The following is a 52,852-nucleotide window of genomic DNA, read 5'->3' on the forward strand; positions in this document are numbered from 1 at the left end:
CCACCCACAACTACACGAACAAACACGTCCCGTCGTCGAGGTGGCGCTCTTACAGACCGCCGCCCTCCAGCAGGTGGCCGACGCCGGTCAGCCGCACCACCTCGCTCGCGAACAGCTCGTCATCCTCGCGCGCCCTGTCGGCCTCGCGGGCCGCCGCGCGCCCGGCCGAGTCGTCCTCGCCCAGGAGTTCGGCCGCCTCGTCCAGCAGCGGGACGTCGCCGACCGTCCACTCGGCGTCCGGGGGCCGCAGCAGAGCCCGGTGGTCGAGCCCCTCCGGCACGGTCCTGGCCAGCGCGTGCGGGTCGGCGAACGTCTCGCCGATCAGGCGCCGCGGGGTCAGCTCCGGCCAGAGGCCGTCGACCGCGCGGCGTACGCCCTCATCGGCCCACAGGCGCTCCGAGCCCAGCCTGAGGTCGGTCTCGTCGAGGTCGCGATCCAGCTCCAGCGGCGCGTACTCGGGGTCGTCCAGGTCCTCGATGCGCAGCGCCGCCTCCAGGGCCCGCGCCTCGGCCGCGACCAGTTCCTTGAGCAGCTCGGTCACGAACAGCTTGCGGGCCATGTTGTGCGGCAGGCGGACCGCGCGGGCCCGCCGCCGCAGCGCGGCGCACGTCTCGTGCGCGACCCGCAGCGGCAGGCCGTCGTAGAGGATCTCCAGGTCGCCCTCGGGCAGGCGCTGACGGTCGCGCACCGCCGCCGCCACGAAGCCGGCCATCCGCAGGTCGCCCTTGACCAGCGCGGCAGGGGCCGGGTCATGCGCGGTGGCCCGCACGCCGGGGAACAACTCGCCCACCGTCGCCATCACCACCTGCGTCTCGCCCAGCGCGGGCAGCACCTGGCCGATGTAGCGCAGGAACATGGGGTTCGGGCCGACCACGAGCACGCCGCGCCGGTCGAGCGCGCCGCGGTGGGTGTAGAGCAGGTACGCCGCCCGGTGCAGGGCCGCGACCGTCTTTCCGGTGCCGGGCCCGCCCTGCACCACCAGCGCCCCCTGGAGCCCGGCCCTGATCACCCGGTCCTGCTCGGTCTGGATGGTGGCCACGACGTCGGTCATCCGGCCGGTGCGCCCCCGGCGCAGCGCCGCCAGCAGCGCGGCCTCGCCGACCAGGTCGCGGCGGTCGTGCTCGCTCATCCCGGCCAGGTCGAACACCTCGTCGTCCAGGCCCACGACCGTGCGCGCGCGGGTGTGCAGGTGGCGGCGCCGTACCAGGCCTGCGGGGTCGGCGGGGGTGGCGATGTAGAAGGGGCGCGCGGCCGGCGCGCGCCAGTCGACGAGGACGGACTCGTGCTCGTCGTCGCGCAGGCCGATGCGGCCGATGTAGACGGTCCGGCCGCCGCTCTCGTCGACCCGGCCGAAGCACAGGCCCCGCTCGACCGCGTGGAGCTGGGCCAGGCGGCCAGCCTGCTCGCCCGCCGTCACCTCGCGTTCGACCAGCATCCGGGCGGTCAGTCCCGCCCCGCCGCCGCCATGCACCTCGCGCAACGCCCGTTCGGCCCGCTCGCGCGCGAGGTCGAGCCTGCCGTACAACATCGTGACCTTGACCTGCTCGGACGCGATCGCCTCAGCCAGAGCACTTTGACGATTGGACATCGCGTGGTATACTCCTTACTGGAGATGTGTAGCCACCAAGCAAACTCTCCCTATACTACCGCGTGCGGTCGCACGCGGTTTTCGCGTCTTACGACCGTTTTACGGCATGCGGCATTGACTCCCCGGTAGATCGAGGAGGCATGCCATGACCGACATAGACCCTGTCCGCGTGATCCCGCGCAAACTCATCATCGGCGCCGTCGCCGCGCTGGTGATCACCACCGCCGGCGGAGCGGGCGTGGCCACCGCGGCCAGCGCCTCGCCCACCCCCGCCCCCAGCGACAGCGCCACCCCCACCGAGACCCCGGCGCCCACCGACGACCCGACCGCGCAACCCCCGAGCGCGGCCCCGGAACCACCCAAGCGCGCCCACCTCAGGGCCATGGGCGGCATCCGCAGCGAGGTCGTCGTGCCCAAGGCCGGCGGCGGCTACCAGACCGTCGCCACCCACACCGGCGAGGTCACCGCCACCGACGCCGACAGCATCACCGTCAAGAGCGAGGACGGCTTCTCCCGCGAGTACGCCGTCAACGACACCACCCGCGTCAGCGCCGGCCGCGAGGGACTCGGCGGCGTCAAGAACGGCGACACCGTCCACGTCACCGCCACCGTCGAGGGCGACAGCGCCACCGCCCAGCAGGTCACCGACCTCACCCGCCCGGAAGCCGGGCCCGAGACCCTGCCCGGCCACTTCAAGGTGCTGCCCGGCATCATGCCGCCCGACATCGCCATCAAGAAGCGCCTGCCCGAGAGGGACTGACGGGCACGCTGCTAACTTCGAGGCCGTGTCCGCTTACCTGACCGAACTGTTCTCCCTGGCCGGTCGGCGCGCCCTCGTCACCGGCGGCAGCTCCGGCATCGGCTACACCATGGCCGAGGCCATCGGCCGCGCCGGCGCCGAGGTGGTCATCGTCGCCCGCCGGCGGCCCGAGCTGCGCCGGGCCGCCGACCGGCTGGCCGCGCACGGGGTCAAGGCCTCATGGATCAGCGCCGACCTCGGCGACCGGGCCGATCTCGACCGGGTCGTCGAGGAGGGCGGCGAGATCGACATCCTCGTCAACGACGCCGCCAACAACATCCGCAAACCCATGGCCGAGCTCACCGACGACGACTACGAGCAGACCATCGCGCTCAACCTCACCGCCCCCTACCTCCTCGGCCAGCACCACGGCCCCCGCATGGCCGCGCGCGGCTGGGGCCGTATCCTCAACATCGGCTCGCAGCAGACCAACAGCGCCTTCGGCAACAGCGGCGTGTACGGCGCCGCCAAAGCCGCCATCGCCGGCCTCACCCGCTCCCAGGCCGAGGCCTGGTCCCGCGACGGCGTGTGCGTCAACACGATCATCCCCGGCTTCGTGCTGACCCCGCTCACCGAACCTGCCCAGGCCATCCCCGGACGCACCGAGGAACTCGCCGCCCGCCACATGAGCGGCCGCAACGGCCTGCCCGCCGACTTCGCCGGCGCCGCCGTCTTCCTCGCCTCCGCCGCCTCGGCCTTCGTCACCGGCCAGCAGCTCTTCGTCGACGGCGGCTTCTCGGTGCACTGACAGCAGTGCGCCCTGGGGATCGTCCGGCCGGCGGAGGGGCGCTGCAGGGGTTTCGTCCCAGGTGAGGACGCCCATGCGGTCCGGCGCCAAAGGTCAACGCCTTTACGTTGTAGATCTATTGCGCCGGGCCCGGTACGCGGCGGCCTTGGCGCGGTTCTGGCAGGCCAGCCCGCAGAACCGGCGCGAGGCGTTGCGTGTGACGTCGAAGAACACCAGCTCGCAGCCCGCCGCCTGACACGCGGCCAGCCGCTCCCCCTGCCCCACGCCGATGACCATCGCCAGCGCCGTGCCCGCGTCCGCGGCCATCGCGCCGGCCACGTCGGCCTCGACCGCGTGAAAGGCCAGGACCGGGGGCTCGCCGTGGAGGTTGGGTACGGCGCCGTGCCGTACCAGGAGGGTGTTGAGCTCGGCCACGCCCGCGTACGGGCCGTCCGCGAAGGCGGGGCGCAGGGCCGTGGCCACCCCGGCCAGCCGGTCGGTGTCGAGCGGGCCGCCGTCACCCTCGGCGCGGGGGTGGCGGGCGCGCCAGTCCGCCAGCGCGGGTTCGAGGGCCGCCAGCCGTTCGGGCGCCGTCGCCGGAAGGGGCCGGGTACGGCCCTGCGTGTGGTCGACGGCGAGGGCGTTCACCAGCACGACGGCCAGCTCCGCCCACCGCCCGACATAACTGTCTATTTGGGATTGACCAGTGATGCGCCACACGTCTATCGTCACTGCCATAACCTTATTAGACAGTGAGAGGACGCCTCATGTCCACGATCTCCAGGCTTGCCCGCAGCATGTGGCACCAGCTGGAGCCCGTCCACGCCGCCGTCTACTTCGCCCCGCAGGCCTTCGAGCGGGCCGGGAAGCTCGGCTACGACGTCGAGTCGCGCTGGCCGAGCTACTTCGCCTGGCGCACCGCGCCGCTGGGGACGGCCGGCCCGCACCTGGTCGGCGCCGCCTATTACAGCTTCAGCCCGGCCATGGTCGCCGGGCACGTACCCGGGATCTGGGCGACCGCCTCCCCCTCCGAGGTGCTGACGGCCCGTCTGGAAGCCGTGGACCACCTCTGCCGCGACTGGCTGGGTGACCATTTGACCTCGCCCGGCCTGGCCGAGGCCGCCGGGCTGGCCCGGTCCGCGGCCGAGAGCATCACCACGCCGGGACGCCCCCTGGCCGCCGCCAACCTCGACCAGCCCTGGGCCGCCGAACCGCACCTGGTGCTCTGGCAGGCGGCGACCATCCTGCGCGAGCACCGCGGCGACGGGCACCTCGCCGCGCTCCAGGCGGCCGGGCTGGACGGCTGCGAGTCGCTCGTCTCCTTCGCCGCCATCGGCGCCGCGCCGGTCGAGACCTTCGCCGGGCGCGGCTGGAGCTCCGAAGAATGGGCTGCCGCCGCGGAACGGCTGCGCGAGCGCGGGCTCATCGGCGCCGACGGCCAGGCCACCGGCGCGGGACACGCGCTGCGCGACCAGGTGGAACGTATGACCGACGACCTGGCCGCCGCGCCGTGGCGCAGCCTGGGCGAGGAACGCGCCCAGCGCCTGGCCCAGCTCAACGGCCCCGTCCTGGGCGCCGTCTTCCAGGCCGGCGTGCTGCCCATGACCAGCACGCTGGGCATCGCCACCGTCAAGGCCCCGGCCTGACGATGGTCGAGCGACTGACGGGTGAGTGCGCGCGGGCCCGCGTCGAGGCCCTGGTCACGGTGTACCGGGAGGCGTTCGGGCCGCCGCCGTGGAACGAGGGCGAGGACGAGGTCGGCGCCTTCCGCGTGCGGCTCGACGAGGACTCCCGCCGGCCGGGGTTCGTGGCGGTGCTCGCCACCGCGGACGGCCGCCCCTGCGGATTCAGTACGGCCTTCCCCACCCCCTCGCCCCTCCCCCGGCGCAGGTCCTACGGGTGGGCGGCGGAGATCGCCGGGACCGAGCGGCTGACCGGGGCGCTGGAGGTGACCGAGCTGGCCGTCTCGCCGCACGCCCGCGGCCGGGGCCTGGCCGGCCGCATGCTGGACGACCTGTGCGCCGGGGCGCCGCGCCGCTGGCTGCTGACCTCCACGCAGGCGCCGGACGCCGTCCGCCTCTACGAACGGCTGGGCTGGCGGCGGCTCAACGACGGGCCTGGGGCGATCGTGTTCACCTGGGATATGGTTGCCCCAGACGTTAACGGTTAAGGGCTGGGGACAGTGAACGACCTGGACGCCACGCTATCAGCGCTCGCCGACCCGACCCGGCGCAAGGTCGTCGACCTGCTCCGGGAGGGGCCGCGACCGGCCGGGGAACTGGCCGAGGCGGTCCAGATGAGCGCGCCCGCGCTCAGCCGGCACCTGCGGGTGCTGCGCGCCGGCGGGCTGGTCCAGGCCGAGACCGGCGACGACGACGCCCGCCTGCGCCTGTACTCCCTGCGCCCCGAGCCCTTCACCGCGCTGCAGGCCTGGCTGGACCAGGTCCAGGCGTTCTGGGCCGAGCAGCTCGGCTCGTTCAAGGAGCACGTGGAGCGCGACCGGTGAGCGGGAGCACCGACTCGGTCACCGTGAGCGTGACGGTGGCCGCCGATCCGGGCACCGCGTTCCGGGTGTTCACCGACGAGATCGACGCGTGGTACGTGCGCGGGCCCTACAGCTGGGTCAACGCCGAGCGGGCGGCGGGGATCAGGTTCGAGGACGGCTACCTGCGCGAGGTCTGGACGGACGGCGGGCACGTCGACACCGGCCGGATCCTCACCTGGGAGCCGCCCCGGCGCCTGGTGTGGGCCGACCTGCTCAACGACGGCGCGATGGAGATCGAGGTGGAGTTCCGCGGGGTGACCGGCGGCACCGAGGTGGTGCTGGTGCACCGCGGCCTGGACACGCTGCCACCGGACGTGGCGGGGCGGATCCGCCGCGGATACTCCTGGAACATCGGCCTGAAGTGGTACGCCGAGGTCCTCGGCCGCTGAACGGTCAGCGTCTGCCGTACTTCTTGTGCGCGGCCTGTTTGCTGACCCCGATCGCGTCGGCGATCGTCGCCCAGGGCAGGCCCGCGACCCGCGCCCGCCGGACCTGCACCGCCTCCATGCGCTCGATCTCGCGCCGCAGCGCGGTCGTGGCCCGCAGGGCCAGCAGCGGGTCCTCGTCCTGTGCCTGCCGTACCAGGCCTGCCAGGTCGTTCGTCATGGACTAAAGGTAGTCCAGCAACAGCGTGGTGATCACCTTCGGACGTTCCAAGGACGGCAGATGACCCGCCCAGTCGAGCTCCACGAGCCGCGCGTCCGGCAGGTTCTCCGCCAGGTGGCGGGCGCTGCGCCGGAAGTGGAGCAGGTCGTGGGCGCCGCCGACGACCAGGGCGGGCACGCCGATCCCGGCGAGCGTGAAGTCCGGCTCGAACTCGTCCACGTCGCGGCCGAGCTGCAGCGAGAAGGCGTTCGCCTGCATCTCCACGACCAGGGCGCGGGCCTCGTCCGTGGTGTGGGGGCCGAGCCACGTGTCCGCGTTCAGCTCGGCGGCGCCCCTGATGTCGCCCAGCTCCAGCAGCCGGTCCTCTTCGGCGCCGAACGCCTTCATGTCCTCGGTCTCCGGTACGTCGGAGGAGCCCGGGTTGAGCAGCACCAGGCGGGTGGCGCGGCCCTGCTGGGCCAGCTGGAGGGCGATGCGGCAGCCGTAGGAGGAGGCGACGATCGCCACGCGCCCGTGACCCTCCGCGTCCAGCACGTCCGCGACGTCCCCGCAGGTGCTGAACGGCTCCGCCGCCTCATACGGGGTACGGCCGAAGCCCCGGTAGTCAGGGCTGATGACACGGAAGCGCTCGGTCAGCTCCGCCGCCTGGGGCTCCCACATGCGGGAGTCGGCCACGCCGGAGTGCAGCAGGAGCACCGGGTCGCCGGATCCGGCGGCGCCGTACCAGATCGTCATCGTGCCTCCAGGACCAGGCGGACGCCGAGCCCGATGAGCACGACGCCGGAGATCTGCTCCAGGCGGCGGCGCACGGACGGGCGGGAGAGCACCGCCTTGGCGCGCACGACCGTCCAGATGACCAGGCCGTACCAGAGGGTGTCGACGAGCACCCAGATGACGGCGAGGGCGACGAGGGTGAGCGGCACGTTCTGGCCCTGGGGTACGAACTGCGGCAGGAACGACATGGCGAACACCGCGGCCTTGGGGTTGGCCAGGCAGGTGCCGAGGCCGGCGAGGTAGGACCGGCGCCAGCCGTCCACGGCCACGGGTTCGGCGAGCTCGGGACCGGCCGCGTCCCGGCGGCGCTTGCGGGCCTGCCACAGCGACTGCGCGCCCATGTACAGCAGGACTCCGGCGCCGGCCACGCGCATCACGTCGTATGCGAGCTGGGAGGCCAGCAGCAGCGCCGACAGGCCGAAGGCGGCGGCCAGGGCCCACAGGAAGATGCCGGTCTCGTTGCCGAGGGTGGCGGCCATGCCGGAGCCGCGGCCCGCGCGCAACGTCTGGCGCAGGATGATCGCGGTGCTCACCCCGGGGACCATCGCCACCAGGACGCACGCGCCGATGAACGCGAGAAGATACATGGCGGCCATACTCGCACGTGCCCGGACATGTCAGCCGTAGATTTTCCCCAGCTCGGCGACCGCCTCGGCCATCAGCTCGCGCAGCTCAGGGGGCCCGAGGACCTCCACGCTCGCGCCCATGCGCAGCAGCAGCCACCGGGCGTGGGTGATCGACTCGATGGGCACCGTGAGCGTGCGCCGGCCCTCGGCGTCCGGCTCGCCCGCCGCCGCCAGCGCCCCGGCCACCACGTCGTCGCCCATCGTGTACGCCAGCAGCTTCTCGATGCCGGGCGCCGTCCTGATCACCGCCTCGGCCGTGTACATGCGTTCGCGGAACTCCTGCGCGTAGGCCCGCCAGAAGCCGCCCAGCTCGAAGCCGTCCGGCCGCTCGAAGGAGTGCCCGCCAGGCTCGGCGGTCAGGACGCGCGAGACCCGGTAGGTGCGCGGATCGCCGCCCCCGGCCGGAGCCGCCACCAGGTACCAGGAGCCGCCCTTCAGCACCAGCCCGTACGGATGCACGAGGCGCTCGACCACCTGCTGCCCCCAGCGCCGGTAGGTCATCCGCACCGCCCGCTGCTCCCACACCGCCTCGGCCACCACGCTCAGCAGCGGCACGTCGTCGGCCCCCCGGTACCAGCCGGGCACGTCGAGCAGGAACCGCTCACGCATGCGCGAGGCCTGCGAGCGCGGCTCGGGCGGCAGCGCCGCCAGCAGTTTGAGCTCGGCGTTGGCCACGACCTCCGACAGCCCCAGTTCCGCAGCCGGGCCGGGCAGGCCCGCCAGGAACAGCGACGAGGCCTCCTCGGCGGTCAGGCCGTTGAGCCGGGTGCGGTAGCCGTCGAGCAACTGGTAGCCGCCGGCCGGGCCGCGGTCGGCGTAGACCGGGACGCCCGCCGCCGACAACGCGTCCACGTCGCGGTAGACGGTCCTGACCGACACCTCCAGCTCCCCGGCCAGCTCGCCGGCCGTCATCCTGCCCCGCGTCTGGAGCAGAAGGAGCAGGGAGAGCAGGCGGCTGGCGCGCATGTCAGCACCCTACGCGATAGGTTTCTCGCCGCCTCGCCGGCGGAGTCCGAGGCCTGGTCACGCGCTAGCTCGTACCGGAGCACGGCGGGTGCCGGGGCGGAGTCAGGCAAACTGCTGCCAGGCCAGCCGGGTGACCATGGCAGCCACGACGATCAGCAGCACGATCCGGACGAACGAGGCGCCGCGCTTGAGTGCCATGCGGGCGCCCAGGCGGGCGCCGGCGATGTTGCACACCGCCATGCCGAGACCCAGCGCCCACAGCACGTGCCCCTGCAGCCCGAAGACGACGAGCGCGCCCACGTTGGTCCCGATGTTGATGATCTTCGCGGTGGCGCTGGCGTTGACGAAGTCGAGGCCCAGGATGGTGGTGAACGCGATGATGAGGAAGGTGCCGGTGCCCGGCCCCATGATGCCGTCGTAGAAGGCGATACCCACGCCGCCGACCGCGACCGCCGCGACCACCCGCGCGTTGGTGCGCAGGTGCGGCTTCGGCACCTGGCCCATCGCGGGCCGCAGCGTGACGAACGCCGCCACCCCCAGCAGCACCACCATGACCACCGGCCGCAGCACCTCGGCGCTGATCGCCACCGCGGCCGTGGCCCCGAGCCCGGAGCTCAGCACCGCCAGCGCCCCCGCCGGGATCGCCACCTGCCGGTCCAGCTTGGTGGAGCGCACATACGTGATGGCGGCGGTGGTGGTGCCGAAGACGGACGACAGCTTGTTGGTCGCCATGGCCTGCACCGGCGGGATGCCCGCCACCATGAGCGCGGGCAGTTGCAGCAGCCCGCCCCCGCCCACGACCGCGTCCACCCATCCGGCTCCCGCGGCGGCCACGAGCAACACGACGACCTGTTCCAGCGACACGCCACTCCCCCGTCACGGCCCACACGGACCGCAAAGAGGGTACAAACCCCACCCGAACTCCCCTGCACCCGGGGTCACCCGCGCCATCGGCGGCGCGTGGGCCATCACAGGAGATCACGCCTCTCCCCGGCACCCGGGGCGGCGTAGGTACCGCTTCCTGAGTGCCGGGGAACCGGAGGGGGTCAGCGCGGGAGGAGCGTGCGCTTGCGGCCGGCGAAGACGTCGTCGATCAGGCCGTAGGTGCGGGCCTGCTCGGCGGTGAAGATGCGGTCGCGTTCGAGGTCGCGCCGGATCTCCAGCTCGTTCCTGCCGGTGTGCCGGGCCAGGATGTACTCCTGCTGGTCGCGCATGCGCAGGATCTCCCTGGCGTGGATCTCCAGGTCGCTCGACTGCCCGCGCCCGCCCTCCGTGGACGGCTGGTGCAGCAGCACCCGGGCGTGCGGCAGCGCCGCCCGCTTGCCCGGCGCCCCGGCGGCCAGCAGGACGGCGGCGGCCGAGGCGGCCTCGCCGATGCAGACGGTCTGCACCTCGGGACGCACGTACTGCATGGTGTCGTAGATGGCGGTCATGGCGGTGTGGGAGCCGCCGGGCGAGTTGATGTAGAGCTGGATGTCCTGGTCGGGGTCGATCGACTCCAGCGTCAGCAACTGGGCCATCACGTCGTTGGCGCTGGTGTCGTCGATCGGCGTGCCGAGGAAGACGATCCGGTCCTCGAACAGCTTGTTGTAAGGCGTCATCTCCTTCATGCCGTAGGAGGTGCGCTCGGTGAAGGAGGGCAGGACGTAGCGTCCGCTCATGGTCAGTTCACCCCGCTGCTGGAGATGTGGTCGACGAATCCGTACTCCAGGGCCTCCTGCGCGGTGAACCAGCGGTCGCGGTCGGAGTCCTCCCTGATGCGCTCCAGCGGCTGCCCGGTGTGGAAGGCGATGAGCTCGGCCATGCGCCGCTTCGTGTACATCAGGTTCTCGGCCTGGATCTGGATGTCGGTGGCCGACCCGCCGATGCCGCCGAGCGGCTGGTGCATGACGATCCGGGCGTTGGGCAGCGCGTAACGCTTGCCCGGCGCGCCGCCGCACAACAGCAACTGCCCCATCGAGGCGGCGAAACCCATCGCGACCGTGGCCACGTCGCAGGGCACGAACTGCATCATGTCGTACAGCGCCATGCCGGCGGAGACGGAACCGCCCGGTGAATTGATGTAAAGGGTCACGTCGCGCTTCGGGTCCTCGGCCGCGAGCAAAAGCAGCTCACCACAGAGCCGATTACAAATCTCGTCGTCGACCTCCTGGCCGAGAACGAGGATGCGCTCCTTCAGCAAACGCTGGCCCAACTGCTCCGGCCACTGCTTCGTCTCTGTCATGACCTGCCTTTCCGTCGACGTGCAATTACTTCCGACGGTAGACCCGGCGGCCTTGAATTCGGCTTTCTTTTCGCTCACGGGGGATTTCACCAAAGGCGTATTATGCCGTGCGCGAATTTCGTCGACATACAATGCACCCTGTGAGAAAGAACCTCGCCAGGCGGTGGGCCTGCCTGGTGCTCGGCGGCGCGCTGCTGATGCCGTACATGATGGCCGGGGTGCTGATGTCCGGCGTGCTCAGCGGCGGCAGGCGGGTGCCCGACCTGCTGCTCCCCGTCGAGTTGGGCGTGTTCGCGGCGGTCCTGCCCGTCGTGGCGCTGACCGGGCTGTTCCTGCCGGTGCGCGCGCTGGAGGTCAACGCCGCGCAGGGACTGCTCGGCGTGCACGTCGACACCCCGCCGCGCCAGGCCCGGCGCAGCTGGCAGGAGCGGCGCCGCACCGCCGCGTGGTTCACGCTCCACCTGGGCGTCGGCGGGATCATGAGCGGCTGCACGCTGGCGATCGTGCCGTTCACACTGTGGACGCTGCCGTTGCCCTGGCGCGGCGCCACCTGGCTCGGATACACCGTCGAGCCCGGCTGGGCCGCGCTGCCCTGGACGCTGGCCGGGCTCGCGCTGCTGGTCGCGCTCGTGTTCGCGGTCGCGGGGTCCGGGGCGCTGCTGGCCAGGCTGGCGCCCGTCCTGCTCGGCCCCACCCCGGGCGAGCGGCTGGCCGCCGTCGAGGAGCAGGCGCGCGGCCTGGCCGAACGCAACCGGCTCGCCCGCGAACTGCACGACTCCGTCGGCCACGCGCTCAGCGTCGTCACCCTCCAGGCCGCCGCCGCTGGGCGCGTCCTGGACCGCGACCCCGCCACCGCCCGCGCCGCGCTGGCCGCCATCGAGCAGTCCGCGCGCTCGGCCCTCGACGACCTCGACCACGTGCTCGGCGTCCTGCGCGAGGACCGCGGCGGGCACGGCGGCCACCGTGGCCACGGCGGCACCGAGCCGCAGGCCACGCTGGCCGACCTCGACGCGCTGGTGCGCGCCTCGGGCGCCGAGGTGCGCGCGGAGGTGGGCGACCTGAGCGGGGTGCCCGCCGTGGTGTCGCGCGAGGCGTACCGCATCGTGCAGGAAGCGCTCACCAACGCCATCAAACACGGCCATGGTCCGGTACGGCTGGCGGCAGCCGTACAGGGAGACGATCTGAAACTCGAGGTCAGCAACCCCGCGGCGGCCCGGGAGGGACGCGGCGGCGGGCGGGGCGTGACCGGGATGCGCGAGCGCGTCCGGCTCCTGCGCGGAGAGCTGGAGGCCGGGCCCGCCGAGGGCGGCTGGCAGATCTCGGTACGGCTGCCGCTACGGTCGAGCCCATGACAGTCAGGATCGTGATCGCCGACGACGAGGACCTCATCCGCGCGGGCCTGCGCGTCATCCTCGACTCCGAGCCCGATCTCAGCGTCGTGGGCGAGGCGGCCGACGGGGCTTCGGTGGTCCCGGTGGTGCGGCGCGAGCGGCCCGACGTGGTGCTCATGGACGTGCGGATGCCCGCCGTGGACGGCATCCAGGCCACCCGGCGGCTCGTCGCGATGGAGGAGCCGCCGAAGGTGCTGGTGGTGACCACGTTCGAGAACGACGACTACGTCTACGACGCGCTGCGGGCCGGCGCCGACGGGTTCCTGCTCAAGCGGACCAGGCCGGAGGAGCTCGTGAGCGCGATCAGAACGGTGGCCAGGGGCGAGTCGCTGCTGTTTCCCGCGGCGATCCGGGCGCTGGCGGGCAGCCGTCCGCGCGTGCGGGTGCCGGGGATCGAGCGGCTGACCGGGCGCGAGGGCGACGTGCTGCGGCTGATGGCCAAGGGGCTGTCCAACGGCGAGATCGCCGCCGAGCTGGTGGTGAGCGCCGAGACGGTCAAGACGCACGTCGGCAACGTGCTGACCAAGCTCGGCGCCCGCGACCGCACCCAGGCCGTCATCGCCGCCTACGAGTCGGGGTTCGTCAGCCCGGCCTGAGGCGTCACCTGCTCGCGCGCAGGATCTCGGCGGCGGGCAGGCCCGAGCTGTCGGCGGCGCTCATGCCGGTGGCGGCCAGGTGGGCGTCGACCAGGCGCAGCCCGACCGCGTACCCGGCCATGTCGGGGATGCCGCGCGGCTCCCCGCCGAACTTGCGCACCGCGCTGTCGCCCAGCACGTACGCGGGCGTGTGCCGCATCCCCTCCAGATCGATGTCGGCCATGATCTTGCGATAGGCGTCCTCCAGCGGCTCGCCGCTCACCATCGACGACCACGGCCCCATCGCCGGCGGCCCGGACAGCTCGCGCACGAACGCCTCCGCCAGCCCCTCGGCCACGATGTGCTCGCCGACCGTGACGGTCTCCGGGTCCCACACGACGTTGTGGTAGCGGATCTGGTGGTGCATCTCGTGGACGGCGCAGTGGGCGATGCGCTCCACGTTCTCGTCCGTGGGCCAGGCCAGCAGGTAGAGCCAGCCGGGGGCGCCGCCCATGCCGTAGTAGCCGCGGGCGGTGGTCATGAGGTGTTCGTTGTCGGGGTTGCCGAGGACGAACATGACGCGTACCCGCTCGGGCTGCTTGAGGTGGGCCAGGCCCGCGCCGGCGCGCTCCAGCTCCTTCTCTACGCGGCCCTTGAGGTCGATCGAGATCAGCCGCTCGATGGCGGGCAGGTAGCGCGGGTCCTCGATGTCGGCCCGGAAGCCGCCGCCCTCGTGGTGGATGTCGACGAGGTCGCCGGGGAACGGGATGATCTCGCCGACCGGGGCGAGCATCTCGCGCAGCAGGTCCGGCCGTTCGGGCAGCGGGGCGCGCAGGATCGCGGCCATCGCGTCCAGGTTGTCGTGAACGATGATTTCCATGCCGGCGACGCTAAACCCTCCCGTTACGGGAGGGTCAAACCGGTTTCAGATGGGGTTGCCCTCGCCGGACTCGTCACCCGGCGTCGGCCCGGGGGTGCCGCTGCCGCTCTGGCTCGGCGACGGTGACGGCGTCGGCTGCTGCGGCTCCGGCGTGAGCGGCGTCGGCGGCGGCGTCGGCACCTGCACCGTCGGCGGCAGCGGGCGTGGCAGCGGCTCGCTCTCCTGCCTGCCCAGCAGCAGGACCAGCGCGATCACCACCCCGACCAGCAGCAGCGCCAGCAGAACGGCCAGCGCCAGCAGCACGCGCCGCGCGGTCTCGGTCAGCGGCCTGGCCGCGCCCGGCCGCCCCGGCAGCGCCGGAGCCCGGTCCCCCAGCCAGTACGGCACGAAGTCCGGCCCGTGCGCCTGCCCGATCAGCGTCCCGCCGACCATGACCGGCTCCAGGAAGCGCTCCGCGCCCGGCCGTCCCGGCAGGTACGGCACCGCCACCCAGGGCGCCACCCCGGCGTCCATGGCCAGCACCTGGGGCGTGCCGTCGAGCACCGCCGCCCGGCCCGTGGCCCGGCCCAGCCAGCCCCGCACCCCGGCGGGCGCCGACTCGCGCACGGCGGTGACGAACCGGTCGCGCGCCGCCGCGTCCAGCGCCGCGCCCTTCGTCAGCACGGCCAGCGACACCGCCCGCCCGTCCTGGGCCTGACCGAGATAGACGAACCCGGCGGGCAGGACGTGCAGGCGCGCCTGCACGGTGAAAGGGCCCAGGGAGGGCGGATCACCGTGCTGCAGCGGACTGGCCACCCACCCATGAAAGCACAGCCGGCCTGCCGCGCCGGCGAGAGCGGGGCCGCCCGGCCGGGGGTGCCTCCGTGCGCGTTCGCGGCGCGTTTGGTGAAATGGCACCCATGACCGTCGCTGAAGAGCTGCCCAGCGGAACCGACCCGGCCGTGCTGCGCAAAACGCTGGACGAGGTCCGGCGCGTCATCGTGGGCCAGGAGCACATGGTGGAGCGCCTGGTCGTGGCCCTGCTCGCGCGCGGCCACTGCCTGCTCGAAGGTGTGCCGGGCGTGGCCAAGACCCTGGCCGCCGCCACGCTGGCGACGGTGGTGGGGGGCACGTTCGCCCGCATCCAGTTCACCCCCGACCTGGTGCCCAGCGACATCGTCGGCACCCGCGTCTTCCACCCGTCGAGCGAGAAGTTCGACGTCGAGCGCGGCCCGGTGTTCGTCAACTTCCTGCTGGCCGACGAGATCAACCGCGCCCCCGCCAAGGTGCAGTCGGCGCTGCTGGAGGTCATGGCCGAGCGGCAGGTCACGCTGGCCGGCGTCACGAACCCGCTGCCCAAGCCGTTCATCGTGCTGGCCACGCAGAACCCGATCGAGTCCGAGGGCGTCTACCCGCTGCCCGAGGTCCAGCGCGACCGCTTCCTGTTCCGCGTACGCGTGCCGCACCCGAGCGCGCACGAGGAACTGGAGATCCTGCACCGGATGAGCGTGGCGCCGCCGGTGCCCGAGCGGATCCTGGAGCCGGACACGCTGATGGCGCTGCAGGAGCAGGCCGAGCAGGTCTCGGTGCACCAGCTCGTCGCCGACTACGTGGTGCGCCTGGTGATGACGACGCGCTCGCCCGCCGAGTACGGCCTGCCCGACCTCGCCGAGATGATCGAGATCGGCGTGAGCCCGCGGGCCACGCTGGGACTGGTGTCCGCCGGGCGGGCGCTGGCGCTGCTGCGCGGGCGCGACTACCTGCTGCCCGACGACGTGCGCGACGTGGCCGTGGACGTGATGGCGCACCGGCTGATGCTGACGTTCGACGCGCTGGCCGACGGGGTGGATCCGGAACAGGTGGTCAGGCAGATCCTGCACGCCGTACCGCCGCCTCTGGTGGTCTGGAACCAGAACCGATGAGCGAGGCGGGAGCCGTACCTCCGAAGAAACGCGGCGCCGAGCACGCGCTGCGGCGGCTGGAGCTGACCGTCACCCGGCGCCTGGACGGGCTGCTGCACGGCGCGCACCAGGGACTGCTGCCGGGGCCGGGCAGCGAGGCGGGCGACAGCCGCGTCTACGTGCCCGGCGAGGACGACGTGCGGCGCATGGACTGGGCGGTGACGGCGCGCACGACGGTCCCGCACGTGCGGGACCTGATCGCCGACCGCGAACTGGAGACGTGGGCGCTGGCGGACCTGTCGGCCAGCATGGACTTCGGCACCGCCGACACCGACAAGCGCGATCTCGTGGTGGCGGCGATCGGCGCGATCGGCTTCCTGTCCAGCCGGATGGGCGACCGGTTCGGCGCGCTGGTGCTGCACGAGGAGTTCATCCACCGGCTGCCGGCGCGCACGGGCCGCCCGGCCCTGTACGGGCTGCTGCACGCGCTGATGGACGCGCCGCGCGGCGGTCCCCGGCAGGACGCGCCGGACCTGGCCGAGGGCATCGACGTGCTGGCGGCCACGCGCAGGCGGCGCGGCATGCGGCTGGTGGTCTCCGACTTCCTCGACGCCCGGCCGTCCCTGGACCCCGACGCCGAGCGCCCCTGGGAGCGCCCGCTCCGGCGGCTGGCGGCCCGGCACGAAGTCCTGGCGGTCGAGGTGATCGACCCCCGCGAGCTCGAACTACCCGATGTCGGGCAAATCGCGTTCACTGATCCGGAGAGCGGGAAGGTACGCGACGTGCACCTTTCACCCAAGGTACGGCAGGCCTACGCCGAGGCCGCGGCGCTGCAGCGCGAGGGCACGCGGGCCGCCCTGCGCCGGGCCGGCGTCGCCCACCTGGTGCTGCGTACCGACCGCGACTGGGTGTTCGACGTCGCGCAGTTCGTGCTGCGCCGCCGCAGGATGGCGCACCTCGCCCACCGGAGGGGCGCGTGACGTTCCTGTCCCCGGCCTGGCTGTGGCTGTTCGCGCTGGTGGTGGCGCTGATCGGCGGCTACGTGGCGGCCATGTTCCTGCGCCGGCGCTACACGGTGCGCTTCACCAACCTCGCCCTGCTCAACCTCGTCGTCCCCGAGGGCCCCGGCTGGCGCCGGCACGTGGCGCCCGCGCTGTTCCTGGTGATGATGTCGCTGCTGGTCATCGGCGCCGCCCGGCCCGCCGACCAGGTACGGGTGCCGCGCGACCGGGCCACGATCATCATCGCGCTGGACGTGTCGCTGTCGATGGAGGCCGACGACGTCCAGCCCAACCGCATCAGCGCCGCCAAGGCCGCCGCCCAGGCCTTCGCCCGCGACCTGCCCGAGCGCTTCAACGTGGGCGTGGTCGCCTTCGCCCGCTCGGCCAACGTGGTCATCTCCCCCACCACCGACCACCAGGCCGTGGTGACCGCCATCGGCAACCTGACCACCCGGCCGGGCACCGCGATCGGCGAGGCCGTCTTCAACGCGCTCGACTCGATCCGCTCCTTCGACCAGCAGGCCGCCACCGACCCGCCGCCCTCGGCGATCGTGCTGCTGTCCGACGGCGACAACACCTCCGGCCGCTCGGTGCCCGAGGCGATCGAGGCCGCGACGTCCGGGCGCGTGCCCGTCTCCACCATCGCGTACGGCACGCAGGAGGGCACCGTCTCCATCGACGGCCGGGAGGTGAACGTGCCGGTCAACAAGCAGACGCTCCAGTCGTTGTCCGAGGGCACCAACGGCCGCGCCTACGCCGCCGAGTCGGGCACCGAACTGCGCGAGGTCTACGAGCAGATCGGCACCTCGCTCGGCTTCAAGCTCGTCAACCAGGAGATCAGCCAGTGGTTCATCGTGGCCGCGGTGCTGCTGGGCGCGCTGGTGGCCGGTGCCTCGGTCTGGTTCGGTGCCCGGATCCCGTAACGTTTCTGCACGTGGCCCACTACTTCTCCGAGCGGCCTGACACGAGCCACAAGCCGGGCTCGGTCAGTCTCGTGCTGCCCGATCTGCACCTGCGGCTGGAGACCGACAGCGGCGTGTTCTCCCCCGAGCGGGTCGATCTGGGGACGAAGATCCTGCTGGAGAGCGTGCCACCGCCGCCGCAGGAAGGCGACCTGCTCGACCTGGGCTGCGGCTACGGGCCGATCGCGCTGACGATGGCCACGCGGGCGCCCGAAGCGACCGTCTGGGCGGTCGACGTGAACCGGCGCTCGCTGGAGCTCACGGAGCGCAACGCCCAGGCCGCCGCCCTTTACAAAGTAAGACCGATTCATATCGACGACGTACCAGATGACGTGAAATTTCGGGCTATCTGGTCTAATCCGGCGATCCGGATCGGCAAGCCGGCACTCCACGCCATGCTCACCAGGTGGTTGTCGCGGCTGACCCCCGACGGCGTCGCCTACCTGGTCGTCCAGAAACACCTCGGCTCCGACTCCCTGCAGCGCTGGCTCGGCGAGCAGGGCTGGCAGGCCTCCCGTGAGGCTTCCAGGGCCGCGTACCGAATCCTGAAGGTGACACGATGAGAAGGCAGCTTCGCCCCACGGACGTGAAGCGGCTCAACCGCACCTGGCGGCGCGGCACCGAACACCGGATCGCGCTGATCCTCGAGTCGGTGACCGGCCCGTTCAACGTCGGCTCGATCTTCCGCAGCGCCGCCGCGTTCGGCGTCGACACCATCTGGCTGGCCGGCAACGCGACCCCGCCCACCAATCCCAAGGCGGGCAAGACCGCGCTCGGCACCGACCGCCTCGTCACCTGGCACGAGCCCATGCCCGCCGTCGACGCGGTCAAGGCGGCCCGCGAGGACGGCTACGCCGTACTGGCGATCGAGCTCACCTCCGACGCGCGGCCGATCTTCCGCGCCGACCTCGCCCGCGACGTCTGCCTGGTCGTGGGCAGCGAGGACCACGGCTGCTCGCCCGCGCTGCTCGACGCCGCCGACGGCGCCTGCTACATCCCGCAGGTCGGCCGGGTCGGCTCCTTCAACGTCGCGGTGGCCGCGGCCATGGCACTGGCCGAGACCCGCCGCCAGGAATGGGCAGACCTGCCTGATTCGTAACCCAAACGTTCACCCACGGAAGGCATACTCGACCCGTGCTCAGCCGTCGATTCCCGTTCCTCGACCATCCGGGCCCCCTGGCCTTCGCCCACCGGGGCGGGGCGCTCGAAGGACGGGAGAACACCGCTGCCGCCTTCGAGCGGGCCGTCGCTCTCGGCTACACCTACCTGGAGACCGACGCCCACGCCACCTCCGACGGCGTGCTGCTGGCCTTTCACGACCACACGCTCGACCGGGTCACCGACCGGCGCGGCCGGATCGCCGACCTGCCCTACAGCGCGGTACGCCAGGCCCGCATCGGCGGCGCGCACGAGATCCCCCTGATGGAGGACCTGCTCGGCAGCTTCCCCGAGGCCCGCTTCAACATCGACGTGAAGGAGGCCGGCGCGATCGCCCCGCTGGCCGAGGCGGTCAGGCGCACCGGCGCCCACGACCGCGTCTGCCTGACCTCCTTCTCCGACGATCGCCTCGAACGGGCCAGGGCGGCGATGGGCCGCGAGGTCTGCTCCTCCCTCGGCCCGCGCGGCGTGGCCGCCCTGCGCACGGCCGCCAGCACCTCCGGCTACGGCCGGCTGCTCACCCGCCTGGCCCGTTCCGGGGTCCCCTGCGCGCAGGTCCCGGTCGGCTTCCGCGGCCTGCGCGTGACGACCAGGGCCCTGGTGCACACCGCGCACGCCGTCGGCATGCAGGTGCACGTGTGGACCATCAACGACCCGCTCCGCATGGAACGCCTGCTCGACCTGGGCGTCGACGGCATCATGACCGACAACATCTCGGGCCTGCGCGACGTCCTCGACCGGCGCGGCCTCTGGCATCCCGGCTCCCTGGCCGCATAGGAGAAGCATGACCGTCCCCTCACCCCCCGCGGTCTTCGACGACTCCCCCGCCGCGCGCAAGCGCGAGCAGTGGGGCTGGTACTTCTACGACTGGGCCAACTCCGCCTTCCCGACGACGGTCCTGACCGTCTTCCTCGGGCCGTACCTGATCACGATCGCCGAGGCGGCCGCGAACGGCGCGCCGTACGTGGACGTGCTCGGCTTCGACGTACGGCCGGGCGCGTACTTCTCCTTCGTCGTCGGCGTCGCGGCCATCCTGCAGATCGTCTTCATGCCGGTGGCGGGCGCGCTGGCCGACCACACCGGGCGCAAGAAGGAGCTGATGGGCTTCTTCGCGATCCTGGGCGCGCTGGCCACGGTCTGCTTCTGGTTCGTCGGCGACGGCCGCTACATCCTCGGCGGCCTGCTGTTCCTGATCGCGAACGTGGGCTTCGCGTGCGCGTTCGTCATCTACAACTCCTTCCTGCCGGACATCTCCACGCCCGACGAACGGGACAAGGTCTCCGGCATGGGCTGGGGCTTCGGCTACCTCGGCGGCGGGCTGCTGCTGGCCGTGCACCTGGTGCTGTTCCTGTTCGGCGAGGACATGCTCGGCATCGACAAGGGCACCGCGGTGCGCATCGCGCTCGCCTCGGCGGGCCTGTGGTGGGGCGGCTTCACGATCATCCCGCTGCTGCGGCTGCGCAACCGGCGCGGCGCCGCCCCGCGCCGCGAGACGGCCGGGCAGGCGATCGGCGGCTCCTTCCGCCAGCTCGGGCGCACCGCGATCGGGCTGAAGGCCTACCCGCTGACGCTGGCCTTCCTCGTCGGCTACCTGCTCTACAACGACGGCGTCCAGACCGTCATCTCCTTCTCCGCGACCTTCGCCGAGAAGGAACTGGGCCTCGACACGACCGTGCAGATCGGCGCCATCCTGATGGTGCAGTTCGTGGCGTTCTTCGGCGCGTTGCTGCTGAGCTTCGTGGCCTCGCGGATCGGCGCGAAGAAGGTCGTGCTGATGGCGCTGGTGGCCTGGACGGTCGTCGTCGCGATCGCCTACTTCCTGCCCGCGGGCTCGGCCGCCGCCTTCTACGCCCTCGGCTTCGCGATCGCCATCGTCATGGGCGGCACCCAGGCGCTGTCGCGCTCCCTGTTCTCCCACGTGATCCCGAAGGGCAAGGAGGCGGAGTACTACAGCCTCTACGAGATCAGCGACAAGGGCTCGACCTTCCTCGGCTCGGCCACCCTCGGCATGGCCATCCAGTTGTCGGGCAGCTACCGGCTGGGCATCATCTCGCTGGTCGCCTTCTTCATCCTGGGCGGCGCCATCCTGGCCGCGGTCAACCTGCCCAAGGCCATCCGCGCCGCCGGCAACGACGTCCCGGACAAGCTCTAGTCCGGCTTGGCCAGCACCATCGTCCCCGGCCCCTGCGCGGCGCCGGGGCCGCCGACCATCGTGATCGTGTCCGCACCGGCGGCGCCGCCGCAGTGCGGGCACGTCACCTCGGGCGTGAACTGCCGCCCGCAGGAGTGGATCAGCAGCGCGGGCGGCCCGCCGGGCGGCGTCGCCCACCGGTCGCCCCACGCCATCAGCGTGATGAGCGCGGGCACGATGTCGCGGCCCGCCTCGGTCAGGTGGTACTCGTGGCGGGCCGGCCGTTCCTGGTAGGCGACCTTCTCCACCACGCCGGCCGCCCGCAGGCGCTCCAGGCGTTGCGTGAGCAGGTTGCGCGAGATCCCGAGGTCCTCGCTCAGCTGGTCGAACCTGCGCAGGCCGAGGAAGAGGTCGCGCAGGATCAGCGGCGTCCACGGCTCCGCCACCACGCCGACGGCCTGGGCGATGGAGCAGTGCATGTCCCCGAACCTGTTCATGACCCCAGCATAGTCAGTTGATAAAGTGAACCCATGACAGTTCACTTTCAGGACTCACTCAACGAGGTCAGCCGGCGCTACCGCGAGGCGGGCGAGGCCAAGGACGTCGACGCCCTGATGGCCACGCTCTCCCCCACCGTCACCTTCCACTCCCCGCTGAGCGCCCGCGCGGGCTTCTCCGGGCACGCGCAGGTCCGCGAGCTGTTCACGGTGGCGCTCGGCGCGCTGCGCGAGCTGCGCTACCACACCGACGTCGGCGACGAGCGCACCCGCATGCTCGCCGCCACCGCCCGCCTCGGCAAGCACGAACTGGAGGAGGCCGCCCTGGTCAGGATCGGCGAGGACGGTCTCATCGAGGACGTCACCATGTGGATCAGGCCGCTGCCCGCGCTCACCGCCATGATGGCGGCGCTCGGTCCCGGCCTGGCCCGCACCGCCGGCAAGCCCGCCCTGGCGGCGCTGGTCGGCGCCTCGGTCAAGCCGCTGGCGTTCATGACCGACTTCGGCGACCGCACGCTGGTGCCCCTCGTCACTCCGAAGTGACGCGTACGTGCGCGCAGTGGCGGAAGACGTCGTCCGGGTCCCACGCCGACTTCACCCGCCGCAGCCTGCCGTAACGCTCCTCGCCCATCGCCCAGCGCACCCGGTCGTCGTCCGGGGCCTCCAGGTTCAGGTACGTGCCGGTCACCTCGTGACCCCGGATCGCGGCGGTCACCTTGGCCGTCCAGGCCCGGTTGGCCTCGTCGTCGGCCGGGTCCGTCCAGACCGCCATGGGGTGGATGAGGTAGCGGCCGCCCTCCCGGCCCGGGTAGGCGGAGTCGGGGCCGTTCCTGACCGCCTCCGGCATCGCCGCGACGACCAGTTGCGTCAGCGGGCTCGGGGCGGTCATCGCAGCGTCCTGCAGGTCGGCGACGAGGTCCGGCGGCAGGCCGCGGACCAACTCGGCGCTCCACCGGTTGCGCCAGCCCGGCTGGGCGCCGCCGTCGATCATCGACTGCAGCGCCACGTAGGGCATCGGCTGGACGGCGTCGAACAGGGGCTCGGCCGCCGCGTACAGGGGCCTGATCAGCTCCTTTCCGGCGTCCGGGTCGCCCAGCCACACCGGCGCCACCGCGAGGACCGGCCGGCCCACCACGTGGCCGGGCACGAACGGCTCCGGCGGCGCCGTCATGAAGATCACCGCGCCGTTGTAGTCGGGGAACTCCTCCAGCCCGGCCAGCGCGTCCAGGACGGCCGGCGCGTCGGCCACCCGGTAGCCGATCAGCCCGCCGAGCATCAGCGGCTCCACCGGGTGCAGGCGGAAGGTGAAGGAGGTGACGACGCCGAAGTTGCCGCCGCCGCCACGCAGCGCCCACATGAGCTCCGGCTCGTCCCGCTCGGTGACGGAGACCACGCGGCCGTCTGCGGTGACCATCTCCACGCCGATCAGGTTGTCGGAGGTCAGGCCGTGCCGTCCCGACAGCCAGCCGTGGCCGCCGCCGAGCGTGAGCCCGGCCACGCCGGTGTGGCTCACCCGGCCGCCGGGGACGGCCAGGCCGTGGGCCTGCGTGGCCTGGTCGACGTCGCGCCAGGTCGCGCCGCCCTGGACCACCGCGGTGCGCTCGCGGGCGTCGACGGTGACGCCGCGCAGCGCGGACAGGTCGATCACCAGGTCGCCGCCGAGCGCGAGCCCCGCCACGCCGTGCCCGCCGCCGCGCACGCTCACCTCCATGCCGCGGGCGCGGGCGTGGGCCAGCGCCACCACCACGTCCTCGGTGCCGCCGGCCCGCACGAGCAGCGCGGGCCGCCGGTCGATCATGCCGTTGTAGAGCCTCCTGGCATCCTCGTAGCCCGGGTCGTCGGGGGTGAGCGCTTCTCCTCGTACGGCGAGCCGCATCGTTGTCTCCTCAGGCCGTGAAACCGATGCCGCCCAGCCTGGACGGGCGACCTTCCACCTCCGTTTCACCGGCGTCTCACCGGCGAGCCTGGGATAATCCAGCCCATGTCATCGCCCTCCGGCCTGGACGTCCTCGTGCTCGGACCGGTCGTGATCCGCGCCGGGGAGGCTCTGGTCCGCCTGGAGCGCCCGCTCGAACGCGCGCTCCTGGCCCGGCTCGCGCTGGCCGGCGGGCGCCCCGTGCCCGACGAACGCCTCGCCGCCGACCTGTGGGGCGCGGCCGAGCTCACCCGGCCCACCGAGCGGCTGCGCGTCCTGGCCTCCCGCCTGCGCACCGCCCTCACCGCGGCGCCGTCCCCGTCTCCGTCCGGGGCGCGGCTGGCGCGGGCGGCCGGCGGCTACTCCCTCGACGCCGGCCCCGCCGACCTGCGCGCCGCCCGCGAGGCGGCCGAGAGCCTGCACGCCGCCGCGCGCGCCGGTGACCACCGCTCGGCCAGGGCCGCCGCGGCCGAGGCGCTCGGGTTGTGGCGCGGCTCGTCGCTGGAGGACCTGCGGGCCGTCCCCTTCGCCGCCGCGGAGGGCGAGCGGCTGGACGCGTGGCGCTTCGACCTGCTCGTGGAGCGGCTACGGGCCGACCTGGCGCTGGGCGCCGCCACCGAGGCGCGGCCCGAGCTGGAACGGCTGGCCGCCGAGCACCCCCTGCACGAGCCGGTGCACGGGCTGCTGGCCACCGCCCTCTACCGGAGCGGCCGGCAGGCGGAGGCCCTGGACCGGCTGGCCAGGCTGCGCCGTACGCTCGCGGAGGAGCTCGGCGTGGACCCGGCCCCGGAGACGGCGCGGCTGGAGATGCTCATGCTCCGCCAGGACCCCTCCCTCCTTCACGAGCAGCCCGCCCCGGCACGAGAGGCGAGTGCGGCACGCGAACCCGCCCTCGGCGGGCCGCCGGAAGAGGACGGACGGCCGGGAGAAAACGGGCGGGCGGGTGAAGGTGGGCAGCCGGGAGAAGACGGGCGGCCGGGAGAAGGCGTGCGGGCGGGTGAAGGGGCGGTGCGGCTTCCCGGGCCCGCGACCAGTTTCGTGGGCCGCGACGGCGACCTCGCCGCCCTGGTGGGCCGGTTGGCGCGGCCGGGGCTGGTGACGCTCACCGGCGGGCCGGGCAGCGGGAAGTCCCGGCTGGCGATCGAGGCGGCCAGATCGGTGGCCGGGCAAGGGCCCGAGGTGGCGGGACGGCCCGAGGTGGCGGGACAAGGGCCCGTGGTGGCGGGACAAGGGCCCGTGGTGGCGGGACTGCGACCGGTCCCGGTGGCCGGACAGCGGGCGGTCACGGTGGTCGAGCTCGCCCCGCTCCGAAGGCAGGACGCGATCTGGGCGGCCGTCGGCGCCGATCCCGGCGACCCGGCCGAGGCGGCCGCGCGGCTCGACGGCTCCCTGCTGGTGCTGGACAACGCCGAGCACCTGGTCGAGGCGGTGGCGGAGCTGGTGATGGCGCTGCTGGACCGTACGACGGGGCTGACCGTGCTCGTCACCTCACAGCGGCCGCTGCTGGCCCCCGGCGAGGAGCTGCACAGGGTCGGGCCGCTCGCGCCCGCGGCGGCGGCGCGGTTGTTCCTGCAACGGTGCGCGCCCGACCAGAGCGGCGCCGACCCCGCCGCCGTGGCCGCGATCTGCGCCGCGGTGGACCGGCTGCCGCTCGGCATCGAACTGGCCGCGGGCCTCACCCGGGCGCTGACCGCGGCGCAACTGGCCACGCGTGTGGAGGACCGGCTGCGGCTGCTGGTCGGCGGCGCGCGCGGCGCCGGCGGACGGCACACGAGCCTGCGCTCCGCCCTCGACTGGAGCCACGACCTGCTGGAGTCCCGCGAGCGCGCGGTCCTGCGCCAGGTGTCGGTCTTCAGCGGCGGCTTCACGCTGGAGGCCGCCGAGCACGTGGCCGCCGCGCGCATGCCGGTCGGCGACGTCGCCCCCGCGCTGGCCGAGCTCGCCGACCGCAGCCTGGTGACGGTGGAGACCGGCGGTGGCGGGCGCAGGTTCGGGCTGCTGGAGACCGTCAAGGACTACGCCACGGTACGGCTGGCCGCCGCCGGCGAGAGCGAACCGGCCCGCGCCGCGCATCTGGCCTGGTGCCTGGAGTTCGTCAGGCAGGCCGGCGACCCGGACGACTTCGCCGGCGCCGAGGCGGTCGGGGCGGTGTTCGCCGAGTGGCCGAACCTGCTGGCCGCCCTGGACGGCGCCCCGGACACCGAACGCGCCGCCGACGGCCTGCGCCTGGCCCTCGAACTGCACACCCCGTGGCTCATCAGAGGCTGGTACGCCGAGGCCAGACGCCACTTCGCCGCCCTGTCCGACGCCCCGGGCAGCACCCGGGCGGAACGCGCGGCCGCCCTGTGCGACCACGGCTTCGTCACGACCATGGTCGGCCGCTTCGACGAGGCCGCGGCCCTGCTGGCCAAGGCCGCGGAGCTGGCCGACGACGACACGCTGACCATGAACGTCCGCTACTACCGCGGCATCGTCGAGATCGAGCGCGGCCGGCTGAAGGACGCCCTCGCCCCGCTGCTGGAGGGCCAGGAACTGGCGGAGCGGCTGGCCAACAGGCAGCGCAGGTCCGCGTTCGCCGACGCGCTGGGCACCCTGTACCTGTACACGGGCCAGGCGGAGGCGGCGCTCGACCGCTACGTCACCGCCAACGCGCTCGACCGGGAGAGCGGCGACGAGCACGGCCTGGCCAGGGGCCTGAGCAACCAGGCCCAGGCGCTGCTGGCCATGGGCCGTACCCGCGAGGCGGTGGCCTGCGCCGACGAGTCCGGCCACTACGCGACCCGGCTCGACGACCGGCAGATCCTGCCGCTGAACGAGCTGATCAGGGGCAACGCCCGGCTCGCCGACGGCGACACGGGCGCGGCGCAGACGCATCTGCGCGCGGCGCTGGCCTACGCGGCCGAGGACGGCACCGGGGCGAGCATGGCGCACATCGACCTGGCCGACGTGCTGATCCTGCGCGGCGACCTGGACGAGGCGGGTTCGCTGCTGCGGGCGGTCTACGCCGACGCGCCGGAGGGCAGCACGCCGTGGCTGGCCGCCAGGGCGGTGTCGGCGGCGCTGACGCTCGCCTCCGGCGACCGGGCCGGCGCCGGGGACCTGGCCGAGGCGACGGCCTCCGCGTACGCCGCCTCGGGGTTCGGCTGGCCGAGATACACCGCCAGGCTGGCGGCGGTCCGCCACGAGCTGAGCCTCTAGAGGCTGTCTCAAAGGGCTGACCGCCGGTGATCCGGTCGTCCCAGGGGCTCAGCCTTCGGTGATCTGGGCGTCCAGGGGCTCACCGTACCCGCCGAGCTGGACCTTCACCGACGCGACGTTCTCGGGGGGCGCGGGCAGCAGCCCCCACAGCGTCACCTCGGCGCCGGCGGGCAGCACGTCGAGCTTGCCCGGCATGAAGCCGGAGCTGAGCGTGCCGACGAAGTCGAAGTAGGTGGGCTCGGCGAACCCGCACAGCTCGTGGCGGCTGCCGGGGCCGCTGACCGACAACTGTCCCGTGGTCAGCTCCTTGGGCGTGAAGTGGTTCTCGTACGGCAGCGGCGCGGGCTCGGAACCGGGGTTGGTCACCTTCACCGAGGCCAGCAGGTAGCCCGACAGCCGCCGCACGCCGTCGACCTCGGCCCGCAGGCCCGCGTCGGACAGTTCGCCGCCGGAGACGGGCGCCTCGGGCTCGCGCTGCCCGTCGACCTCGACCTCGACGCGCCGGTTCTTGGCCCGTCCCCGGGGGTCGTCGCTGCCGTCCGGCTTGGCGTTCGGGGCGACGGGGTCGCTCTCGCCGTGGCCCTTGGCCCGGTAGTCGAAGGAGTCGCCGAGCGAGGGCCCCAGCGCCTGGCGGACCGCCTGCGCCCGGCGCTCGGACAGCGTCTGGTTGTCGGCGTCGCCGCCCACCCCGTCGGTGTGGCCGTCGACGGTGACGGTGCCGGAGGAGGCGCCGACCCGCTCGCCGAGACCGGTGATCGCCGACCTGGCCGCCGGTGACAGCTTGGCGCTGCCGAACTCGAACAGCACGTCGCTGGGCAGCGTGAACGCCTCCTTGCCGCCCCTGCCGACCTTGCAGACCAGCGCGCCCACCTGCGCGTCGCCCCGGCCCGGCGGCACCGCGCCGTCCTCGGGACCGGCGGGGCCGATCGGCACCATCACGGGCCGCAGGCCGTTGAGCGCCACGAGCAGTTCGGTGGTCTCCTCGGGCGGCGCGGTGAACACGGCCGTCACCGGCGTGCTTGCGCCGGGCTCCACGTCCACGTCCTCGCTGATGCGCCCTTCGCCGGAATTGCCCGCCAGGCCGTAGGCGGTGCCCGTGACCGGGTCGACGAGGGCCACGAGCCGTTCGCGGGCGTCCAGGCCGAGCGTGCCGGGCGACAGTTCCTTGTCCGTGCCGTTGAACAGGTCGAACCGCAGCGCCAGCTCCTTCTCCCCGGTCCTGGACAGGCGCAGGTTCCTGCCCTCGACGGGCAGCGCGGTGGAGACGGCGGGGGCGACGATGCCGGGATCGGGCCGGCCCGGCTGGGGCTTGTTCGCGCTCGGCCGCGCCTCGTCCCGCGTGGACCGGGGCTCCTCCTCCGCCGGGGCAGAGGGCTCCCCCGCGGAGGAGGAGGGCTCGTCCCGGCCGGCGGCGGGGGGCGGGAGCGCGCCACAGGCGGACAGTCCGATGACGAGGGCCACGCCGCAGGCCAGGCGCCGGGTGTGAGGGGTCATGCCGAAAGCGTGCCGGGGGCGCGTTCCACGGACATCTCACCGGCGTCTCACGCGAAACGCCCTTCCGAGAGCAGTGCTCTTGACACAGGCGCTCTCTTTCGAGAGCATTGCTCTCACAACAGAGCGATGTACTTCAAGGAGACTCCGATGCCCGCCCCCCGTCTCACCTCCGCCGCCTTCGCGGCCACCGGCCTGATGTTCCTGCTCTATCCGGTTCTGCGCCCCTCGGGCGACGACGCGGCCGCCATGGCCTCGGCGAACTGGGTCATCGGGCACCTCGCGGCCATGCTCGGGTTCATCCTGATCGGCCTCGCCGTACTCGGGCTCCACCAGGTCCTCGGCGACCGGCTCTCACTGCGCGCCGCGGTCGTGACCTGGATCGGCGCCGGGCTGACCCTGCCCTACTACGGCGCGGAGGACTTCGGGCTCAACGTCATCGCCGAACGATCCCTGCGCGACGGCGCGCCCGCGCTGATGGAACTGGCGCAGGACTTCCGTTACGGGACGGTGGAGGTCACGATGTTCGCCGGCGGCCTGCTGCTGCTCGGCGCCGGCGCGGTCATGGCCGCGGTCGCCGTCTGGCGCACGGGCGTGCTGAGCAAGTGGAGCGCGGTGCCGCTGGCGGCCGGGTTCGCCCTGTTCATCCCGCAGTTCTTCGCGCCGGTCTACGCCCTGCGCATCGCCCACGGGGTGCTCATCGCGCTGGGCGCGCTGTGGCTGGCCGGGGAAATGTGGCGCTCGCGAACCGCGTGAAACAAGAACTTCCTCCCACTCCTGGCGGCCTGAGCGGTTGGATGACGCTCCGGGTGGGAATCCCATCACGGTACCAAGCGTTAGACACCGTGGGAGACAGACCCCCCATCTTAGTGGGGGCCCTGTAGGAGGCATTTAGACATGGGCGAGCGCGCACTTCGTGGCACCCGGCTCGGGGCAACCAGCTACGAGAACGACCGTAACACGGATCTGGCCCCGCGCCAGGAGGTGTCCTACACCTGTCCGAAGGGCCATCGCTTCGAGGTTCCGCTTGCCGCTGAAGCCGAGATCCCCGCCACCTGGGAGTGCCGCATGTGCGGTGTGACCGCGGTGCGCGTGGACGGCGAGCAGCCGGAGTCGAAGAAGGCGAAGCCACCGAGGACGCACTGGGACATGCTCCTGGAGCGGAGGTCCATCGAGGACCTGGAAGAGGTGCTCAACGAGAGGCTGGCCGTCCTACGCGCCCAGCGTCGCAAGAGCGCCTGACACATTCTCACGGTGAAGCCCCCGGGCCCTGATGGGTCCGGGGGCTTTGGCTTGTCCGCGACCGGCCGCTCAGCCGCCGTCGCGCTCCTCCCTGATGACCTCGCCGTGCACGACCTTGCCGCCGCCCGACGGGTCGGCCGAGGGGTCCTGGTCCGCGCGCTGGAAGGGCACACCCAGGTTCGCGTACGGCGAAGCCGCCGCCATCGCCTTGACCCGGCGGGCGAAGAACCACGACCCCAGGCGGCGCATCATCGGCCGCGTGAACGGCAGCACGCACAGGAACCCCGCGATGTCGGTCAGGAACCCCGGCGTCAGCAGCAGGGCCCCGCCGACGAGGATGAGCCCGCCGTCGGCCAGCTCCTTGTCCGGCATCCGGCCCGACTGCAGCGACTCGTTGATGCTGCGCCAGGCCCGGCGCCCCTCGCGGCGCACGATCCACGCGCCGAACAGGCTGTCGGCGATCAGCAGCGCCACCGTGGTCCAGCCGCCGATCACGGAGCCGACCTGGATGAGCACCCAGATCTCCAGCACGGGCACGACCAGGAAGGCCAGGAAAAGCAGGAGCCGGACCATCGATTTCCTCATTCGGGCAGGCGGACGCCGTTTACTGACGGTACAACGTCCGGGCCGCCCCGGACGTTCCGCGCGAGGGCGGTGTCAGCGGCGGCGGCGCAGGCGTGCGGGCAGCCCGGTGACGCCCCAGAGGCTCACCCGCCACAGCGCCTCGGTGATGACCTTGCCGCTCATCTTGCTGACCCCGTTGACCCGCTCCACGAACGTGATCGGCACCTCGCGGGCGCGCAGCCCGCTGCGCACGGTGCGCAGGGTGAGGTCGACCTGGAAGCAGTAGCCCTGCGACTCCACGCCCGACACGCCGATCTTCTCCAGCGTGGCGGCGCGGTAGGCGCGAAAGCCCGCCGTGGCGTCGCGGATCGGCAGGCCCAGGATGAGGCGCACGTAGACGTTGGCGCCCCGGGACAGGAACTCGCGGTGCGCCGGCCAGTTGACGACCTTGCCGCCGGGCACCCAGCGCGAGCCGATCGCCAGGTCGGCGCCCTCGGCCAGCGCCTCCAGCAGCTTGGGCAGCTCTTCGGGCTGGTGGGAGCCGTCGGCGTCCATCTCGACGAGCACGTCGTAGCCCTCGCTCATGCCCCAGCGGAACGCGGCGATGTAGGCGGCGCCGAGCCCCTGCTTGCCCGGCCGGTGCAGGACGTGGACGTGGTCGTCCTCGGCGGCCAGTTCGTCGGCGAGGTCGCCGGTGCCGTCGGGGCTGTTGTCGTCGACGATCATGAGGTGCGCGTCGGGCACGGCGGCCCGGATCCGTCCGGCGATCAGCGGCAGGTTGTCACGCTCGTTGTACGTGGGTACGACGATGAGCACCCGGCCAAGCGTCTCCATGGTCAGTCGTTACCTCATCCGATCGTCTCGGCGCCTGCCGCGCCACGCGGCGACGCCTACGGCCCCCACACCCATCACCATCAGTGCCCATTCGGGCGCCGCGCCCACCGTGGTGGCGAGCGTGGCCCGGGTCCTTACGGGCACCTTGACCACGTTCATGTCGGCGACCCCCTCGCGGGTCTGCCAGGAGACCCTACCCTCCGGCGTGACGAAGGCGGAGATCCCTGTGGTCGCGGCGGTCACCACGGCTCGATTGTGCTCCACCGCGCGCAGCTTGGACATGGCCAGTTGTTGCGGGGGAAGATTGGACAGTGCGTAGGTGGCGTTGTTCGTCTGCACGGCCAGCGGCGTGCCACCGGCCCTGACGGTCTCGCGGACGGTCGCGTCGAAGGCCACCTCGTAGCAGTTGACGGCGCCGATGGTGACCGGGCCCATCCGCAGGTCGCCCGGCCTGGTGCCCGCCACCGACTGCCGCCCGACGAGCCTGGCCCGCTCGAACAACGCCAGGAAGACCTCCTTGAACGGCGTGTACTCACCGAACGGGACGAGCTGCTGCTTGTCGTAGTAGGCGCCGGGCCCCTTGACCGGGTCCCAGACGAGGCTGCGGGTGGCGCGCTGCGCGTCGCCGATCGAGACGACCGCGCCGACCAGCGTGGGCACCCCGACGTCCTTGACCGACTCGTCGATGACCGAGCGGGCGAAGTCGCTGCGGTAGGGGTCGATGTCGGTGGAGTTCTCGGGGAGGATGACGATGTCCGGCTTGAGGACCTTGCCCTCGCGCGCGGCCTGGGCCAGGCGCTTGGTCTCGTTGGCGTGGTTCCGCAGGACGATGGCGGGTTCCTCGCCGAAGGCGTACATGCCCTTGCCGGGCACGTTGCCCTGGACGATGCCGATGTTGACCGACCGGCCCTCGTCGCCGGGCCGCGGGATCGCGAGCGCCGCCAGCGGTACGGCCAGCGCGAGCGCCAGCGGCGCCACCGCCAGGCGCCCGTCACGCGGCTCTGGGGCGCCGGTGGCCCGGCGTAGCGCCGGAAGGTAGCGGACGGCCGCGTAGGCGATCAGCGAGCCGCACAGCGCCACGACGAAGGTCACCAGCGGCACGCCGCCGAGCGCGGCGTACGGGGTGAACGGCGACTCGCCCTGGCTGAAGGCGACCCTGGCCCAGGGGAAGCCGCCCACCGGGAAGGTCGAGCGGCACCACTCCATGCCCACCCACAGCGCCGCCGGCCACAGCGGCCACCAGGGCAGGCGCAGGGTGAGCCGGGTCAGGAAGGCCCAGGCGGCGTAGAAGAGGCTTTCGACGGCGACCAGCGCGATCCAGGCGTCGACGCCGATCGGGCTGACCCACCACAGGGTCGGCAGCAGGAAGACCACGCCCGCCAGGTAGCCGAGCCAGGCGGCGCGGCGGGGGCGGCAGCCGTACACGGAGATGACCAGGAGCGCCAGGCCGATCGGCGCGCTCCACCACCAGTCGAGCGGCGGGAAGGCGAGGAAGAGCGCGAGCCCGCCGGCGACGGCGGCGGCCACGCGGGCGAGCAGGCGCGCGGGCGGTTCCTTCGGCCACTTCACCGATGGCGGGGCGGGCGCGGGGGGGCGGGGGAGGGGTGAGGGCGGTGGGGCCGCCGCTTTCTCCTGCACCACGCCGGTCTCCTCGCGATCGCTGCAAGCCGTCGCGCAAACGGTACCGCCTGGCCGGGGCGATTGGCTCCGCGCCTGGCCAGGAGTGCCGCACCTGGCAGGGTGACCTCGCGGGCCGTCGGCCGCGAGATCACCCGGCGCTTTGTGGTGATCCACTGGCACGGGAGCGGGAAGAGGGCCCGGAAACCCTTCGGACCGGACCCGTCTCGTCGGCGGCGAGCGCGGAATTCCGTTGTCTACTGGGCTACCGGGCCCGTCCCGGGTCCAACCCCCCGCCCGGTTGGGGTGCCCCGACTCGACGGACCGACGGCCCTGCACCTGGCTGTGTGGACGGAGTCGCGCACAATATGTCACGCTCCGTCACGGACGCAGGATCCGACGATGTCAGAGACGGCCAACCGGCCAAGTCCCGTGCTGGACTGCGCAGCAAACTACCGACTCCAACTCAGATGTCAACCGTGTCCCGATCAGCGGAAACATCAAGTTTTCGCAGGTAGTCCATGGGAGCGGCAGGGAGACCGCGCGGTGACCCGCCACGACCCGCCCGCGCGGCCGCCGCGCTAAAGCCCATTTGTCGGTCCATTTCCTCGAGGCCGCAAGCGGCTCAACGCGGGCCCCAGCGGGCGATCGTGGGCGACGCCCAGGCGTTGTGTGGCGCGGGTCAGGGCCACGTAAAGATCGCTCGAACCGCGCGCCGACTGCTCGACGATCAGTTGCGGTTCCGTCACGATCACGGAGTCGAACTCCAGCCCTTTCGCGTCCGCCACGCCCATCACCGCCACCGGCGCGTCCAGTGCCGCCGCCCCGCCGCCCACGGCCGTGCCGGGCACCGCCGCGGCGACGCTCGCGCCGAGCGTGCCGACCAGGACGTCCGGGGCGACGACCACGACCTTGCCGCCCTCGCCCACCTCGGCCTTGACCAGGTCCGGCAGCTCGGTCAGCGGCGCCGACCAGGGCGTCGCCCCGCTCTCGCGCACCGAGGTCGGCGCCCGCAGCTCGGGGTCGATCGTGGCCAGCACGTCGGCGGCGACCGCCATCAGCTCCACGGGCGTGCGGTAGTTCACCGTCAGCTTCTCCTGGCGCCAGCGCCCGGCCACGTAGGGGTCGAGGACCTCAGCCCAGGCGCGCGCCCCGGCCGCCGAGCCGGTCTGGGCGATGTCGCCCACGATCGTCATCGAACGGGTGGGGATGCGGCGCATGAGCGCCCGCCAGGCCATCGGCGACAGTTCCTGCGCCTCGTCCACGATGACGTGGCCGTAGGCCCAGGTGCGGTCGGCGGCGGCGCGCTCGGCCGTGGTCAGGTAGGGGCCGCCGCCGCGCTGGCGCTCGGCCAGCCGCTCGGCCTCCATGACGTCGGACAGGCCGGTCAGCTCCAGGACCTCGCGCGCGTAGGCGAGCTCCGCCTCGCGCTCGTGCTCCTCGGCCTGGCGGGCCGCGGCGAGGTCCTCCTCGGCCTGGGCGGCGCTGGCGCGCAGCACCTTCTCGTCGATCTCGCCCAGGAGCTCGGCCGCCTCGTCGAGCAGCGGGACGTCGGACTCGGTCCACTCCCCGCCCTCCCTGCGCAGCAGCGCGCGTTCCGCGGGGGTCAGGGCGGCGGCGGCGTAGTCGAGCCGTTCGGGCGAGCCGTACAGGCCGAGGAGGAGGCGCTGCGGCGTCAGATACGGCCAGAAGCGGTTGAGCGCGGTGCGCACCACCTGCTCGGTGCGTAGTTCCTCGCGCAGGTCCGCCAGCTCGTCGTCGTCGATGAGGCCCTTGCCTATCTTCTTGGCCGCCTGGCGGGCGAGGGCGTTGAGGATGGAGCGGACGAACACCGTGCGCGCCTGGTTGTGCGGGCGGCGCGAGCGCACCGCCTTGTTGCGCGCGGCGTCGAGCATGCCGGGCTCGATCGTGAGCGTGTAGCGGCCCAGCGGGAGCTGGACGGGCTTGCGCTGGACGCGCTGGCGGTCGCGCACGGCCCGCGCGATCACCTCGGCCATCCTGATGTCGCCCTTGAGCGCCGCCGTGGGCGGCCGGTCGCGGGCGGTGGCGTTCAGGCCCGGGTAGAGCTCGCCGACCGTGGACAGCAGCACGTCGGTCTCGCCGAGCGAGGGCAGCACCTGCTCGATGTAGCGCAGGAAGGTCAGGTTGGGGCCCAGGATGAGCACGCCGCGCCGTTCCAGGCGCTCGCGGTGGGTGTAGAGCAGGTAGGCGGCGCGGTGCAGCGCCACGACCGTCTTGCCGGTGCCGGGGCCGCCCTGGACGACCAGGACGCCGTTGAGGTCGGCGCGGATGACGCGGTCCTGCTCGGCCTGGATGGTCGCCACGATGTCGCGCATGCGGCCCGTGCGCTTCTCGTCCAGCGCCGCCAGCAGGGCGGCCTCGCCGTTCAGGGTGGCGCGGTCGGCCTCGCTGATCCCGTCGAGATCCAGCAGGTCGTCATCGACCCCCACCACGGTACGGCCGCGCGTCTGCAGATGCCGGCGGCGGGTGACGCCCATGGGGGCGGCCGGCGTGGCGCGGTAGAACGGCTGGGCGACCGGCGCGCGCCAGTCGATGAGCAGCCGCTCCTGCTCGTCGTCGGTGAGGCCGAGCTTGCCGATGTAGAGCCGGCCCTCCTCCGTGTGGTCCAGCCGGCCGAAGACCAGTCCGCGCTCGACCGCCCACAGGCGGGCCAGGCGGTTGGCGTACATGTCGGCGAAGGTGTCGCGTTCGGAGCGGTTCTGCATGGTGCCGACGGCTCCGGTGGCCAGGACGTCCTTCAGCTGGCCCTGGGTGCGCTCGCGTAGCACGTCAAGCCGGGTGTACAGGCGGGAGACGTACTGCTGCTCCTTGGCCAGCTCGGTTTGACGGGCGGTAGTGGGACCACTAGTGTTTGTGGTGTTAATGGGACACTCCGGGCCATTCTGCTAGTTGTTACGACAAATCACGACCTTAGCATGCCTGTTGAGACACCCAGGATCTTCCTTTCCTTGAGACGGTCACGTCTTGGTTTCACCTCTTGACCGATCCTGCCAGGACTCCGTACGTTCACACCAAGTTAGGAAACTTTCCTAACCCTCACTCCGCTCGTCGGGACCCGCGGATCCCCAGGGTGAGGATGTGGCGAGGGAGATGTCGTGAGTGGTCCGGTTCCTGGTACTCCAAGTCTGCTACGCGCGATCAACGACCGCGCGGCCCTGCAGGCGCTCCTGGAGCGAGGGCCCCTGACGCGCCCCGAGATCGGCACCCTGACCGGCCTGTCCAAGCCCACCGCCTCCCAGCTCCTGTCCCGTCTGCAGGATGCCGGCCTGGTGGTCCTCGACGGGATCAGGGAAGGACTGCCGGGCCGTACAGCAGAGGTTTACCGGATCAACCCCGCCGCCGCCTACGTCGGCGCGCTCGACGTCACCCCCGACCGCGTCCAGGCGCGGGTCGCGGACATCACCGGCGCCGTCGTGGGCGAGTACACGCTACCCACGACGCGCCGCCCCTCGGGCACCCTCGTCGAACGGCTGCGCGCCGCGCTGGACGGCGCCAACGCGCCCGGCCCGCTGCGCCGCGTGGTCATCGGCGTCCAGGGCGCCATGGACCCGACCACCGGCCGCCTCGGCTTCGCCACCGCCAAGGACGTGCCCGGCTGGCTGATCCCCGACCTGGTGCCCACCCTCGCCGAGGGCCTGGACGCCCCGGTCGACGTCGAGAACAACGTCAACCTCGTGGCGCTGGCCGAGCAGGCCCACGGCGTGGCGCGCGGGCACGGCGACTTCGTGCTCCTGTGGGCCGACGAGGGCATCGGCATGGCCATCGTGCTCGGCGGGCGGATGCACCGCGGCGCCACCGGCGGCGCCGGCGAGGTCGGCTACATGCCCACGCCCGGCGCGCCGACCGCGCGGGAGGCAGGGCGCTACGCCAACCACGGGTACCAGGCGCTCAGCGGCGGCCCCGCCGTACACACCCTTCTTCAGTCCTACGGCGTGCGCGGGTCCGACTTCCGCCAGGCCATCGCCAACGCCACGCGCGCCGCCCAGGGAAGCGGGCAGCGCGCCGACGACGCCAGGGCGGGGCTGCGCGATGTCGCGGCCCGGCTCGCGGTGGGGCTGGCCTCGATCACCTCGGTGATCGACCCGGCGCTCATCGTGCTGACCGGCGGCACCGTGCTGACCGGCGGCGAAACCCTGCGTGAGCTCGTCGAACACGAGCTTCACGCGCTCACCACCCTTCGACCTCAGGTGCGCTTGTCGACCATGGAAGGCAATCCCGTCCTCGCCGGCGCGCTCGACCTGGCCCTCGACACAGCCCGTGACGAGGTCTTCAGCAGTACGGTTTCCACGCCATGAGGAGGCACCCCCCGTGCGCTTCGTCCCCCTGGCGGTCGCCGGGCTCACAGCCCTGGTCCTGACCGCCTGCACCGCGGGCAAGGAAGCGGCGCCGTCACTCGGCGCCCAGCCCAAGCCCTCAGGATCGGCCTCGCAGGCGCTGCCCGCGGCCACCCTCGAACTCTGGCACGGCTTCGCCACCGATGCCGAGGCCAAGGCGTTCGAGGATTCCGTCGCGGCCTTCACCAAGAAGTTCCCGCAGATCACCGTCAAGACCAAGAAGGGCGTCCAGGACGACCAGATCACCGCGGCCATCCGCGGTGGCAAGGCGCCCGACGTGGCCGCGTCCTTCACCACCGACAACGTCGCCCAGTGGTGCAAGTCGGGAGCGTTCCAGGATCTGACCGCGGTCATCCAGCAGGACGGCATCGACCTGTCGGTGCTGCCCGAGGCCTCGCGCGCCTACACGGAGTTCGAGGGCAAGCGGTGCACGATGCCGCTGCTGGCCGACGCCTACGGCCTTTACTACAACCGCGCCCTGATGAAGGGCAGCGAGCCGCCCAAGACGCTGTCGGAGCTGACCGAGCTGACCAAGAAGCTCACGGTCCGCGACGCCAACGGCGACATCAAGGTGGCCGGCTTCATCCCCAGCGCGCAGTACTACGAGAACAGCCCGTCGCACCTCGGCCCCATGGTCGGCGCCAAGTGGTACAACGACGACGGCACCTCGGCCATCGGCACCGACCCCGCCTGGAAGCAGTTGCTGACCTGGCAGAAGGAGCTGGTCGACTGGTACGGCTACGACAAGCTCGAGAAGTTCCGCAAGGGCCTGGGCGACGAGTGGGGCGCCGAGCACCCGTTCTTCAAGGGCAAGGTCGCCATGATCCTCGACGGCGAGTGGCGCAACGCCATGATCGCCAATGACCCGAAGGCCAAGAGCCTGGACTACGGCACCGCCCCCCTGCCGGTCGCCGACGACAAGCCCGACCTGTACGGCAGCGGCTTCACCGCCGGAACCGTCATCGGCGTCCCCAAGGGCGCCAAGAACCCGCAGCACGCCTGGGAGCTGATCAAGCACCTGACGACCGACACCGACTCGCTGGTGACGCTCTCCAACGCGCTGCGCAACGTGCCCACGACCAAGGCCGCGATGGAGTCGCCCAACCTGGCCAAGGACGACAACTTCAAGACCTTCCTCGACATCTTCGCCCACCCGAAGACCTCGACGCTGCCCGCCAACGTCAACAGCGTCTTCAACCAGGACGCCCTCTCCACCTTCATGGCCTCCTGGGAGAAGGGCCAGGTCAAGGACCTGGACGCCGGGCTGAAAGATGTCGACAAGCGGATCGACGACAAGATGAAGCTGTCCGGAGGCTGATGTGGCTTCCCGCGCTCACGCTGCGCCGCCGTCCCGGTGGCGGCGCAGCGAGGGCCTGCGCGCCCTCGTGTGGCTGTCGCCCTGGCTGGTCGGGATCTCGATCTTCTTCGTCTACCCGCTCGTGGCGACCGTCTACTTCTCCTTCCACCGCTACGACCTGTTCACGCTGGAGTTCATCGGCCTGGACAACTGGCGATACCTGTTCAAGGACGACCGGGTCTGGACCTCGATCCAGAACACGCTGTGGCTGGTCGCGATCATGGTCCCGGCGCAGCTGATCTTCGCGCTCGGCGTGGCCCAGCTCATCACCCGGCTGAAGTCCGGCCTCGGGCTGATCCGCACCATCGTCTACCTGCCCTCGCTGGTGCCGATGGTGGCCGGCACGGTGGCGTTCGTCTTCCTGATGAACCCCTCGACCGGCCCGTGGAACCAGATCCTGGCGCTCATCGGCATCACCGGGCCCGACTGGTTCGGCAACCCCGCCTGGTCGAAGCCGAGCCTGACGCTGCTGGCGATGTGGAGCTGCGGCAACATGATCGTCATCTTCATGGCGGCGCTGCTCGACGTGCCCAAGCACCTCTATGAGGCGGCCTCCATCGACGGGGCGAACGCCTGGCGGCAGTTCCGCAGCGTCACGCTGCCGATGATCTCGCCGGTGCTGCTGTTCTCGACGATCACCGCGGTCATCTACGCCCTGCAGTACTTCACCCAGGCGATGATCGCCTCCCGGGTCGCGTCGGGCTCCACCGACTCGGCCGGGTCCGTGTTCACGCCCGGCTATCCCGACCAGTCGCTGCTGACCCTTCCGCAGTGGCTCTTCCACGCCGGCTTCCGCGACTTCTCCATGGGCTACGCCTGCGTGATGGCGCTCCTGCTGTTCGCGGCGGCGATGGTGTTCACCACGGTCCTGCTGCGCAGGTTCCGCTACGCGGAGGAGGTCTCATGAGCGCCACCGCGACCGCACCCGCCCGGCGGCGGGCCGTACGCGCACGACCGGCGGCCGGCGCCCGGCGCAAGACGCTCATGTGGATCGCCAAGCACGCGATCACCATCGTGCTCTGCATCATCTTCATCGCGCCGCTGGTCTTCGTGTTCCTGACCGCGCTGATGACCGACGAGCAGGCGCTCACGAGTGAATTGTGGCCGCAGACGTGGAACTGGTCGAACTTCGCCGCCGTGTTCGCCAAGTCGAAACTGGTGCAGTGGACGCTCAACACGTTCATGTACGCCGCGCTGGCGACGACGTTCACGCTGCTGTCGTCGATCCCGGTCGCCTACGCGCTGGCCCGCTTCCGCTTCCGGGGGCGCAAGCTGGCGTTCCTGCTGGTCATCACCACGATGATGCTGCCGCCCCAGGTGGTGGCCGTCCCGGTGTACCTCATCTGGGCCCGCTTCGACCTGACGGACTCACTGTGGCCGCTGATCCTGCCGATGCTGCTGGGCGACGCCTTCTCGATCTTCCTGTTGCGCCAGTTCCTCGTCACGATCCCCCGCGACTACACCGACGCCGCCCGGGTGGACGGCTGCTCGGACGTCAAGACGCTGTTCAAGGTCATCCTGCCGATGGCCCGCCCGGCGATCGCGGCGGTCGCGCTCTTCCAGTTCTTCTACTGCTGGAACGACTACTACGGCCCACTCCTGTATGCGGGAGTCGACCAGGAGGGGTGGACGCTATCGCTGGGTCTGGCCACCTTCAAGGCCTTCCACAGCGTGCAATGGAACCTCACCATGGCGGCCACGCTGCTCGTGACGGCTCCGGTCATCATCATCTTCTTCCTCGCGCAGAAGGTGTTCATCGAGGGGGTGACATTGACGGGGGTGAAGGGCTGATCCTGGCCATCGACGGGGGCAACAGCAAGACCGACGTCGCTCTGGTCGCCGCGGACGGCCGGGTCCTGGCCACCGCTCGCGGCGGCCCGTTCACGCCGCACACCGACGGCGTCCCCGCCGCCGTCGCCACGGTCCTCCACACGGTACGGCGGGCCGGCATCACCACCTCCCCCGCGCTGGTCGCGGCCTTCCTGGCCGGCGCCGACCTGCCCGCGGAGGAGGAGATCCTGGCGGCCGAGTTCGCCCTCCAGGGCTTCTCCGGCCGGATCGTGGTCCGCAACGACACGTTCGCGCTCCTGCGGGCCGGAGCGTCGGGACCGTGGGGAGTGGCCGTCGTCTGCGGCGCCGGCATCAACGCGGTCGGTGTCTCCCCCACCGGCCGGATGGCCCGCTTCCCCGCCCTGGGGAAGATGTCGGGCGACTGGGGCGGCGGGCAGGACGTGGCGGAGGAGATGCTCTGGCACGCCGTCCGCGCCGAGGACGGCCGCGGCCCGGCGACCTCGCTGAGCACGCTGGTCAGGCGGCAGTTCGCCGTCGGGTCCGTCGAGGAACTCGTGCTCGACCTGCACTTCGGCCGGATCGATCCGGCCCGCGTGCTGGAGCTGGCGCCAGGGTTGTTCACCGCCGCCGGCTCCGGCGACGCGGTGGCCGCGTCCCTGGTCCGGCGGCTGGCCGAGGAGGTGGTGGTGATGGCTGAGGTGTGCCTGCGGCGGCTCGATCTGCTGGAGACGCCCACCGAGGTGGTCCTGGGCGGCGGCATGCTGACCGCGCGGGACCCGCTGATGACGGCGCTGCTCGACGGTGAGTTCGCCGGGCGGGCGCCGCGGGCCAAACTGCTCGTCGCCGACGTACCGCCGATCGCCGGGGCGGCGCTGAGCGGCCTGGACCTGCTCGGCGCCACCGAGGAGGCCAAGGCCCTCCTGCGCGCCCAGTACACCCCCCGGCTTCCCTGAACGGCTTCCCCGCTGCCGTGCGGGGAGCCTGTTTAGGCATTCTGAGCTGCGGATACTAATCACCTCGGCATGAGTTTCGCGACTCTGGGTGATGGTGTGACCACGGTGTGTTCGCAGATCGGATCGGCGCGGTGGCCGGCGGTGCTGGCCGCGTTCTGGCTGTGCGCCGCGTTGTGGTCGCCCGGTCACGCCGCCTGGGCGGCCGAGTCCGTCGCGGTGGCCTCCGCCGTACACCTTGTTGAGGAGTGCGGCACCGACGAGGCCGGGCCGCGCGGCAACCGCCGCCCGCCCGTGAAGCGACCGCGCAGCGCGGCCGCCCGCCCTTTTCCCGAGGTACGGCGGGCCGCGGCGCCCACCCGGGCGACCGGGAACACCGAGCGCCTGGTCCTGCTGAGCGTCTGGCGGCTGTGAGCCGGCGGGACACCACTCCCCCGCCCGTCAGCCATCCGCACCGAACGCCAGGAGGGTGCTTCGCCATGCGCGAAACCGACGTCTTCTCGGAAATCTGGACCTTCTTCTGCCAGCGCTGCTCACACGTCTGGCAGGACGAGTACGAAGCCCGCCACCTCGACGACGGGCACGGCGGCGACACCGTCGCCTGGCGCCACCACGGCGTGCACAGCATGCCGCCGTGGGCGCACGCGACCTGCGTGAGCTGCGACGGCGTCATGGTCACCGTGCTACCGGCCATTCCCGGCCAGCGCTGAGCCTCCCGCCCGCCGGGGAAGCCGCCGCGACGGTCAGTCGACGGGGTCCGCACCGCCCTCCAGCAGCGGGGGGCGGTGCTCGTACGGGGTGCTCAGGACCACGGTCGTGCGCGTGGAGACGTTGGCCGCGGCGCGGATCTGCTGCAGCAGTTCCTCCAGGCCCACCGGCGAGGCCACGCGGACCTTGAGTATGTAACTCTCGTCACCGGCCACGCTGTGGCAGGCCTCGATGCCGTGCAGATGGGCCAGCCGGTCGGGCGCGTCGTCGGGCGCGGCGGGGTCGATGGGTTTGATCGACACGAACGCGGTCAGCGGCAGCCCGATGGCGTCATGGTCGATCACGGCGGCGTAGCCGCGCACGATGCCGCGCTTTTCCAGGCGGCGCACCCGCTGGTGCACGGCCGAGACGGACAATCCCGTCTCCCTGGCCAGATCGGTGAAGCTCATCCGGCCGTCCTTGGCCAGCAGCGTGACGATCCGGCGGTCGATCTCCTCCATCGGTCAAAGGTAGCGGCTTCGTGTCACGGCGCGGTTCCGACGGGCTCGGCGCCCGTCCGCAGCGCGTGCTCGACGAGCGTGATGAGCACCTCTTTGCCCGAGTCCTTACGGCGGGCGTCGCATAACACGATCGGGATCTCGGGCTCCAGCTCCAGCGCCCGGCGCACCTGACCGACGGTGAAGGGGCGGGCGCCGTCGAAGCAGTTGAGGGCGACGACGAAGGGGGTGCGGTGGCGTTCGAAGTAGTCGATGGCCGGGAAGCAGTCGGCCAGCCGCCGCGTGTCGGCCAGCACGACCGCGCCCAGCGCGCCGAGCGCCAGCTCGTCCCAGACGAAGTAGAAGCGCTCCTGGCCGGGGGTGCCGAACAGGTAGAGCATGTAGTCGTCACGGATGGTGATGCGGCCGAAGTCCATGGCGACCGTGGTCGTGGGCTTGGTCTCGACACCGGACAGGTCGTCGACACCCGCGCTGACGTGGGTGATCATCTCCTCGGTGCGCAGCGGGCGCGTCTCGGAGACGGCGCCGACCATCGTGGTCTTGCCCGCGCCGAACCCGCCGGCGATCAGAATCTTGATCGCGGTCGGCAGTCGCCATCGTTCAGAGCGACCGAAGTCCATCGAGCACCGCCCTGTGAAGTGCCCTGGTCAGAGTGACCTGTCAAGGCGCAGAGAAAAGGTCCCATCCACTTACCTGGCAACGAGACACCCTAGCAACGCCACAATTTCCACTCAAGGCACAATCCATCACAGGAAGCCATATGTCCCTCTTTGTCGCCTAGAGCACGGTAATACATGGCGGCCCGTTGCGCTCCTAAACTCCGGAGTCAGCGAGTTGTCAGGCCATGAGGCCCGAAATGCCATGAAAACCGGTATTAAATCCGATCTGACGGCGCAGGTACGCGGCCGTCAGCGGGCTCACCTCGCGCAACGGCCCGATCAGCGCCGCCGCCTCCTGAGCCAGAACGGTCATCCGATCGGTCACGTCGCCGTGACTGACCCCCAGCATGAGCACGTTGAGGTCGCCCCAGCTGACATCCCGGCGGTAGGAGGCCAGGTCACCCAGCAGGTGCAGATACCGCTGCACATGCCTGCTGGCCGGCTCCAGCTCACCCAGATGCCGCCGCGCCCACGGGTCGCCCGCGTAGATCCAGTGTGACAGATCCACGAAGCTCGAACCGCAGCTGTCAGCGTTGTCGAGATAGCGCCCGAGCGAGGGCACCATCCCCGCCTCCCGCCACACCCAGGCCCGCTCCATGGCCGTCAGCATGCGCTCCAGCTGCGCCCGCCAGCGCCCCCGCAGCCCTTCGAACCCCTTGACCGTCGCCATCTCATCCCGCAGATCCGCCAGGAACCGGGTCGCCGGCACCCTCGGCGCCGCACCGTCGGCGACGGCCATGCAGTCGCGGCTCAGCTCGTCCACCTCGTCGCGGGTGGCGGCCGCGTGCTCCACCAGCCACCCGACGGCCCGCACCCACAACGCCGCCCGGTTGGCGACCTTCAGCCGCTCCGCCGCCGACCAGGGCGAACTGAACGCGGTAGACAGACAGAGCGCATGATAAAGATCGGGGTCGAAGGCGGCCCTGGGAAACAACCCGCCGTACATCTCAACGCACCGGCGCAGATCACGGGCGCATTCGGCGGCGAGCGCACAGACGCGACCAAGCTCGGAGGCCTCGCCCAGCTCGTCGCCCGCCACCCTAGGGCCGCTCGCTCAGCGTTCGCACCATGACGCCGACCCCCACACCGCGTGTATCGACCTGTGGGCGAATTGTCACATGATCGCGCACTACCGATCAAGGTATGCCCCCGTTCCTTCCCCACCCATCCCCAACCCCCAGACCCAGCCACCAACCCCAAGCCGTCCAGCCCCACCCAGCCACCCGCAACCCCGCGATGTCTTCACGCGCCGCCAGCCGCGCCCCACACCCTGCGTCCCCGCATCCCCCGCCCCGCCACGCGCCGCCCCGCCCCGTCACGCGCCGCCGAAGCCGTGCATCGCGCGCCGCCCCGAGCGCCCCGCCGACGCCTTTCATCACGCGCCGCCTCGCATGTCCCGCACCCCGCACCCCGCCCCCCACCCCGCGTCCCCTCCCCGCCACGCGCCGCCGACGCCTTTCATCGCGCCCCGCCTCGCATGCCCTGCACCCCGCCCCGCATGTGGCGCTTCGCATGCCCTGCACTCCGCCCCGCCTCCCGCGCCCCCGCCTCCCGCGTCTCGCGCGCCCGACATCGCGCCCCGGCGTCATGCGTCCCCGCGTTCGACGCACCGCTTCCCACGCGTCCCGCGTCTCGCCTCGCCCCGAGCGCCCTGGGGGTGGCATCCCGCGGCCTGGTGGCATCCCGCGGCCTCGGGTGTCGCGTGAAGGTGGCCGACTACAGGCGCGCGGACGTTGCCCGGCGACGCATGGTCTGCTCAGCGGCCGGAAGGTCGGTGGCGAGTCGGTGGCGCCGAGGTCTGTGTGGTTGCCGGGAGATGTGGGGCTGACCTGGAGATGTGGGGCTGGCCGGAGTTATTTGAGGGTGTCGAGGAGGCGGTTGAGCGGGCTGTCGAGGTCGTAGCGGTCGGCGAGCTGGACCAGGGTTTCCGGGTCGCGGGGCTTGGTGGGCAGGGTGAGGTCGGTGGTAGGCAGCGGGGCGTCGGAGGCGACCTCCACCACGGCCGGAGCGACGCGCAGGTAGTCGCGGGCGGCGGCCAGCTTGGTGCGGGCGCCGGCCGGGAAACCCTCGGTGGCGCCCTCGTCCAGGGCGGTGAGCAGCGCGTCCAGGGAGCCGAAGCGGGTGATCAGCGCGGCGGCCGTCTTCTCCCCCACGCCCGACACACCGGGCAGGCCGTCGGACGGGTCGCCACGCAGAGTGGCGAAGTCGGCGTAGGAACGGCCGGGAATGCCGTACTTGGCGCTCACGAACGCCTCGTCCACCACCTGGAGGTTGCGGATGCCGCGCGCCGTGTAGAGGATGCGAACCGGCCGCGAGTCGTCGACCAGCTGGAACAGGTCCCGGTCCCCCGTCACCACGTCCACCGCGCCGCCGCCGGCCGCGTGGGTCAGGGTGCCGATGACGTCGTCGGCCTCGTACCCGGGAGACTCCAGGCGGGCGATGCCGACCGCGTCCAGCACCCGCTCGATCACCGGGATCTGCGGCACCAGTGTGTCGGGCACCTCCTCGGTGTCACCGTGGGCCACCCGGTGCGCCTTGTAGGTGGGAATCGCCGCCACCCTGAAGGCCGGGCGCCAGTCCGCGTCCATGGTCGCCACGAGCTCGGCCGGGCGGTACTTGCGCACCAGCGTGGCGATCATGTCGATCAGCCCGCGAACCGCGTTGACCGGCATCCCGTCGGGGGCGGTCATCGACTCCGGGATGCCGTAGAAGGCACGGAAGTAGAGCGAGGGTGTGTCGAGAAGCATCAGCACTCGCCCATGTTCGCACCCCGCCCCGACATTCCGCTCCCCACCACCCCCACCACCACCCGTTTCCCCCCGGTACGGCCCCGCCCGAACCGCCTCCGGCTGTGAGGCAGGGCGTGGGCCAAGCGGTGGGCCAAAGCCCCAGGGTCAAGGCGAGTCGGCCGGATCTCAGGACCGGAGGCGCACAGACCGGGGGCGGAGGGCCGGGAGCCGAAGGGCCGGGAGCCGAAGGGCCGGGAGGGGCGAGGGCCGGGGACAGAGGGCAGGGGGGAGGGGCCGGAGGCGCACAGGCTGGGGCCGGGAGCGGAGGGCCGGGACACCAGGAGTCAGAGGCCGACGGGTCAGAGGCCGAGGGCAGGAAGGGCGGGAGGGCGGAGGGCGGGGCAGGGTTGGGGGGTGGTGGTGGAGGTGGGGTTGCCGGGGCGCGGGCTCAGGGTGGAGTCGTTACGGCGAGCAGCCCGTGAGCCCTCACGACCGGCGCCTGACGGGCGGTCACGCACGACGGCGGGGCGGGTGGGGCGGCTTGCCGTAACGGATAAAGGGACGGAGAGACGTCAGATGCCAACTCCCACGGCGAGGAGGCAGGCGTCGTCTTCTGGGTTGGGGCCGCCGATGGCGGCGAGGAGGCGGTCGAGGCCGGCGTCGAGGTCGGTGGTGAGGAGGTGGGCGGCGGCCGACACCGCCAGGTCCAGGCCTTCGTCGATGTCGCGGGTACGTCGTTCGACCAGGCCGTCGGTGAACAGCAGGAGGAGGTCGCCGGCGCGGAGTTCGACGCTGGCCAGGCGGTAGGGCTGGTCGCAGGTGGCGCCCAGCAGGACGCCTCTCGGCTGGCTCAGGGTTTCGGCTTTGCCGTCGCGGACCAGGATGGGTGGCAGGTGCCCGGCCTGGCTCCAGGTGAAGATCCGGGTCTCGGTGTCGAGGTGGCCGATGATGGCCGTGGCGGTGGTTTCGTCCAGGCGGTGCAGGACGAGTTCGTTGAGCCAGGCGAGAAGCTGGTCGGCGGGCTGGCCGGTCATGGTGAGGCCGACGAGGGCGTGGCGGAGCTGGGCCATGTGGGCGATCGCGGGCAGGCCGTGGCCGGAGACGTCGCCGATGGCGAGCATGACGCGGTCGTCGGGCAGGGCGGCGGCCTCGAACCAGTCGCCGCCCAGGTTGGCGGTCTTCTCGGCCGGTACGTAGCGGACGGCGATCCTGGTGCCGGGCAGGTCAAGGCGGCCGGTCGGCTCGGGGAGGATGGCCTCGCGCATCGCGAGCATGACGTGGCGTTCCTCGGCGGCGCGTTCGCGGGCCTCCAGGAGCTGGCGGCGTGATTCGGACATGATGCGTTCGGCGCGGCGGCGGCCGGTGATGTCCTGGACGACGCCGTGGACGCCGATGGGACCGCCGGGGGCGATGAGGGGTTCGAGGACGACGCGCAGGTTGCGTACTTCGCCGCCGCGCCGGATGCGGAACTCCGCCTGGACCGGCTCCACGCCCTGCACCACGCTCCACAGGAGCTGGTCGAGGGCGCCGAGGTCGCAGGGTTCGACGTAGCCGGCGAGTTCGGGCAGGCCGAGCGGGCCGTCGGCGCGGTCGCGGCCGAAGATGACGTAGACGTGGTCGGACCATACGGCGTCGCCCGTGCGCAGGTTCCACTCGGCCCAGCCCATGTTGCCGAGCCGCTCGGCGTGGGACAGGCGGATGGCCAGCATGGCGGCGTCGTGCTCGCCGGCCTGCTGCCGGGTCAGGTATCCGATGAGCTCGGCCGCGCTCATCGGACGGTGGTCCGGTGATGGGAGGGGTGGCTGATGGCCGCCCGTAACGTCGACCATAGTTCACTCGCAAACGACATGGATCGGGACAAGAGGTCCCACAGTATGTGATCGTCCTTGAACGGAGTGTAGCGATGGCTTGCCGTGTTGTGAGAGCTTTTCGCGGATTTTAGGTGAGCGGTGACGAGTAGATTGGGGCCCGTGACGTCCCAAGACTTGTATCCCGTGTCCCGTCTGGCCGCCGCCCAGGAGGCCACCGCCAAGGCCGGGCTCGACGCCCTGCTGCTCACTCCCGGGCCCGATCTGCGCTACGTCAGCGGCTACCAGGCGCTGCCGCTGGAACGGCTCACCTGCCTGGTGGTTCCGGCGGCCGGCGAGCCGTACATGATGGTGCCGCGGCTGGAGCTGCCGGCGGCGCAGGCCTCGCCCGCCTCGCGGCTGGGGCTGGAGTTCGTGGCGTGGGACGAGACCGACGATCCCTATGAGATCGCCGCGAGGCGGCTCGGTCCGGTGGCCAAGGTGGGGCTGGCCGACCGGATGTGGGCGATGGCCTCGCTGGCCTTCCGCGCCGCGATGCCGGGGACCGAGCAGGTGCTGGCCGGGACGGTGCTGCGCGAGCTGCGCATGCGGAAGTCCCCGGCCGAGGTCGAGGCGCTGCGCGAGGCCGGTGAGGCGATCGACGCCGTGCACCGGCAGGTGCCCGGTTTCCTGCGGGCGGGGCGGACCGAGCGCGAGGTGGGCCGCGACATCGCCGACGCGATCCTGGCCGCCGGGCACGAGACGGTCGACTTCGTCATCGTCGCCTCGGGACCCAACGGCGCCAGCCCGCACGCCGAGCTGTCGGACCGGGTCATCCGGGCGGGCGAGCCCGTCGTGGTGGACATCGGCGGGCAGCTGCACAACGGCTACTGCTCCGACTCCACGCGCAACTACTGCGTCGGCGAGCCGCCGGCCGAGTACGCGGCGTACTTCGAGGTGCTGCGCCGCGCCCAGGACGCCGCGTGTGATGCGGTACGGCCCGGCGTGTCGTGCGAGTCGATCGACGCCGTGGCCCGCGAGGTGATCACCGAAGCCGGGTTCGGGGACAGGTTCATCCACCGCACCGGGCACGGGATCGGCATCGAGACGCACGAGGAGCCGTACATCGTGGCGGGCAACGGCGAGCTGATGGAGCCGGGCTTCGCGTTCTCGGTGGAGCCGGGCATCTACCTGGCGGGCTCGCACGGGGCGCGGATCGAGGACATCGTGGTCTGCACGGACTCGGGCGGTCTGCGGCTCAACAACACGCCGCGCGACCTGGTGATCGTCTAGCCTGGCCAGCCCGGTTCGAGCAGGTCGAAGACGGCGTGCATCGCGGCCAGGGGGTCGGGCTCGGCGCCCGCGAGCTCGGGGATCTCCAGCACGTAGCGGGCCAGCGCGCGCACGGCCATGCCGTCCGGGTCCCGGCCGCTCTCCGCCGCGATCGCCGCCGCCAGGACCGGCTCGCCGGCGATCCACAGCTTGCGCGAGTACGCGCGCAGCGCGGGCGTGTTCACGATCAGGTCGCGTTTGCGCCGCAGCTCGGGCGGCAGGTCGCCGGCGAACGGGCCGCTGGCGGCCAGCCGGCGCCGCAGGGCGCGTAGCACCGGCTCGCCGGGCGGCCGTTCGCGCACCGCCTCGGCGAGCCAGGCGCCGCGCCCGGCGCCGTCGTCGAAGATCAGCGCCTCCTTGCCGTCGGGGACGTGCGCGAACAGGGTCGCGATGGACACGTCCGCGGCTTCGGCGATCTGGGCGACGGTGACGCCGTCGTAACCGTGCTCGGCGAACAGCCGCACCGCCGCGTCCGCCAGCGCCTTGCGCGTCTGCGCCTTCTTCCGCTCACGGCGGCCCATCGTCGTCCCCATGCACCCCACTGTAGCGACAAATCCAGAATGACTATAGTTTCAGAGTCGTTTCAGAATTTTTCGCGATAAAGGGGGCGTCATGGCGTGGGACGTGCACCGGCCGCCACGGGCGGAGGGCAAGACGGTCCTGGTCACCGGCGGCAACGCGGGCATCGGCTACTTCGTGGCCGAGCAGCTCGCCGGAGCCGGGGCCGAGGTCGTGCTCGGCAGCCGCGACCCGGCCAAGGCCGCGCTCGCGAAGCAGGCGATCCTGGCCAGGGCGCCCGGCGCGCGGGTGCGGCACCTGCGGCTGGACCTCGGCGACCTGTCCTCGGTACGCGCCGCCGTACACGAGCTGAACCGCCTCGACGCGGTGGTCTGCAACGCCGGGACGCTGCTCGACCGGCCGCCGCGGCGTGAGACGGAGGCCGGGCACGAGCTGATGTTCGCCACCAACCACCTCGGGCACTTCGCGCTGGTCGGATGGCTGGCGCCGCTGCTGGCCCACGGGCGGGTCGTCACCACCGGCAGCTTCACCGCGAAGTCCGTGACCCTCGACCCCGCCGACCTGCAGAGCCGGCGCGACTACGAGCCGAAGCGCGCCTACTCGCGCTCGAAGCTGGCGCAGATGCTGTTCGGCTTCGAGCTGGACCGCCGCCTGCGCGCGGCGGGCGCCGCGACGCTCAGCGTGGTCACCCATCCCGGCGGCGCGCTCGACTGCCTCACCCCGTCGCGTCCGCCGCTGCGCCGCCGGTCGGCCGGCGAACGGCTGCGCGCCCTGCCCGCCGGGCTTCTGTTCCAGAGCAAGCGGGCGGCGGCGTGGCCGGCGGTCCGCGCCGTCCTCGACCCGGACGTGCGCGGCGGCGAGCTGTGGGGGCCGAGGGTGTTCGGCCTGCGCGGCCGGCCCGTCCGCGAGCCGGTACGCGGCCCGCTGGCCGACGCCGGTCTCGCGGCGGCCGTGTGGGCGGCCAGCGCCGAACTGACCGGCGTCGACCCGGCCTGGACCCTCCGCTGACCGTCAGCCGGCGCCGAACCGCGGCACCGGCAGGTCCTCGGTCGCCAGGTGCACGATCGGCGAGACCGTGTACACGTCGATGCTGTGCCGCCCGCCCTCGCGGCCCAGGCCGCTGGCCTTCACCCCGCCGAAGGGCGTGCGCAGGTCGCGGACGTTCTGGGAGTTGACCCAGAGCATCCCGGTCTCGATCGCCTGGGCCATGCGGTGGGCGCGGCGCAGATCGTTGGTCCACAGGTACGCGGCCAGGCCGTACCGGGTGGCGTTGGCCAGCTCGATCGCCTCGGTCTCGCTGCCGAACGGGGTGACGCACACGACGGGGCCGAAGATCTCCTCCTGGAAGATCCGCATGTCCGGGGTGACGTCGGCGAAGACGGTCGCGGCCAGGAAGTTTCCGTGGGGCAGATGCGGCGGACGGGCGCCGCCGGCGGCGAGGCGGGCGCCCTCCTCGACGCCGAGCCGTACATAGTCGGTCACCCGCGCGTAGTGCTCGGGGTGGATGAGCGCGCCCAGCTCGGTCGCGGGGTCGGAGGGGGCGCCGACGCGTACCTGGGCGGCCCGCGCGGCCAGCCGTTCGGTGAACTCGGCGTAGATCGAGGCGTGCGCGAGCACGCGGGAGCTGGCGGTGCACCGCTCGCCGTTGAGGGAGAACACGCCGAAGACGGCGGCGTCCAGCGCGCGCTCCAGGTCGGCGTCGTCGAACACGATCAGCGGGGACTTGCCGCCCAGTTCCATGGACAGGGTCTTCAGCGCGCCCGCGGCGTTGCGCATGATGGCCTGGCCGGTGGCGCTCTCCCCGGTGAAGGAGATCACCGGGACGTCGGGGTGCGCCACGAGCGCCGCGCCGGCCTCCTCGCCGATGCCGTGCACCAGGTTGAACACCCCGGGCGGCAGGCCCGCCTCCTCCATGATGTCGGGCAGCAGCCCGGCCGACAGCGGTGACCACTCGGCGGGCTTGAGCACCACGGGGCAGCCGACCGCGAGCGCGGGCGCCAGCTTCCAGGTCTCCAGCATGAACGGCGTGTTCCACGGGGTGATCAGCCCGGCCACGCCGGCGGGTTTGCGCAGGACGTAGTTCAGCTGGGCCGAGCCGACCCGGTAGACGTCCTCGCTGAGCGTGGTGACGACGTCGGCGAAGAAACGGAAGTTCTGCGCCGCGCGCCTGGCCTGCCCGCGGGCCTGGGTGATCGGCAGGCCGGTGTCGCGGCACTCCAGCGCCGCGAGGCGCTCGTCGCGCGCCTCGATGGCGTCGGCGATACAGGGCAGGATACGGGCCCGATGCGAGCCCGGGCGGCCCGGGCACGCGCCGGCGCGGATGGGCCTAATGGACGCGGTCCCCGCCGCGTCGACGTCCTCGGCGCGTCCCGCCGCCACCGTCAGGTACGCCTCGTTCGTCGCCGGTTCCAAGGAGGTGAAGGTGGCGCCGGAGATGCTCGGGACGCGGGCCCCGTCGATGTAGTGCTCCAGGGTCATCGGGTCAGTTCCTCACAGTCGGCCAGCAGCGCCTCGATCCGGGTGATTCCGGCCGGGGTCGGCGGGATGAGCGGCGGCCGCACGTGTCCCGAGGCGATCCGGCCCCGCTGCTCCAGCACCCATTTGGCCGGGGCGGGGTTGGTCTCCACGAACAGCAGCTCCACGAGCGGGTGCAGGGCGTAGTGCAGGTCGAGCGCGGTCCGGTGGTCGCCTTCTGCGTACGCGGTGTACATGCGGGCCACGGCCGCCGGAGCCAGGTTGGCCGCCGCGCTGACGAACCCGGTGCCGCCGATGGCCAGCAGCGGCAGGCAGAGCAGCTCGATGCCCGACCACATGAGGAAGTCGCGGCCGCACCGGTGGAGTACCTGCGAGAAGTGCTCGAAATCGCGGGTCGTCTCCTTGATGCCGGCGATGTTGTCGTGCGCGCGGCGGAGCCTGGCGACCGTTTCCGGCGCGATGTCGACGGCCGTGCGCGAGGGCACGTTGTAGATCACGATCGGCAGGCCGGGGAACTCCGTGGCGATCGTGGAGTACCAGCGGAAGAGCGCCTCCTGGCCCGGCCTGGCGTAGTACGGGGTGATGACGAGGACGGCGTCGGCGCCGAGCCGTTCGGCCTCGGCGGTGAGCAGGAGGGTCTCGTCCAGCTTGGCCGAGCCGGTGCCGGGCAGGAACGGCGCCCGGTCGCCGACCTCCTCGGCGACGGCGGCCATGGCGGCGATCCGCTCCTCGGCCGACTGGGCGCCGGGCTCGCCGGTGGAGCCGCCGATGGAGACGCCGTGCGAGCCCTGGCCGAGCTGCCAGCGGACCAGGCCGCGCAGCGAGGCGAGGTCGAGCGCGCCGTCGGCGGTGAAGGGCGTCACCACCGGCGCGATGGACCCCCTGATGGCGGCGGGGTCGGAACGGTACTTCACGCGTCTCCTCCTTGCTGCCAGGCCCGGTAGGACTCGCGCCAGGACTGGTTCATCGGGTAGAGGCCGTCGATCGAGGCGCCGGCCGCGACCCGCTGGTAGATGAAGCGCTCCTCGTCCTCCTGCCCGGCGGCGGCCCCCGCCACCTCGGCGGCCAGGGCGGGCGGCAGCACGACCACGCCCTCGGCGTCGCCCACCAGCACGTCGCCCGGCATGACGAGGACCCCGCCGCACGCCACGGGCACCTGCGACTCGACGGGCACGTGCCGGCGCCCGAGCACGGCCGCGTGCGGCACCGCGAAGTAGGCGGGCAGGTCCAGGTCGGCGAAGGAGGGGCTGTCGCGCAGCCCCCCGTCGGTGACCACCCCGGCCGCTCCTCTGCGCAGGGCGCGCATGGCGAGGATGTCGCCGAGCGTGCCGGCGCCGTGCTCGCCGCGCGCCTCGATCACCAGCACCTCCCCGGGCCTGATCTCCTCGACGGCGCGTTTCTGGGCGTTCATGCCGCCCTACCTTTCTGAGTAGGCACTCCCGTTACGCCAGGGGCTGAGCGCGCTGCTGAGCCTGGAGAGGCAAGATCGGGATGTGCGGGTG

55 protein-coding genes are annotated in these 52,852 nt (G+C 72.3%); 28 read left to right on the plus strand and 27 right to left on the minus strand.

Translation table 11 applies throughout. The annotated features are described in order from the left end of the window. Positions 1-49: 49 nt before the first annotated feature. On the minus strand, positions 50-1,588 hold the full coding sequence (locus ACFWY5_RS41800; RefSeq protein WP_379638161.1) for a HelD family protein: 1,539 nt from the start codon (positions 1,586-1,588) through the stop codon (positions 50-52). Positions 1,589-1,733: 145 nt separating this feature from the next. On the opposite strand from ACFWY5_RS41800, the gene ACFWY5_RS41805 reads away from it, so the two are divergent. Then, positions 1,734-2,348, plus strand: a complete 615-nt coding sequence (locus ACFWY5_RS41805; protein WP_379638162.1) for a hypothetical protein — start codon at positions 1,734-1,736, stop codon at positions 2,346-2,348. 25 nt (positions 2,349-2,373) lie between these two features. Then, positions 2,374-3,135 carry an SDR family NAD(P)-dependent oxidoreductase gene (locus ACFWY5_RS41810; protein WP_379638163.1) on the plus strand — a complete coding sequence of 254 codons (762 nt, stop codon included), beginning with the start codon at positions 2,374-2,376 and terminating at the stop codon, positions 3,133-3,135. 102 nt (positions 3,136-3,237) lie between these two features. Here ACFWY5_RS41810 and ACFWY5_RS41815 read toward each other — a convergent pair whose 3' ends face one another. Further along, entirely contained in the window at positions 3,238-3,852 is a 615-nt protein-coding gene (locus ACFWY5_RS41815; protein WP_379638164.1) for a CGNR zinc finger domain-containing protein, read from the minus strand. A gap of 29 nt (positions 3,853-3,881) precedes the next feature. Here ACFWY5_RS41815 and ACFWY5_RS41820 point away from each other — a divergent pair, with 29 nt between their 5' ends. The 4 genes from ACFWY5_RS41820 to ACFWY5_RS41835 are packed head-to-tail and all read left to right on the plus strand — an operon-like array spanning position 3,882 to position 6,048. After that, positions 3,882-4,760, plus strand: a complete 879-nt coding sequence (locus ACFWY5_RS41820) for a hypothetical protein (RefSeq protein WP_379638165.1) — start codon at positions 3,882-3,884, stop codon at positions 4,758-4,760. A 2-nt stretch (positions 4,761-4,762) separates the two neighbouring features. Beyond that, positions 4,763-5,284, plus strand: coding sequence for a GNAT family N-acetyltransferase (locus ACFWY5_RS41825; protein ID WP_379638166.1), 522 nt, complete (start codon positions 4,763-4,765; stop codon positions 5,282-5,284). 12 nt (positions 5,285-5,296) lie between these two features. Further along, positions 5,297-5,620, plus strand: a complete 324-nt coding sequence (locus ACFWY5_RS41830; protein ID WP_379627803.1) for an ArsR/SmtB family transcription factor — start codon at positions 5,297-5,299, stop codon at positions 5,618-5,620. After that, positions 5,617-6,048: an SRPBCC domain-containing protein gene (locus ACFWY5_RS41835; RefSeq protein WP_379638167.1), complete on the plus strand. Its 432-nt coding sequence runs from the start codon at positions 5,617-5,619 to the stop codon at positions 6,046-6,048. Before ACFWY5_RS41830 ends, ACFWY5_RS41835 begins: the two co-directional genes overlap by 4 nt. A gap of 4 nt (positions 6,049-6,052) precedes the next feature. On the opposite strand, the gene ACFWY5_RS41840 is transcribed toward ACFWY5_RS41835, so the two are convergent. The 7 genes from ACFWY5_RS41840 to ACFWY5_RS41870 all read right to left on the minus strand — a co-directional run bounded on the left by ACFWY5_RS41840 (position 6,053) and on the right by ACFWY5_RS41870 (position 10,855). Next, positions 6,053-6,265, minus strand: coding sequence for a hypothetical protein (locus tag ACFWY5_RS41840; protein WP_379627807.1), 213 nt, complete (start codon positions 6,263-6,265; stop codon positions 6,053-6,055). Positions 6,266-6,268: 3 nt separating this feature from the next. Beyond that, entirely contained in the window at positions 6,269-7,000 is a 732-nt protein-coding gene (locus ACFWY5_RS41845) for an alpha/beta fold hydrolase (RefSeq protein WP_379638168.1), read from the minus strand. Continuing rightward, on the minus strand, positions 6,997-7,626 hold the full coding sequence (locus tag ACFWY5_RS41850; RefSeq protein ID WP_379627813.1) for a LysE family translocator: 630 nt from the start codon (positions 7,624-7,626) through the stop codon (positions 6,997-6,999). Before ACFWY5_RS41850 ends, ACFWY5_RS41845 begins: the two co-directional genes overlap by 4 nt. Positions 7,627-7,656: 30 nt before the next feature. Next, positions 7,657-8,631, minus strand: coding sequence for a helix-turn-helix transcriptional regulator (locus tag ACFWY5_RS41855; protein WP_379627815.1), 975 nt, complete (start codon positions 8,629-8,631; stop codon positions 7,657-7,659). Positions 8,632-8,733: 102 nt separating this feature from the next. Next, a complete protein-coding gene (locus ACFWY5_RS41860; protein ID WP_379638169.1) occupies positions 8,734-9,495 on the minus strand; it encodes a TSUP family transporter in 762 nt (253 codons plus the stop codon). 182 nt (positions 9,496-9,677) lie between these two features. Continuing rightward, positions 9,678-10,292 (minus strand): ATP-dependent Clp protease proteolytic subunit, encoded by a 615-nt coding sequence (locus ACFWY5_RS41865; RefSeq protein WP_379627820.1) that lies wholly within the window; start codon positions 10,290-10,292, stop codon positions 9,678-9,680. Between the two features lie 2 nt (positions 10,293-10,294). Beyond that, positions 10,295-10,855, minus strand: coding sequence for a ClpP family protease (locus ACFWY5_RS41870; protein ID WP_184968951.1), 561 nt, complete (start codon positions 10,853-10,855; stop codon positions 10,295-10,297). A 140-nt stretch (positions 10,856-10,995) separates the two neighbouring features. Between ACFWY5_RS41870 and ACFWY5_RS41875 the strand changes: the two genes are divergently transcribed. Both ACFWY5_RS41875 and ACFWY5_RS41880 read left to right on the plus strand, forming a co-directional pair. After that, complete coding sequence (locus ACFWY5_RS41875; RefSeq protein ID WP_379638170.1) at positions 10,996-12,207, plus strand: sensor histidine kinase; 1,212 nt, start codon at positions 10,996-10,998, stop codon at positions 12,205-12,207. Beyond that, positions 12,204-12,842, plus strand: coding sequence for a response regulator (locus ACFWY5_RS41880; protein WP_379638171.1), 639 nt, complete (start codon positions 12,204-12,206; stop codon positions 12,840-12,842). Before ACFWY5_RS41875 ends, ACFWY5_RS41880 begins: the two co-directional genes overlap by 4 nt. 4 nt (positions 12,843-12,846) lie before the next feature. On the opposite strand, the gene ACFWY5_RS41885 is transcribed toward ACFWY5_RS41880, so the two are convergent. Together ACFWY5_RS41885 and ACFWY5_RS41890 are read right to left on the minus strand one after the other, a co-directional pair. Beyond that, positions 12,847-13,701: a DUF2268 domain-containing protein gene (locus ACFWY5_RS41885; RefSeq protein ID WP_379638172.1), complete on the minus strand. Its 855-nt coding sequence runs from the start codon at positions 13,699-13,701 to the stop codon at positions 12,847-12,849. A gap of 45 nt (positions 13,702-13,746) precedes the next feature. After that, positions 13,747-14,496, minus strand: a complete 750-nt coding sequence (locus ACFWY5_RS41890) for a hypothetical protein (RefSeq protein WP_379624458.1) — start codon at positions 14,494-14,496, stop codon at positions 13,747-13,749. Between the two features lie 104 nt (positions 14,497-14,600). On the opposite strand from ACFWY5_RS41890, the gene ACFWY5_RS41895 reads away from it, so the two are divergent. The 7 genes from ACFWY5_RS41895 to ACFWY5_RS41925 are packed head-to-tail and all read left to right on the plus strand — an operon-like array spanning position 14,601 to position 20,854. Then, the gene (locus tag ACFWY5_RS41895) at positions 14,601-15,602 is read left to right on the plus strand and encodes an AAA family ATPase (RefSeq protein WP_379638173.1); all 1,002 of its coding nucleotides are present in this window, start codon (positions 14,601-14,603) and stop codon (positions 15,600-15,602) included. Then, positions 15,599-16,561: a DUF58 domain-containing protein gene (locus ACFWY5_RS41900; protein WP_379624462.1), complete on the plus strand. Its 963-nt coding sequence runs from the start codon at positions 15,599-15,601 to the stop codon at positions 16,559-16,561. The genes ACFWY5_RS41895 and ACFWY5_RS41900 overlap by 4 nt, the downstream gene beginning before the upstream one ends. Beyond that, entirely contained in the window at positions 16,558-17,505 is a 948-nt protein-coding gene (locus ACFWY5_RS41905) for a VWA domain-containing protein (RefSeq protein WP_379638174.1), read from the plus strand. Before ACFWY5_RS41900 ends, ACFWY5_RS41905 begins: the two co-directional genes overlap by 4 nt. A gap of 11 nt (positions 17,506-17,516) precedes the next feature. Further along, positions 17,517-18,107 (plus strand): class I SAM-dependent methyltransferase, encoded by a 591-nt coding sequence (locus tag ACFWY5_RS41910; RefSeq protein ID WP_379624466.1) that lies wholly within the window; start codon positions 17,517-17,519, stop codon positions 18,105-18,107. After that, positions 18,104-18,643 (plus strand): TrmH family RNA methyltransferase, encoded by a 540-nt coding sequence (locus tag ACFWY5_RS41915; RefSeq protein ID WP_379624468.1) that lies wholly within the window; start codon positions 18,104-18,106, stop codon positions 18,641-18,643. The genes ACFWY5_RS41910 and ACFWY5_RS41915 overlap by 4 nt, the downstream gene beginning before the upstream one ends. Before the next feature lie 35 nt (positions 18,644-18,678). Further along, positions 18,679-19,479 (plus strand): glycerophosphodiester phosphodiesterase, encoded by an 801-nt coding sequence (locus ACFWY5_RS41920; RefSeq protein WP_379624470.1) that lies wholly within the window; start codon positions 18,679-18,681, stop codon positions 19,477-19,479. Positions 19,480-19,486: 7 nt separating this feature from the next. Beyond that, on the plus strand, positions 19,487-20,854 hold the full coding sequence (locus ACFWY5_RS41925; RefSeq protein ID WP_379624472.1) for an MFS transporter: 1,368 nt from the start codon (positions 19,487-19,489) through the stop codon (positions 20,852-20,854). Here the strand turns inward: ACFWY5_RS41925 and ACFWY5_RS41930 are convergent. Next, positions 20,851-21,330, minus strand: a complete 480-nt coding sequence (locus tag ACFWY5_RS41930; RefSeq protein ID WP_379624474.1) for a winged helix-turn-helix transcriptional regulator — start codon at positions 21,328-21,330, stop codon at positions 20,851-20,853. The genes ACFWY5_RS41925 and ACFWY5_RS41930 overlap by 4 nt on opposite strands. A 33-nt stretch (positions 21,331-21,363) precedes the next feature. Between ACFWY5_RS41930 and ACFWY5_RS41935 the strand changes: the two genes are divergently transcribed. Continuing rightward, entirely contained in the window at positions 21,364-21,873 is a 510-nt protein-coding gene (locus tag ACFWY5_RS41935) for a nuclear transport factor 2 family protein (RefSeq protein ID WP_379638175.1), read from the plus strand. Here the strand turns inward: ACFWY5_RS41935 and ACFWY5_RS41940 are convergent. Beyond that, entirely contained in the window at positions 21,860-23,206 is a 1,347-nt protein-coding gene (locus ACFWY5_RS41940) for an FAD-binding oxidoreductase (protein ID WP_379638176.1), read from the minus strand. The genes ACFWY5_RS41935 and ACFWY5_RS41940 overlap by 14 nt on opposite strands. A gap of 105 nt (positions 23,207-23,311) precedes the next feature. Between ACFWY5_RS41940 and ACFWY5_RS41945 the strand changes: the two genes are divergently transcribed. Beyond that, positions 23,312-26,443, plus strand: coding sequence for a BTAD domain-containing putative transcriptional regulator (locus ACFWY5_RS41945; protein ID WP_379638177.1), 3,132 nt, complete (start codon positions 23,312-23,314; stop codon positions 26,441-26,443). Between the two features lie 48 nt (positions 26,444-26,491). On the opposite strand, the gene ACFWY5_RS41950 is transcribed toward ACFWY5_RS41945, so the two are convergent. Continuing rightward, positions 26,492-27,937, minus strand: a complete 1,446-nt coding sequence (locus ACFWY5_RS41950; RefSeq protein WP_379638178.1) for an OmpA family protein — start codon at positions 27,935-27,937, stop codon at positions 26,492-26,494. Positions 27,938-28,084: 147 nt separating this feature from the next. Between ACFWY5_RS41950 and ACFWY5_RS41955 the strand changes: the two genes are divergently transcribed. Together ACFWY5_RS41955 and ACFWY5_RS41960 are read left to right on the plus strand one after the other, a co-directional pair. Further along, entirely contained in the window at positions 28,085-28,690 is a 606-nt protein-coding gene (locus ACFWY5_RS41955) for a hypothetical protein (RefSeq protein ID WP_379624484.1), read from the plus strand. 141 nt (positions 28,691-28,831) lie between these two features. Then, positions 28,832-29,176, plus strand: coding sequence for an RNA polymerase-binding protein RbpA (locus tag ACFWY5_RS41960; RefSeq protein WP_184968423.1), 345 nt, complete (start codon positions 28,832-28,834; stop codon positions 29,174-29,176). Positions 29,177-29,245: 69 nt separating this feature from the next. Here the strand turns inward: ACFWY5_RS41960 and ACFWY5_RS41965 are convergent, their stop codons facing one another. From ACFWY5_RS41965 to ACFWY5_RS41980, 4 genes are all read right to left on the minus strand, one after another. Further along, positions 29,246-29,749, minus strand: a complete 504-nt coding sequence (locus ACFWY5_RS41965; protein WP_379638179.1) for an FxsA family protein — start codon at positions 29,747-29,749, stop codon at positions 29,246-29,248. Positions 29,750-29,833: 84 nt separating this feature from the next. After that, entirely contained in the window at positions 29,834-30,574 is a 741-nt protein-coding gene (locus ACFWY5_RS41970) for a polyprenol monophosphomannose synthase (RefSeq protein WP_379624488.1), read from the minus strand. Positions 30,575-30,583: 9 nt separating this feature from the next. Next, on the minus strand, positions 30,584-32,143 hold the full coding sequence (gene lnt / locus ACFWY5_RS41975; RefSeq protein WP_379638180.1) for an apolipoprotein N-acyltransferase: 1,560 nt from the start codon (positions 32,141-32,143) through the stop codon (positions 30,584-30,586). A gap of 629 nt (positions 32,144-32,772) precedes the next feature. Continuing rightward, on the minus strand, positions 32,773-34,917 hold the full coding sequence (locus ACFWY5_RS41980; RefSeq protein WP_379624551.1) for a HelD family protein: 2,145 nt from the start codon (positions 34,915-34,917) through the stop codon (positions 32,773-32,775). 390 nt (positions 34,918-35,307) lie between these two features. On the opposite strand from ACFWY5_RS41980, the gene ACFWY5_RS41985 reads away from it, so the two are divergent. From ACFWY5_RS41985 to ACFWY5_RS42015, 7 genes are all read left to right on the plus strand, one after another. After that, positions 35,308-36,507 carry an ROK family protein gene (locus ACFWY5_RS41985; protein WP_379624492.1) on the plus strand — a complete coding sequence of 400 codons (1,200 nt, stop codon included), beginning with the start codon at positions 35,308-35,310 and terminating at the stop codon, positions 36,505-36,507. A 13-nt stretch (positions 36,508-36,520) separates the two neighbouring features. Then, on the plus strand, positions 36,521-37,864 hold the full coding sequence (locus ACFWY5_RS41990) for an extracellular solute-binding protein (RefSeq protein WP_379624494.1): 1,344 nt from the start codon (positions 36,521-36,523) through the stop codon (positions 37,862-37,864). 1 nt (position 37,865) lies between these two features. After that, entirely contained in the window at positions 37,866-38,810 is a 945-nt protein-coding gene (locus ACFWY5_RS41995) for a carbohydrate ABC transporter permease (RefSeq protein ID WP_379624496.1), read from the plus strand. Then, positions 38,807-39,694: a carbohydrate ABC transporter permease gene (locus tag ACFWY5_RS42000; RefSeq protein ID WP_379624498.1), complete on the plus strand. Its 888-nt coding sequence runs from the start codon at positions 38,807-38,809 to the stop codon at positions 39,692-39,694. Before ACFWY5_RS41995 ends, ACFWY5_RS42000 begins: the two co-directional genes overlap by 4 nt. Beyond that, positions 39,580-40,647, plus strand: a complete 1,068-nt coding sequence (locus tag ACFWY5_RS42005; protein ID WP_379624500.1) for an N-acetylglucosamine kinase — start codon at positions 39,580-39,582, stop codon at positions 40,645-40,647. Before ACFWY5_RS42000 ends, ACFWY5_RS42005 begins: the two co-directional genes overlap by 115 nt. Before the next feature lie 69 nt (positions 40,648-40,716). After that, positions 40,717-41,058, plus strand: coding sequence for a hypothetical protein (locus ACFWY5_RS42010; RefSeq protein WP_379624502.1), 342 nt, complete (start codon positions 40,717-40,719; stop codon positions 41,056-41,058). Positions 41,059-41,123: 65 nt separating this feature from the next. Then, a complete protein-coding gene (locus tag ACFWY5_RS42015) occupies positions 41,124-41,354 on the plus strand; it encodes a hypothetical protein (RefSeq protein WP_379624504.1) in 231 nt (76 codons plus the stop codon). A gap of 33 nt (positions 41,355-41,387) precedes the next feature. Here ACFWY5_RS42015 and ACFWY5_RS42020 read toward each other — a convergent pair whose 3' ends face one another. From ACFWY5_RS42020 to ACFWY5_RS42040, 5 genes are all read right to left on the minus strand, one after another. Further along, positions 41,388-41,852 (minus strand): Lrp/AsnC family transcriptional regulator, encoded by a 465-nt coding sequence (locus tag ACFWY5_RS42020; RefSeq protein WP_379624506.1) that lies wholly within the window; start codon positions 41,850-41,852, stop codon positions 41,388-41,390. A gap of 23 nt (positions 41,853-41,875) precedes the next feature. Continuing rightward, on the minus strand, positions 41,876-42,469 hold the full coding sequence (locus ACFWY5_RS42025; protein WP_379624508.1) for an ATP/GTP-binding protein: 594 nt from the start codon (positions 42,467-42,469) through the stop codon (positions 41,876-41,878). A gap of 217 nt (positions 42,470-42,686) precedes the next feature. Then, a complete protein-coding gene (locus ACFWY5_RS42030; RefSeq protein WP_379638181.1) occupies positions 42,687-43,547 on the minus strand; it encodes a terpene synthase family protein in 861 nt (286 codons plus the stop codon). Positions 43,548-44,361: 814 nt separating this feature from the next. Then, a complete protein-coding gene (locus ACFWY5_RS42035; protein ID WP_379624553.1) occupies positions 44,362-45,255 on the minus strand; it encodes a 5'-3' exonuclease H3TH domain-containing protein in 894 nt (297 codons plus the stop codon). Positions 45,256-45,809: 554 nt separating this feature from the next. Continuing rightward, positions 45,810-47,009, minus strand: a complete 1,200-nt coding sequence (locus tag ACFWY5_RS42040) for a PP2C family protein-serine/threonine phosphatase (protein ID WP_379624512.1) — start codon at positions 47,007-47,009, stop codon at positions 45,810-45,812. 213 nt (positions 47,010-47,222) lie between these two features. Here ACFWY5_RS42040 and ACFWY5_RS42045 point away from each other — a divergent pair, with 213 nt between their 5' ends. Next, positions 47,223-48,317: a M24 family metallopeptidase gene (locus tag ACFWY5_RS42045; RefSeq protein ID WP_379638186.1), complete on the plus strand. Its 1,095-nt coding sequence runs from the start codon at positions 47,223-47,225 to the stop codon at positions 48,315-48,317. Here ACFWY5_RS42045 and ACFWY5_RS42050 read toward each other — a convergent pair. Further along, complete coding sequence (locus ACFWY5_RS42050; RefSeq protein ID WP_379624516.1) at positions 48,314-48,889, minus strand: TetR/AcrR family transcriptional regulator; 576 nt, start codon at positions 48,887-48,889, stop codon at positions 48,314-48,316. The genes ACFWY5_RS42045 and ACFWY5_RS42050 overlap by 4 nt on opposite strands. Before the next feature lie 79 nt (positions 48,890-48,968). On the opposite strand from ACFWY5_RS42050, the gene ACFWY5_RS42055 reads away from it, so the two are divergent. Continuing rightward, positions 48,969-49,883, plus strand: a complete 915-nt coding sequence (locus ACFWY5_RS42055; protein WP_379624518.1) for an SDR family NAD(P)-dependent oxidoreductase — start codon at positions 48,969-48,971, stop codon at positions 49,881-49,883. 3 nt (positions 49,884-49,886) lie between these two features. Here the strand turns inward: ACFWY5_RS42055 and hpaE are convergent, their stop codons facing one another. The 3 genes from hpaE to ACFWY5_RS42070 are packed head-to-tail and all read right to left on the minus strand — an operon-like array spanning position 49,887 to position 52,761. Next, the gene (gene hpaE, locus ACFWY5_RS42060; protein ID WP_379638182.1) at positions 49,887-51,353 is read right to left on the minus strand and encodes a 5-carboxymethyl-2-hydroxymuconate semialdehyde dehydrogenase; all 1,467 of its coding nucleotides are present in this window, start codon (positions 51,351-51,353) and stop codon (positions 49,887-49,889) included. Then, on the minus strand, positions 51,350-52,264 hold the full coding sequence (gene dapA, locus ACFWY5_RS42065) for a 4-hydroxy-tetrahydrodipicolinate synthase (protein WP_379638183.1): 915 nt from the start codon (positions 52,262-52,264) through the stop codon (positions 51,350-51,352). Before dapA ends, hpaE begins: the two co-directional genes overlap by 4 nt. Next, a complete protein-coding gene (locus ACFWY5_RS42070) occupies positions 52,261-52,761 on the minus strand; it encodes a hypothetical protein (RefSeq protein WP_379638184.1) in 501 nt (166 codons plus the stop codon). Before ACFWY5_RS42070 ends, dapA begins: the two co-directional genes overlap by 4 nt. Positions 52,762-52,852 lie beyond the last annotated feature (91 nt).

It is taken from the genome of Nonomuraea sp. NPDC059007 (assembly GCF_042740555.1).
Lineage (GTDB): Bacteria > Actinomycetota > Actinomycetes > Streptosporangiales > Streptosporangiaceae > Nonomuraea.

What these genes read in the sequence shown, in the direction of transcription:
- ACFWY5_RS41960 (WP_184968423.1), top strand. Translation starts at nt 28,832, where the DNA reads ATGGGCGAGCGCGCACTTCGTGGCACCCGGCTCGGGGCAACCAGCTAC.
- ACFWY5_RS41865 (WP_379627820.1), bottom strand. Translation starts at nt 10,292, where the DNA reads ATGAGCGGACGCTACGTCCTGCCCTCCTTCACCGAGCGCACCTCCTAC.
- ACFWY5_RS42005 (WP_379624500.1), top strand. Translation starts at nt 39,580, where the DNA reads ATGGAACCTCACCATGGCGGCCACGCTGCTCGTGACGGCTCCGGTCAT.
- ACFWY5_RS41815 (WP_379638164.1), bottom strand. Translation starts at nt 3,852, where the DNA reads ATGGCAGTGACGATAGACGTGTGGCGCATCACTGGTCAATCCCAAATA.
- ACFWY5_RS41895 (WP_379638173.1), top strand. Translation starts at nt 14,601, where the DNA reads ATGACCGTCGCTGAAGAGCTGCCCAGCGGAACCGACCCGGCCGTGCTG.
- ACFWY5_RS41900 (WP_379624462.1), top strand. Translation starts at nt 15,599, where the DNA reads ATGAGCGAGGCGGGAGCCGTACCTCCGAAGAAACGCGGCGCCGAGCAC.
- ACFWY5_RS42035 (WP_379624553.1), bottom strand. Translation starts at nt 45,255, where the DNA reads ATGCTTCTCGACACACCCTCGCTCTACTTCCGTGCCTTCTACGGCATC.
- ACFWY5_RS42050 (WP_379624516.1), bottom strand. Translation starts at nt 48,889, where the DNA reads ATGGGGACGACGATGGGCCGCCGTGAGCGGAAGAAGGCGCAGACGCGC.
- ACFWY5_RS41965 (WP_379638179.1), bottom strand. Translation starts at nt 29,749, where the DNA reads ATGGTCCGGCTCCTGCTTTTCCTGGCCTTCCTGGTCGTGCCCGTGCTG.
- ACFWY5_RS41940 (WP_379638176.1), bottom strand. Translation starts at nt 23,206, where the DNA reads ATGCGGCTCGCCGTACGAGGAGAAGCGCTCACCCCCGACGACCCGGGC.
- ACFWY5_RS41970 (WP_379624488.1), bottom strand. Translation starts at nt 30,574, where the DNA reads ATGGAGACGCTTGGCCGGGTGCTCATCGTCGTACCCACGTACAACGAG.
- ACFWY5_RS41930 (WP_379624474.1), bottom strand. Translation starts at nt 21,330, where the DNA reads ATGAACAGGTTCGGGGACATGCACTGCTCCATCGCCCAGGCCGTCGGC.
- ACFWY5_RS42025 (WP_379624508.1), bottom strand. Translation starts at nt 42,469, where the DNA reads ATGGACTTCGGTCGCTCTGAACGATGGCGACTGCCGACCGCGATCAAG.
- ACFWY5_RS41855 (WP_379627815.1), bottom strand. Translation starts at nt 8,631, where the DNA reads ATGCGCGCCAGCCGCCTGCTCTCCCTGCTCCTTCTGCTCCAGACGCGG.
- ACFWY5_RS41915 (WP_379624468.1), top strand. Translation starts at nt 18,104, where the DNA reads ATGAGAAGGCAGCTTCGCCCCACGGACGTGAAGCGGCTCAACCGCACC.
- ACFWY5_RS41825 (WP_379638166.1), top strand. Translation starts at nt 4,763, where the DNA reads ATGGTCGAGCGACTGACGGGTGAGTGCGCGCGGGCCCGCGTCGAGGCC.
- ACFWY5_RS41950 (WP_379638178.1), bottom strand. Translation starts at nt 27,937, where the DNA reads ATGACCCCTCACACCCGGCGCCTGGCCTGCGGCGTGGCCCTCGTCATC.
- ACFWY5_RS41850 (WP_379627813.1), bottom strand. Translation starts at nt 7,626, where the DNA reads ATGTATCTTCTCGCGTTCATCGGCGCGTGCGTCCTGGTGGCGATGGTC.
- ACFWY5_RS41800 (WP_379638161.1), bottom strand. Translation starts at nt 1,588, where the DNA reads ATGTCCAATCGTCAAAGTGCTCTGGCTGAGGCGATCGCGTCCGAGCAG.
- ACFWY5_RS41980 (WP_379624551.1), bottom strand. Translation starts at nt 34,917, where the DNA reads ATGCAGAACCGCTCCGAACGCGACACCTTCGCCGACATGTACGCCAAC.
- ACFWY5_RS42015 (WP_379624504.1), top strand. Translation starts at nt 41,124, where the DNA reads ATGCGCGAAACCGACGTCTTCTCGGAAATCTGGACCTTCTTCTGCCAG.
- ACFWY5_RS42000 (WP_379624498.1), top strand. Translation starts at nt 38,807, where the DNA reads ATGAGCGCCACCGCGACCGCACCCGCCCGGCGGCGGGCCGTACGCGCA.
- ACFWY5_RS41870 (WP_184968951.1), bottom strand. Translation starts at nt 10,855, where the DNA reads ATGACAGAGACGAAGCAGTGGCCGGAGCAGTTGGGCCAGCGTTTGCTG.
- ACFWY5_RS41840 (WP_379627807.1), bottom strand. Translation starts at nt 6,265, where the DNA reads ATGACGAACGACCTGGCAGGCCTGGTACGGCAGGCACAGGACGAGGAC.
- hpaE (WP_379638182.1), bottom strand. Translation starts at nt 51,353, where the DNA reads ATGACCCTGGAGCACTACATCGACGGGGCCCGCGTCCCGAGCATCTCC.
- ACFWY5_RS41935 (WP_379638175.1), top strand. Translation starts at nt 21,364, where the DNA reads ATGACAGTTCACTTTCAGGACTCACTCAACGAGGTCAGCCGGCGCTAC.
- ACFWY5_RS42010 (WP_379624502.1), top strand. Translation starts at nt 40,717, where the DNA reads ATGAGTTTCGCGACTCTGGGTGATGGTGTGACCACGGTGTGTTCGCAG.
- ACFWY5_RS41885 (WP_379638172.1), bottom strand. Translation starts at nt 13,701, where the DNA reads ATGGAAATCATCGTTCACGACAACCTGGACGCGATGGCCGCGATCCTG.
- ACFWY5_RS42055 (WP_379624518.1), top strand. Translation starts at nt 48,969, where the DNA reads ATGGCGTGGGACGTGCACCGGCCGCCACGGGCGGAGGGCAAGACGGTC.
- ACFWY5_RS42070 (WP_379638184.1), bottom strand. Translation starts at nt 52,761, where the DNA reads ATGAACGCCCAGAAACGCGCCGTCGAGGAGATCAGGCCCGGGGAGGTG.
- ACFWY5_RS42040 (WP_379624512.1), bottom strand. Translation starts at nt 47,009, where the DNA reads ATGAGCGCGGCCGAGCTCATCGGATACCTGACCCGGCAGCAGGCCGGC.
- ACFWY5_RS41845 (WP_379638168.1), bottom strand. Translation starts at nt 7,000, where the DNA reads ATGACGATCTGGTACGGCGCCGCCGGATCCGGCGACCCGGTGCTCCTG.
- ACFWY5_RS41820 (WP_379638165.1), top strand. Translation starts at nt 3,882, where the DNA reads ATGTCCACGATCTCCAGGCTTGCCCGCAGCATGTGGCACCAGCTGGAG.
- ACFWY5_RS41955 (WP_379624484.1), top strand. Translation starts at nt 28,085, where the DNA reads ATGCCCGCCCCCCGTCTCACCTCCGCCGCCTTCGCGGCCACCGGCCTG.
- ACFWY5_RS41945 (WP_379638177.1), top strand. Translation starts at nt 23,312, where the DNA reads ATGTCATCGCCCTCCGGCCTGGACGTCCTCGTGCTCGGACCGGTCGTG.
- ACFWY5_RS42020 (WP_379624506.1), bottom strand. Translation starts at nt 41,852, where the DNA reads ATGGAGGAGATCGACCGCCGGATCGTCACGCTGCTGGCCAAGGACGGC.
- ACFWY5_RS41805 (WP_379638162.1), top strand. Translation starts at nt 1,734, where the DNA reads ATGACCGACATAGACCCTGTCCGCGTGATCCCGCGCAAACTCATCATC.
- ACFWY5_RS41925 (WP_379624472.1), top strand. Translation starts at nt 19,487, where the DNA reads ATGACCGTCCCCTCACCCCCCGCGGTCTTCGACGACTCCCCCGCCGCG.
- ACFWY5_RS41880 (WP_379638171.1), top strand. Translation starts at nt 12,204, where the DNA reads ATGACAGTCAGGATCGTGATCGCCGACGACGAGGACCTCATCCGCGCG.